Annotated in this window: 57 protein-coding genes and 2 riboswitches (2 of these 59 cut by a window edge); of the genes, 38 read left to right on the top strand and 19 right to left on the bottom strand. The window is 38.0% G+C overall.

Annotated features, from left to right (window positions below):
* Positions 1-44: the final stretch of an arylformamidase gene (gene kynB, locus ACWM35_RS16350; RefSeq protein WP_454819866.1), read on the top strand. Its footprint begins 583 nt before the window's first position; 44 of the gene's 627 nt are visible here — the last part of the coding sequence; the start codon falls outside the window, past its left edge; it ends in the stop codon at positions 42-44.
* Between the two features lie 33 nt (positions 45-77).
* Here kynB and ACWM35_RS16345 read toward each other — a convergent pair whose 3' ends face one another.
* Both ACWM35_RS16345 and ACWM35_RS16340 read right to left on the bottom strand, forming a co-directional pair.
* The gene (locus tag ACWM35_RS16345) at positions 78-1,169 is read right to left on the bottom strand and encodes a copper resistance D family protein (RefSeq protein ID WP_454819865.1); all 1,092 of its coding nucleotides are present in this window, start codon (positions 1,167-1,169) and stop codon (positions 78-80) included.
* Positions 1,169-1,756, bottom strand: coding sequence for a copper resistance CopC family protein (locus ACWM35_RS16340; protein ID WP_454819864.1), 588 nt, complete (start codon positions 1,754-1,756; stop codon positions 1,169-1,171). Before ACWM35_RS16340 ends, ACWM35_RS16345 begins: the two co-directional genes overlap by 1 nt.
* Positions 1,757-1,953: 197 nt before the next feature.
* Between ACWM35_RS16340 and ACWM35_RS16335 the strand changes: the two genes are divergently transcribed.
* Positions 1,954-2,199 (top strand): amino acid decarboxylase, encoded by a 246-nt coding sequence (locus ACWM35_RS16335; protein WP_454819863.1) that lies wholly within the window; start codon positions 1,954-1,956, stop codon positions 2,197-2,199.
* A gap of 6 nt (positions 2,200-2,205) precedes the next feature.
* Here the strand turns inward: ACWM35_RS16335 and ACWM35_RS16330 are convergent, their stop codons facing one another.
* Entirely contained in the window at positions 2,206-2,904 is a 699-nt protein-coding gene (locus ACWM35_RS16330; protein WP_454819862.1) for a Crp/Fnr family transcriptional regulator, read from the bottom strand.
* A 145-nt stretch (positions 2,905-3,049) separates the two neighbouring features.
* On the opposite strand from ACWM35_RS16330, the gene ACWM35_RS16325 reads away from it, so the two are divergent.
* The 6 genes from ACWM35_RS16325 (at position 3,050) to ACWM35_RS16300 (ending at position 7,606) form a co-directional block, all read left to right on the top strand.
* A complete protein-coding gene (locus ACWM35_RS16325) occupies positions 3,050-3,514 on the top strand; it encodes a flavodoxin (RefSeq protein ID WP_454819861.1) in 465 nt (154 codons plus the stop codon).
* A complete protein-coding gene (locus ACWM35_RS16320; RefSeq protein ID WP_454819860.1) occupies positions 3,511-3,720 on the top strand; it encodes a heavy-metal-associated domain-containing protein in 210 nt (69 codons plus the stop codon). The genes ACWM35_RS16325 and ACWM35_RS16320 overlap by 4 nt, the downstream gene beginning before the upstream one ends.
* A 48-nt stretch (positions 3,721-3,768) precedes the next feature.
* A complete protein-coding gene (locus tag ACWM35_RS16315; RefSeq protein ID WP_454819859.1) occupies positions 3,769-4,608 on the top strand; it encodes an MBL fold metallo-hydrolase in 840 nt (279 codons plus the stop codon).
* Between the two features lie 113 nt (positions 4,609-4,721).
* Positions 4,722-5,858: a DEAD/DEAH box helicase gene (locus ACWM35_RS16310; protein WP_454819858.1), complete on the top strand. Its 1,137-nt coding sequence runs from the start codon at positions 4,722-4,724 to the stop codon at positions 5,856-5,858.
* Between the two features lie 88 nt (positions 5,859-5,946).
* Entirely contained in the window at positions 5,947-7,416 is a 1,470-nt protein-coding gene (locus tag ACWM35_RS16305; RefSeq protein ID WP_454819857.1) for an amidase family protein, read from the top strand.
* Positions 7,417-7,471: 55 nt separating this feature from the next.
* Positions 7,472-7,606 carry a hypothetical protein gene (locus ACWM35_RS16300; RefSeq protein ID WP_454819856.1) on the top strand — a complete coding sequence of 45 codons (135 nt, stop codon included), beginning with the start codon at positions 7,472-7,474 and terminating at the stop codon, positions 7,604-7,606.
* 171 nt (positions 7,607-7,777) lie between these two features.
* On the opposite strand, the gene ACWM35_RS16295 is transcribed toward ACWM35_RS16300, so the two are convergent.
* The gene (locus ACWM35_RS16295) at positions 7,778-9,310 is read right to left on the bottom strand and encodes an FAD-dependent oxidoreductase (protein ID WP_454819855.1); all 1,533 of its coding nucleotides are present in this window, start codon (positions 9,308-9,310) and stop codon (positions 7,778-7,780) included.
* A gap of 172 nt (positions 9,311-9,482) precedes the next feature.
* On the opposite strand from ACWM35_RS16295, the gene ACWM35_RS16290 reads away from it, so the two are divergent.
* Positions 9,483-10,619, top strand: coding sequence for a trans-sulfuration enzyme family protein (locus ACWM35_RS16290; protein ID WP_454819854.1), 1,137 nt, complete (start codon positions 9,483-9,485; stop codon positions 10,617-10,619).
* Between the two features lie 43 nt (positions 10,620-10,662).
* Here ACWM35_RS16290 and ACWM35_RS16285 read toward each other — a convergent pair whose 3' ends face one another.
* Both ACWM35_RS16285 and ACWM35_RS16280 read right to left on the bottom strand, forming a co-directional pair.
* On the bottom strand, positions 10,663-10,803 hold the full coding sequence (locus tag ACWM35_RS16285; protein ID WP_454819853.1) for a hypothetical protein: 141 nt from the start codon (positions 10,801-10,803) through the stop codon (positions 10,663-10,665).
* A gap of 50 nt (positions 10,804-10,853) precedes the next feature.
* Entirely contained in the window at positions 10,854-11,228 is a 375-nt protein-coding gene (locus ACWM35_RS16280; protein WP_454819852.1) for a DUF1360 domain-containing protein, read from the bottom strand.
* 120 nt (positions 11,229-11,348) lie between these two features.
* Here ACWM35_RS16280 and safA point away from each other — a divergent pair, with 120 nt between their 5' ends.
* From safA to ACWM35_RS16240, 8 genes are all read left to right on the top strand, one after another.
* Complete coding sequence (safA, locus tag ACWM35_RS16275; protein ID WP_454819851.1) at positions 11,349-11,963, top strand: SafA/ExsA family spore coat assembly protein; 615 nt, start codon at positions 11,349-11,351, stop codon at positions 11,961-11,963.
* A 140-nt stretch (positions 11,964-12,103) separates the two neighbouring features.
* A complete protein-coding gene (locus tag ACWM35_RS16270) occupies positions 12,104-12,448 on the top strand; it encodes a lmo0954 family membrane protein (protein ID WP_454819850.1) in 345 nt (114 codons plus the stop codon).
* Between the two features lie 21 nt (positions 12,449-12,469).
* Entirely contained in the window at positions 12,470-13,117 is a 648-nt protein-coding gene (locus ACWM35_RS16265; RefSeq protein ID WP_454819849.1) for a PspA/IM30 family protein, read from the top strand.
* A gap of 76 nt (positions 13,118-13,193) precedes the next feature.
* Positions 13,194-13,931, top strand: a complete 738-nt coding sequence (liaF, locus tag ACWM35_RS16260) for a cell wall-active antibiotics response protein LiaF (RefSeq protein WP_454819848.1) — start codon at positions 13,194-13,196, stop codon at positions 13,929-13,931.
* Entirely contained in the window at positions 13,928-14,974 is a 1,047-nt protein-coding gene (locus ACWM35_RS16255) for a histidine kinase (protein ID WP_454819847.1), read from the top strand. The genes liaF and ACWM35_RS16255 overlap by 4 nt, the downstream gene beginning before the upstream one ends.
* Positions 14,971-15,603, top strand: coding sequence for a response regulator (locus ACWM35_RS16250; RefSeq protein WP_454819846.1), 633 nt, complete (start codon positions 14,971-14,973; stop codon positions 15,601-15,603). The genes ACWM35_RS16255 and ACWM35_RS16250 overlap by 4 nt, the downstream gene beginning before the upstream one ends.
* Before the next feature lie 116 nt (positions 15,604-15,719).
* Positions 15,720-17,048: an oligosaccharide flippase family protein gene (locus ACWM35_RS16245; RefSeq protein ID WP_454819845.1), complete on the top strand. Its 1,329-nt coding sequence runs from the start codon at positions 15,720-15,722 to the stop codon at positions 17,046-17,048.
* 85 nt (positions 17,049-17,133) lie between these two features.
* Positions 17,134-17,649 (top strand): RNA polymerase sigma factor, encoded by a 516-nt coding sequence (locus ACWM35_RS16240; RefSeq protein ID WP_454819844.1) that lies wholly within the window; start codon positions 17,134-17,136, stop codon positions 17,647-17,649.
* 31 nt (positions 17,650-17,680) lie between these two features.
* Here ACWM35_RS16240 and ACWM35_RS16235 read toward each other — a convergent pair whose 3' ends face one another.
* The gene (locus ACWM35_RS16235) at positions 17,681-18,289 is read right to left on the bottom strand and encodes a Bax inhibitor-1/YccA family protein (protein ID WP_454820085.1); all 609 of its coding nucleotides are present in this window, start codon (positions 18,287-18,289) and stop codon (positions 17,681-17,683) included.
* 79 nt (positions 18,290-18,368) lie between these two features.
* Positions 18,369-18,770, bottom strand: coding sequence for a large conductance mechanosensitive channel protein MscL (gene mscL / locus ACWM35_RS16230; protein WP_454819843.1), 402 nt, complete (start codon positions 18,768-18,770; stop codon positions 18,369-18,371).
* A gap of 137 nt (positions 18,771-18,907) precedes the next feature.
* Positions 18,908-18,954: riboswitch (PreQ1 riboswitch) on the top strand.
* Between the two features lie 88 nt (positions 18,955-19,042).
* On the opposite strand from mscL, the gene queF reads away from it, so the two are divergent.
* Complete coding sequence (gene queF / locus ACWM35_RS16225; RefSeq protein WP_454819842.1) at positions 19,043-19,540, top strand: preQ(1) synthase; 498 nt, start codon at positions 19,043-19,045, stop codon at positions 19,538-19,540.
* Positions 19,541-19,587: 47 nt separating this feature from the next.
* Here queF and ACWM35_RS16220 read toward each other — a convergent pair whose 3' ends face one another.
* Positions 19,588-20,820 carry an aminopeptidase gene (locus ACWM35_RS16220; protein WP_454819841.1) on the bottom strand — a complete coding sequence of 411 codons (1,233 nt, stop codon included), beginning with the start codon at positions 20,818-20,820 and terminating at the stop codon, positions 19,588-19,590.
* A 323-nt stretch (positions 20,821-21,143) separates the two neighbouring features.
* Positions 21,144-22,412: an MDR family MFS transporter gene (locus ACWM35_RS16215; protein ID WP_454819840.1), complete on the bottom strand. Its 1,269-nt coding sequence runs from the start codon at positions 22,410-22,412 to the stop codon at positions 21,144-21,146.
* Positions 22,413-22,580: 168 nt separating this feature from the next.
* Here ACWM35_RS16215 and ACWM35_RS16210 point away from each other — a divergent pair, with 168 nt between their 5' ends.
* Together ACWM35_RS16210 and hutH are read left to right on the top strand one after the other, a co-directional pair.
* The gene (locus tag ACWM35_RS16210; RefSeq protein WP_454819839.1) at positions 22,581-24,770 is read left to right on the top strand and encodes a DNA topoisomerase III; all 2,190 of its coding nucleotides are present in this window, start codon (positions 22,581-22,583) and stop codon (positions 24,768-24,770) included.
* A gap of 290 nt (positions 24,771-25,060) precedes the next feature.
* The gene (gene hutH, locus ACWM35_RS16205) at positions 25,061-26,578 is read left to right on the top strand and encodes a histidine ammonia-lyase (protein ID WP_454819838.1); all 1,518 of its coding nucleotides are present in this window, start codon (positions 25,061-25,063) and stop codon (positions 26,576-26,578) included.
* 28 nt (positions 26,579-26,606) lie between these two features.
* On the opposite strand, the gene ACWM35_RS16200 is transcribed toward hutH, so the two are convergent.
* Positions 26,607-26,762 (bottom strand): hypothetical protein, encoded by a 156-nt coding sequence (locus ACWM35_RS16200; protein WP_454820100.1) that lies wholly within the window; start codon positions 26,760-26,762, stop codon positions 26,607-26,609.
* A gap of 613 nt (positions 26,763-27,375) precedes the next feature.
* Positions 27,376-27,464, top strand: a riboswitch (cyclic di-GMP riboswitch).
* A gap of 32 nt (positions 27,465-27,496) precedes the next feature.
* On the opposite strand from ACWM35_RS16200, the gene sinI reads away from it, so the two are divergent.
* On the top strand, positions 27,497-27,646 hold the full coding sequence (gene sinI / locus ACWM35_RS16195) for a DNA-binding anti-repressor SinI (protein ID WP_454819837.1): 150 nt from the start codon (positions 27,497-27,499) through the stop codon (positions 27,644-27,646).
* Positions 27,647-27,715: 69 nt separating this feature from the next.
* On the opposite strand, the gene ACWM35_RS16190 is transcribed toward sinI, so the two are convergent.
* Entirely contained in the window at positions 27,716-28,045 is a 330-nt protein-coding gene (locus ACWM35_RS16190) for a helix-turn-helix domain-containing protein (RefSeq protein ID WP_454819836.1), read from the bottom strand.
* 449 nt (positions 28,046-28,494) lie between these two features.
* Here ACWM35_RS16190 and map point away from each other — a divergent pair, with 449 nt between their 5' ends.
* The gene (map, locus tag ACWM35_RS16185) at positions 28,495-29,244 is read left to right on the top strand and encodes a type I methionyl aminopeptidase (RefSeq protein ID WP_454819835.1); all 750 of its coding nucleotides are present in this window, start codon (positions 28,495-28,497) and stop codon (positions 29,242-29,244) included.
* A gap of 26 nt (positions 29,245-29,270) precedes the next feature.
* Here the strand turns inward: map and ACWM35_RS16180 are convergent, their stop codons facing one another.
* Positions 29,271-29,498 (bottom strand): DUF1128 domain-containing protein, encoded by a 228-nt coding sequence (locus ACWM35_RS16180; RefSeq protein WP_454819834.1) that lies wholly within the window; start codon positions 29,496-29,498, stop codon positions 29,271-29,273.
* Between the two features lie 220 nt (positions 29,499-29,718).
* On the opposite strand from ACWM35_RS16180, the gene ACWM35_RS16175 reads away from it, so the two are divergent.
* Together ACWM35_RS16175 and ACWM35_RS16170 are read left to right on the top strand one after the other, a co-directional pair.
* Positions 29,719-30,084: a YtxH domain-containing protein gene (locus tag ACWM35_RS16175; RefSeq protein WP_454819833.1), complete on the top strand. Its 366-nt coding sequence runs from the start codon at positions 29,719-29,721 to the stop codon at positions 30,082-30,084.
* Between the two features lie 20 nt (positions 30,085-30,104).
* A complete protein-coding gene (locus ACWM35_RS16170; protein WP_454819832.1) occupies positions 30,105-30,947 on the top strand; it encodes a YihY/virulence factor BrkB family protein in 843 nt (280 codons plus the stop codon).
* 269 nt (positions 30,948-31,216) lie between these two features.
* Here ACWM35_RS16170 and ACWM35_RS16165 read toward each other — a convergent pair whose 3' ends face one another.
* Both ACWM35_RS16165 and ACWM35_RS16160 read right to left on the bottom strand, forming a co-directional pair.
* Complete coding sequence (locus tag ACWM35_RS16165; RefSeq protein ID WP_454819831.1) at positions 31,217-33,133, bottom strand: heavy metal translocating P-type ATPase; 1,917 nt, start codon at positions 33,131-33,133, stop codon at positions 31,217-31,219.
* A 236-nt stretch (positions 33,134-33,369) separates the two neighbouring features.
* Positions 33,370-34,548, bottom strand: coding sequence for an MFS transporter (locus ACWM35_RS16160; RefSeq protein WP_454819830.1), 1,179 nt, complete (start codon positions 34,546-34,548; stop codon positions 33,370-33,372).
* A 200-nt stretch (positions 34,549-34,748) separates the two neighbouring features.
* Between ACWM35_RS16160 and cax the strand changes: the two genes are divergently transcribed.
* From cax to ACWM35_RS16100, 12 genes are all read left to right on the top strand, one after another.
* A complete protein-coding gene (gene cax, locus ACWM35_RS16155; RefSeq protein WP_454820084.1) occupies positions 34,749-35,804 on the top strand; it encodes a calcium/proton exchanger in 1,056 nt (351 codons plus the stop codon).
* A gap of 500 nt (positions 35,805-36,304) precedes the next feature.
* Complete coding sequence (locus ACWM35_RS16150) at positions 36,305-37,087, top strand: YfkD family protein (RefSeq protein WP_454820083.1); 783 nt, start codon at positions 36,305-36,307, stop codon at positions 37,085-37,087.
* Positions 37,088-37,200: 113 nt separating this feature from the next.
* A complete protein-coding gene (locus ACWM35_RS16145; RefSeq protein WP_454819829.1) occupies positions 37,201-37,398 on the top strand; it encodes an SE1561 family protein in 198 nt (65 codons plus the stop codon).
* Between the two features lie 129 nt (positions 37,399-37,527).
* Positions 37,528-39,072, top strand: coding sequence for a fumarate hydratase (locus tag ACWM35_RS16140; RefSeq protein WP_454819828.1), 1,545 nt, complete (start codon positions 37,528-37,530; stop codon positions 39,070-39,072).
* A gap of 638 nt (positions 39,073-39,710) precedes the next feature.
* Positions 39,711-40,466 (top strand): nuclease-related domain-containing protein, encoded by a 756-nt coding sequence (locus tag ACWM35_RS16135; protein WP_454819827.1) that lies wholly within the window; start codon positions 39,711-39,713, stop codon positions 40,464-40,466.
* Positions 40,467-40,721: 255 nt separating this feature from the next.
* The gene (gene pdaA / locus ACWM35_RS16130) at positions 40,722-41,486 is read left to right on the top strand and encodes a delta-lactam-biosynthetic de-N-acetylase (RefSeq protein ID WP_454819826.1); all 765 of its coding nucleotides are present in this window, start codon (positions 40,722-40,724) and stop codon (positions 41,484-41,486) included.
* Positions 41,487-41,597: 111 nt separating this feature from the next.
* The gene (gene rlmD, locus ACWM35_RS16125) at positions 41,598-42,977 is read left to right on the top strand and encodes a 23S rRNA (uracil(1939)-C(5))-methyltransferase RlmD (protein ID WP_454819825.1); all 1,380 of its coding nucleotides are present in this window, start codon (positions 41,598-41,600) and stop codon (positions 42,975-42,977) included.
* A 545-nt stretch (positions 42,978-43,522) separates the two neighbouring features.
* Positions 43,523-48,982 (top strand): 5'-nucleotidase C-terminal domain-containing protein, encoded by a 5,460-nt coding sequence (locus ACWM35_RS16120; protein WP_454819824.1) that lies wholly within the window; start codon positions 43,523-43,525, stop codon positions 48,980-48,982.
* Between the two features lie 184 nt (positions 48,983-49,166).
* Positions 49,167-49,655, top strand: coding sequence for a DUF1456 family protein (locus tag ACWM35_RS16115; RefSeq protein WP_454819823.1), 489 nt, complete (start codon positions 49,167-49,169; stop codon positions 49,653-49,655).
* Positions 49,656-49,658: 3 nt separating this feature from the next.
* Positions 49,659-50,366: a M48 family metallopeptidase gene (locus ACWM35_RS16110; RefSeq protein WP_454819822.1), complete on the top strand. Its 708-nt coding sequence runs from the start codon at positions 49,659-49,661 to the stop codon at positions 50,364-50,366.
* A 365-nt stretch (positions 50,367-50,731) separates the two neighbouring features.
* Positions 50,732-52,216: a diguanylate cyclase domain-containing protein gene (locus tag ACWM35_RS16105; RefSeq protein ID WP_454819821.1), complete on the top strand. Its 1,485-nt coding sequence runs from the start codon at positions 50,732-50,734 to the stop codon at positions 52,214-52,216.
* Between the two features lie 140 nt (positions 52,217-52,356).
* Positions 52,357-52,731 (top strand): hypothetical protein, encoded by a 375-nt coding sequence (locus ACWM35_RS16100; RefSeq protein WP_454819820.1) that lies wholly within the window; start codon positions 52,357-52,359, stop codon positions 52,729-52,731.
* 68 nt (positions 52,732-52,799) lie between these two features.
* On the opposite strand, the gene ACWM35_RS16095 is transcribed toward ACWM35_RS16100, so the two are convergent.
* The 4 genes from ACWM35_RS16095 to ACWM35_RS16080 form a co-directional block, all read right to left on the bottom strand.
* Complete coding sequence (locus ACWM35_RS16095; RefSeq protein WP_454819819.1) at positions 52,800-53,876, bottom strand: Ger(x)C family spore germination protein; 1,077 nt, start codon at positions 53,874-53,876, stop codon at positions 52,800-52,802.
* Positions 53,860-54,960: a GerAB/ArcD/ProY family transporter gene (locus ACWM35_RS16090; RefSeq protein WP_454819818.1), complete on the bottom strand. Its 1,101-nt coding sequence runs from the start codon at positions 54,958-54,960 to the stop codon at positions 53,860-53,862. Before ACWM35_RS16090 ends, ACWM35_RS16095 begins: the two co-directional genes overlap by 17 nt.
* A gap of 12 nt (positions 54,961-54,972) precedes the next feature.
* Entirely contained in the window at positions 54,973-56,454 is a 1,482-nt protein-coding gene (locus ACWM35_RS16085) for a spore germination protein (protein ID WP_454819817.1), read from the bottom strand.
* 134 nt (positions 56,455-56,588) lie between these two features.
* Positions 56,589-56,891, bottom strand: coding sequence for a hypothetical protein (locus ACWM35_RS16080; RefSeq protein ID WP_454819816.1), 303 nt, complete (start codon positions 56,889-56,891; stop codon positions 56,589-56,591).
* Positions 56,892-57,017: 126 nt separating this feature from the next.
* Between ACWM35_RS16080 and ACWM35_RS16075 the strand changes: the two genes are divergently transcribed.
* Positions 57,018-57,230: a hypothetical protein gene (locus ACWM35_RS16075; protein WP_454819815.1), complete on the top strand. Its 213-nt coding sequence runs from the start codon at positions 57,018-57,020 to the stop codon at positions 57,228-57,230.
* Positions 57,231-57,340: 110 nt separating this feature from the next.
* A protein-coding gene (locus tag ACWM35_RS16070; protein WP_454819814.1) for a DUF1002 domain-containing protein crosses the window boundary here: on the top strand, positions 57,341-57,671 show its start. The gene runs 581 nt beyond the window's last position; 331 of the gene's 912 nt are visible here — the first part of the coding sequence; it begins with the start codon at positions 57,341-57,343; the stop codon falls past the right edge of the window.

Raw genomic sequence — 57,671 nt, 5'->3', positions numbered from 1 at the left:
ACGGAAGCCCAGTAAGAGCAATACTGCGAACAATTCAGCTATGAATAAAAGCAGCGTGAACAATCACGCTGCTTTTTCTATGATATCCCAAACATAAAAGCGAGATAGCCAGCCAGAATAACGAGCAGGCTCATCATTAATGACAGGATTTTCGGTGCTTGCTTGATAAAAGTGAATATTAATAATCCTAAGAATAACAGTGCAAGGACTATTAAGGATATTGACCCTATTCCCGGGGAAAACTCCAATGGGAAGATAATTTCTCCAGGATGGAAATAGCTGAACAGCTTTGAGGCACCCTCTGCTTTCACCATTGAGTTTAATTCATGTGGTGGTGAAGCTTGTCCAAGAGCTCCTGTAATGGAAAAGACAAGCAAAACCACGATACTTTCTAGCTTTGCCCAAGGTATCGGATTGAAATTCATATCACTTTTTATACGTTTTCGAATGAATAAGCTATTGATAACCGCAAAGGCAAGTAATGGTAGTATTGCAAGATGCTTAATTAATAATGTTTGCCCATAGGAAATGGCTGTTACACTTACATACTCGGATAACTCCATATGAAAGGTCATTAAAGAAATCCCTGTTAACACAGTAATAAGTAAGCAAAAAAGGGCAACAGGTGAAAACCATTTTAAAAACTTTTGCCAATTTTTGTGATTTCGTGAAAACCAGCTGGCAATGATCAAAATTCCAACCCAAGTGGTAACGGCTAAAAAATGTAAACTATGAATGAGAAAGCCTGCCCACTTCGACAATGAGCTTGCATGGCTTGACCAGCCAAGGGCAGCGATTAAGATTAAGGTAAAAACCAGCCCATTTAAGGCAAACAATGGCTTACGTTCAATCTTGATTGGGATCAAATAGATGAACAAAATAAGTGAGAGGATCCCCGTTATCATCCATGACTTTCCGACTTCAAAATTGGTTAACACTGATTGAATCGTATAACTTAAGCCTAAGTCTTTATATAGATAGAGAACAATCTTTAAAACCGGTAAGAAGGAAAAGACTGCTATCCCAAGTGTTGCCAAAAGCAGCACAGCTTTAGGAATTTTAACTTCGGGACGTGCAGTTTCGGGAACCATGCTGATGATAAAGCTTCCAACTAAGAGTGAAAAACAAAGATAGAGGAAAGCTTCACTAAGTATTCCAGCAATCCACATTAGGCTTGCTTCCTTCTAAAAATGAACCAATAGCTTACAAAGCCAACCATGATAATGAGGCCAATTAACCCTGGGATAATATAATTCATCATTGCTGGTTCCTCAGACTCAGCTTCTTTTTCAACGGCAACCTGCTCCGTCGCAGTATCATTCCTTACATTTTCTGTTGTAGTTTGTGAATCGGCTGAAGTAGTTACCACAGTCTCACTTGCGGCAGAGTGTTCTACAATTTTAGGAAGCTGAACCGTGAATGGGATATCTCCTTCAAGCAGATGTCCATCTTCTCCGATTATCTTCCAGTGAATCGTATAAGCACCATTAGCAAGTTCGTTTTCCACATTAGTGAGTAATTGATTTCCATTAATCGTAACCTCTGGAAGAGAAACCTCTGTACCATTTGCGTCAGATAATGTGAAAGAGCTCGTCGGCTCTATAGCTGTTTCAAAGTTAAGGGTGATATTTTTAAGTGGTTCGGTAATTACTTCTCCATTTTTAGGAGTAGAATCTTCTATATGGGAATGAGCAAAAACATTTGCTCCAAATAGAAAGAACAGTAGTGATGAGATAAGAGTGATTTTTCTAAACATTGTTTTCAACTCCATTATAGTGTTATCTTGATGTTCTCCATTTTACCACCTTTTCTAGAAAGTAATCTCACTTAGTAAATAATGTTCACAATTCGTTCAAAAACAAAAATTCAATAACCTTGATGTATGTCAATTTATACTAGTGGAATTCGAAGTAAACTAGAGAAAATACATTAGATAATAAGGGAGATTGTACGATGCATAACTTTCAAATAGAGGAAAAAAGGGCGATTCTTGATATTCGCGAGCGAGTGTTAAAAGGAGCGCATCCGCGCCGGGAAATTTTAGATTTTGTGAAGAGCTCCCCTATAGGAACCATCTTTGAGATCCATTTACCCCATCGCGCGGAGCCACTTGTTGCTAGCTTCCAATCGTTAGGCATGAATGCGATTGTTAACGAAATTGAACCTGGTCATTTTCGGTTAATGGCCATTAAACTCTAAGACTTTTTAACAGTCACCAGATAACTGTTTCAGTTGGTCCAACTCTAGAATCTTTATTCTTCTCTGTCCATCCATATGGATAAGTTTTTTTGAAACAAACGACAAGAGCTTTCTACTGACTGATTCTGGGGTTGTTCCGATAAAGCTAGATAAATCCTTTTTTGTTATGGGCAATTCAAATGTCTCATTCTCAACGGCCATTTTATCGTGGAAAAGAAGAAGTGCTCGTGCTAATCGCTGTTCTACCTCCAAAAGACTCAAGTTCCCAACCGATTCATCTGCCTCATAAAGCCTATCATTTACTGCCAGTAAAAAACGATAGGATAATCCAGAATTATTTTCCATCGTTTTTAAAAAGTCATTTTTATCAATAGAACAAATCACCGTTTGCTGTGTTGCCTCTGCATTCATATAATGTTTTTCATCTCGCAATAAGGAAAATAATCCAAAGAAATCTCCTGGAAAGAGGAGCCGAACAATTTGTTCCTTACCTTCTGCTGAGGTTTTCGTCAACTTAATTAGCCCCTCATTGACAACGAATAAGGTCTCAGAGCGTTCACCTTCTCTAAAAATAAAAGCTCCTTTTTGAAAATTTCGACTGCGGGTTACTTTTCTCAGTTGTTGAAGATCTGACTCCTTCATTCCTTTAAATACTGGAACGGTGGTAATACAGGATGATTCATGTGAGCAATGTTCACAACACATAGATTTCTCTCCTCTAAACGGATTTTACCTATATTTTATCGTGTTATCACTGTCTTTGTAGTGATTTGTATCAATGACTTGATGTAAATCAAGGAAAATGAGAAAGATTCGCATTACAATGAAAGAAAACAAGAGGTGATCAAAAATGAGTGCTGATTGTTTAATTGTATATGCGAGTATGACTGGAAATACCGAGGAATTAGCAGAACTGATTGCAGATGGAATTCAACATGTTGGGGCTAATGTTGAAATAAAGGATATTTTAGAGGCTGATGTCTCTGGGCTTGAAGACTATGATGGAATTCTCCTTGGTGCATACACATGGGGAGATGGGGAATTACCTGATGAGGTCTTAGATTTTTATGAAGAAATGGATGGTCTTCATTTGGCAGGAAAATTTGCCGGTGCATTTGGTTCGTGTGATTCAACTTATGAGCATTTTGGCAGAGCGGTTGATCTATTATCTGAAAAATTACTGGAATTAGGTGCTGAAATCCTTGAATGCTTAAAAATTGAGCACGCACCGACAAATTTAGAAAAGGAACAATGTATCAAGTTCGGAAGGGAATTTGGAAAGAAACTATTAGCGAAAAAGGAGCAAATATCATGAGTATGATGGAACTGGCATTAAATGATATTGCATGTACGAGTTGTATTGGCAGAATTAGAAAACGTATGAAAACATACGATGGGGTAGAAAAAGTAAGAGTCGTTTCTGGAAGTGGAAAAATTGAAATTGATTATAATGAAGAGAGAATTCAACCTGAGGAAATTACCAAAAACATAAATAAATTAGCCATTCGAATATTTGACTAATATCCTTCTCCTCCCGGCAAAATAATTAGTATTAAGGGAGGAATTTTTTTGGAACATAACCAGGATAGCAAGTTTGAAGAGACATTTCTTCCAATGACTTCGATTGGGAGTGGGGTTGGAATGACAGTATTGCCTGACTTGTATTGTTATACCAATCAAATCGTTAACCTCGCCTTGGTTAGCACGAAAGGTGGTTTTGTACTGGTTGATGCGGGGATGCCAGGGGCTGCCGAAGAAATTAAAGAGTTGATTACGGAACGCTTTGGAGAACATGCTCGTCCTCAGGCGATTGTGTTAACACATGGACATTTTGATCATGTCGGATCTTTGGTCGAGCTTTTAGAGGAGTGGCGTGTCCCCATTTACGCCCATGAACTGGAGTTGCCTTATCTAACGGGGAAAAAAGATTACCCACCAGGAGATCCTGGTGTTGATGCTGGATTAGTGGCGAAAATGTCACCGATGTTCCCTAATCATGGGATTAACATTGGGGATCAGGTGCAAATGCTTCCTGAGGATGGATCGATTCCCGTTATGCCTGGCTGGAAATGGATCCATACACCGGGGCACACTCCCGGCCATGTGTCGCTGTTTCGTGAGCAGGACCGAGCGCTTATAGCAGGTGATGCCTTTGTTACGGTAAAACAGGAATCCCTGTTTAAAGTCTTAACACAAGAGCAAGAGATTAGCGGTCCGCCGAGGTATTACACGACCGATTGGGATGCAGCTTATGAATCAGTGAAAAAACTGGAGGCATTAAAACCTGAGATTGCCGTGACTGGGCATGGGGTGCCAATGACAGGTGAAGAGCTGAGGAGGGATCTCAAGTTTTTAGTAGAAAACTTTGAAGAAATTGCTAAGCCGAAAAATAGCCGGTATACAAATTAAAACCATTCCTAATTGGGAGTGGTTTTTTTATGGACACTGCTCCTATATTAGGTTAGTATCAGATGCGTATGTGGTTATAATAAGAGAAATGAGATTAATAAAGGAGTTCCATTATGATAAATACGTTAAAACCAATTTTGCAGGAAGCATGGGAGAAGTCAGGATTTCAAACGCCGACTTCCATTCAGGAAGCAGCCGTTCCGATGATTCTAGCTGGCAAGGACTTAATTGCAGAATCACCAACTGGTACAGGAAAAACTCTTGCCTATTTGCTGCCATTATTAAATAAAGTTGAACCTAACTCGCAATCACTCCAAGCTGTAGTATTAGCATCATCACAGGAATTAGTGATGCAGGTGTATCAAGAATTTCAAAAATGGTCAGAAGGAAGTGGAATTCGCGGAACTTCCATTATTGGCGGTGCAAATGTCAAACGCCAGTTGGAAAAATTAAAAAAGCGTCCACATGTTATTTTTGCAACACCTGGAAGACTTTTGGAGTTAATAAAGCAGAAAAAAGTAAAAATGCATGAAGTAAAAATGGTAGTTCTTGATGAGGGTGACCAGCTGTTAACAAAGGAACATTTAAACACAGTCCAAAGTATTGTCAAATCCACCATGGGTGACCGTCAAGTTGTATTATTCTCTGCAACCATGAAGCCAGAAACGGAAAAATTGGCGAAAGAAATGACAAAAGAGCCAGAAGTACTTCGGATTGAAAAAGATGAAATCGCCTCCTCAGGTAAGGTTGAGCATATTTATTTCATGGCTGAACAACGTGATAAAATCAAGCTTCTTGAAAAAATTGCCCGTTTAGAAAACGTAACATCATTAGCATTTATTAACGATATTGGTGAAATCCAAATATTTAAAGAAAAATTGCTTTTTAAAGAGTTGTCGATCGGAATTTTACATAGTGACATGAAGAAATTAGAGCGTCAGGCAGAGCTAAAAGCCTTCCGAGATGGAAAAATGAAAATGCTAATCGCTACCGATGTTGCTGCAAGAGGATTAGATATTCAAGGTATAACCCATGTCGTTCATATTGATTTTCCAAAGGATATTGCCCAATATGTGCACAGGGCTGGAAGAACAGGGAGAATGGGTGCAGACGGTACGGTCATTTCCTTAGTTACCGACCGGGAAGAAAGAGAATTAAAACGGTATTGTCGCGAGCTCGATGTTCCACTTAATAAAAGAATATTTTATAAAGGTCAAATTGCTGTAGAAGAGCAAAAGGCGCGTCGATAAACAGGCAGTGGTGTAAACCACTGTCTATTTTTAATAAAGGATTTACTCTTTCTATTCTAGAATATAATAGGACAGGAGGGGAAATAGCTTGGAAAATAAAAAATTAAAAGAGTTGCAAGATCACTGGCTTGAAGAGATAACAATTAGTCAGATTCAAGAAAAGCTCGAAAGCAGCGAGCTGACATCTAAAGAGCTTGTCATGATGTATTTACATAGAATATCGGTCATTGATAAGAACATCAATTCAATCCTTGAGGTGAATCCGGATGCGTTGCAGATAGCAGCAGCGCTCGATGCCGAAAGGATGGCAACTGGCCCGCGTAGTCCATTGCATGGAATTCCGGTATTAATCAAGGATAACATTGATACCGCTGATAAGATGCACACTAGTGCGGGATCCCTAGCGTTAAAGGATTCAATTGCTTTAAGAGATTCATTTGTCGCAGAACAATTACGTAAAGCTGGAGCCATAATTCTTGGAAAAACAAACATGACAGAATGGGCGAACTTTATGGCGGTTGGAATGAAGGGAGGATATAGCTCCCGTGGTGGTCAGGTGCTAAATCCTTATGGACCAGGAAAATTTGAAGTTGGGGGTTCGAGTTCTGGATCAGGAGCAGCGATAGCAGCCAATCTTGCTGCCGCTTCGGTCGGCACGGAAACGTCAGGGTCAATCTTATTTCCTGCCTGCAAGAACTCAATTGTAGGGATCAAGCCAACTGTTGGCTTAATCAGCCGCAGAGGAATTATTCCGATTTCGCATACGCAGGATACGGCAGGACCAATGGCACGGACAGTGGAGGATGCTGTTATCCTTTTGGGTGCATTAGCTGGAAGCGATGATGAAGACCCTATTACAAGGACAAATCCACTAGGTAATATTGATTTTACAAAGTATTTAATCCCGAATGGGCTCGAAGGAAAGAGAGTTGGAATTGCTTGGGAAGGATTTATTGATGTATTTAGTCAGGAGCAGTTAAAAGCAATTGGTGATGCCATTACGATTTTAAAATCCTCTGGGGCAGAAATCATCGATAATATCGAAATTCCTTCTGCTAAAGTAAAATGGCCATACTATGTGCTGACCTACGAGTTTAAGCCAGATTTAAATGGTTACTTAAATGGTCTTCATCCATCCGTTTCTATTCGGACTCTTAAAGATTTGATTGAATTTAATAAGCAAAATGAAGAAAAGATGCTTAAATATGGTCAGGCTATTTTGCTTGAATCTGAAGCGACTAGTGGAACATTAACGGAAGAAGAGTATGTAAAGGCATTAGAGTTTGATCATTATCATGCAACTGCGGAGGGAATCGATTATGCTCTTAACAAATATAATTTGGACTTGATTCTTTTCCCTGGTGAGGAAGGTTCAAACATCAGTGCAAAAGCAGGTTATCCCACAATAGCTGTACCAGCTGGCTATACTCCTGAAGGTGAGCCGGTGGGGATTACTTTTGCCGGAACTGCTTACAGTGAGCCTGTATTAATTGAAGCGGCATACGGTTTTGAACAACTGACGAAGTATCGAATAGCACCTGTTCTTGGGCAAGAATAAGTTCATTTATTTACACTCATACTATTGATGATTTCTTCGAAAAGGAGATGATGGTGTGGGAAGAACGAAGCTAGGTAATGCTAACGCCCAGCGCAATAACAATCGAAAAAAAGCGATGAAGACCGCGGAAGAACTTGTTGAGTTTTCAACAGGTGAGGATTTAAAACATAACCGTCCAAAAGGTAAATAACAAAACGCCTCCTACATTTGTGTGGGAGGCGTTTAAATATTAAATTTGTAAAAGAAACGCTCAAAATTGTAAAAGAAACACTCGAAATTGTAAAAGCTCCGTGGAAATTTGTAAAACCTCAACCAAAATTTGTAAAACGACAACTCGTGAAATACCATATGTGCCCTCTAATCACTCATCCGCAACATTTTTCAACGCCCTTAATGCAGGACCTTCGATGACATCCCCTGCATACGAGAAGCGAGAACCGTGACATGGGCAATCCCATGTCTTCTCAGCATGATTCCATTCGCATTCACATCCAAGATGGGTACAGGTTGTATCGACAATATATAACTTGCCATTCTCATCTTTATAGGCTCCAGCTCTTCTGCCATTATGCATAACAACAGAGCCTTCGCCAATTTCTAAATCTCCCGCATCCTTAGGGACAAACTCAAGCTTCCCTTTGATCAGATGCTTAGCAACGTCAAGGTTCGTTGATACAATCGATTTAAAATCAGGGTCCGCATGGAATCTGGAAGGCGAGTAGAATTCATGATAGGGGTTTTCCCGTTCAGTAATATAATCAGTCAAAAGATGACCAGCAAGAACACCAGAAGTCATTCCCCATTTCTTGTAGCCAGTCGCCACCAAAACACGTTGTTTATTCGATGTTATTGGCCCGATATAAGGAACTTTGTCCAAAGGTACCATATCCTGAGCCGACCAGCGATAGTGATATTCATTAAGATCAAAAACCTCTTTGGCGAAGTCTTCTAGGGCGGTAAAATGTCTTAGAGTGTCAACCCCTTGTCCGGTTTTATGATTTTCTCCGCCTAAGATTAGTAAATTCCCACCATCAATCGGTGTGTAACGGATAGAACGGGAAGGACTGTCAGCGCTAATATACATTCCGCCTGGGTATTCTTTATCCGTTTTAATTCCAATTGCATAGGAACGGTCTGCATACATTCGGGCAAAATATAATCCCGGTTTATCATAAAAAGGAAAATGGGAGGCAATGACCACATGCTTACAGGTAATTCGCTGCCCATCCTTCGTAATCACTTTTGGCTCTGACGTTTCCTCGTCTTCAAGATCAACAGCAACGGTATTTTCATAAACAGAACAACCTCCTTCAACAGCATCATCCAGCAATCCCCGCAAAAATTTTAACGGGTGATACTGCGCTTGATTTTTCATCATCAGCGCAGACTTGATCTGTATATTAAAAGGAATATTGCCCACCAAACCGCCATCAATTCCCAATCTTTGATAGGCTCCCCATTCCGTTTCAAGTTTTTGGGCATAATGGTCAGAAACAGCGTAAACATAAGCATCCTGTTTACTAAAATCACAATCAATTGCTTTTTCACTGGCTGTTTTCTCAACAAAGTGAATGGCACTTGATAAGGAATCATAATACATTTTTGCCTGTTCTTCACCAAAATGGCTAATGATTTCATCGTAAATTAAACCATGCTGTGCCGTGAGCTTGGCTGTGGTATGACCTGTAGTACCATTCAAGATCCCACCAGCCTCAATGATCGCCGTCTTTACCCCTTCCTTAGCAAGTAGATAGGCTGTCGTGATCCCAGTAATTCCCGCACCAATAATTGCAACATCAACCGAAATATCTTTCGTTAATTTTTCAAAAGCAGGCAATTCAATTTCGCGCCAATAGGTTCTAGGAAAATGATGTTTTTCTTCCGGTGAGCTCATGCGTATTCCTCCAATTGATATATTCTCATGATTAATTTTTCCAAATATGAAAAAAACATGTGGGCTTGGAAGACTATATAAATTGGCAAAAAATTTTGATTGACGAAAGAGTGGGGTATTGATATTTTTTAATATAATAACAATTTTGCGAATTTAAAAAAGGGTGGCAGATATGGGGAAGCGATTCGAGACAGAAATTTTGCATGGCAAAAAAAATAACAGAAAAATAGCTAGTAAGGTATCACCAATTTATCAGACATCTGCTTTTACTTTTAAAGATCTTGATGAATTGGAAGGTTTCTATCATGGAAATGGACAATATCTTTATTCTCGAGTTGGAAATCCAAATACGGATGAGTTAGGAGAAGCTGTTGCTCGGCTGGAGGGGGCGCCAGAAGGTGTTGCTGCCTCTTCAGGATTATCTGCGATTCTTGCAGGAGTACTGGCCGTAGCACAAAATGGAGACCATATTATCGCGACGGATGATTTATATGGCGGCAGCTTTCACATGCTGAAAGAAGAATTAAGTCAATTTGGCATTGAAACTACTTTTGTCTCCTTCCAAAATCTTGCTGAAGTGGAAAAGGAAATCAAAGAAAATACGAAACTAATCTATACAGAATCGATTACGAATCCTTTATTAAGAGTGGAGAATCTTGAAGGAGTTGTCAAACTAGCACGAAAGCATCACCTTGTTTCGCTTGTTGATAATACCTTTGCTACTCCATATCACTGTAAACCATATCCAATCGGGATTGACCTAGTTGTCCATAGTGCCACTAAATATATTGGCGGGCATAGTGATGTAACCGCTGGTGTGCTTACCGGAAGAGCGGATTTAATTGACCGTGCTCGTACAAAAATTGCTAACCTAGGTGCGAATCTTAGCCCATTTGAAGCGTGGCTGACATGCCGTGGTTTAAAAACGCTAGGTTTAAGAATGAAAGCCCAATCGAGTAATGCGAGAAAATTAGCCGATGCACTAAAGAATAATCGCTTTGTTAAAAATGTGTACTACCCATTCCAACAAGATGAAAACGGCTTTGGCGCAATGGTTACGATTGAGTTAGCAAAATCAGTAGATATAAACCAATTTTTCCGTTCATTAGCATGGATAAAAATTGCACCAACCCTGGCTGGTGTTGAAACAACGGTTTCTCACCCCGTTACAACCTCGCACCGTTCATTACCGGCAGAGGCACGAGAGACCTTAAAAATCACCGATGAAGTTGTTAGGATTTCTGTTGGAATTGAACATGCTGAGGATATTATTGCACAGTTCGAGCAGGCGATTGAAAAAGCTTTATAAGGGAACAAAAAGAACCTTGCGATAGTGGCAAGGTTCTTTTTGTTTACTCTTCATCATTATTCAGAGGATCAATTCGTTTAGCATCTTCTGAATTAAGACTTCCTCTTAAAAAATACACCAGCGTACCGCCAACGAAACCAAGACAAATGACAAAACCGATGGTTGTTACCCACCACTCTGCCATTTCAATCCCCCCTTTCTAAATATATATGCGAAAGGGGGAATGAATTTGTCTTATTCCTTTTTCTTTAATTCTGCATAATAATCTACTTTCTTTATGTTTACGCCTACAAAGGTTTCGATAATAGACTGGCCACCGGCAATAGAAAATATCAAAATAAAAACAAACGTTACCCTGGGGAATAAAAGGTACCCGCCGCCTAGTAAAATGGCACTCCATACACCAGCACACCAATAGCATTTTAATAAATAGCCAAACATGGATGTAGGCACTTCTTTTAATGTTGTGCCATTCGCTGTCTCCACTTTTACCTTTTTAACAAAGGGCCTTCTGATAAACTCTGTAATTTTATCGAAAACAATTAAATGGGTGAGGCGATAGCTTGCCAAAATCAGCATACAAAAGGTAATCCAAGAAATCTCTCTCACATAAAATCCTCCGAAATATCTCATTTATCTTATAGTTTGTCCAATGCCAAATTTTATTTGAGAATTTCCTGTATATTTTGAACGCTAAATCAAAAATATATATTCGGAGGAGGATTTAAAATGAAAAAATCTTTTTGGTTTAGCCTGATGTTTTTGCTCTCACTACTTTGTATTCCAGGCGTTTCCTTTGCTCAGTCAGTCTATACAGTTCAGCCAGGCGACTCACTTTGGAAAATTGCAGTCCGCTATCAGGTTGGAATTTCAGAAATCATCGCCGCGAACCCACAATTTAGAAACCCTAATCTGATTTATCCAGGGGATAAAGTAAATATCCCGAATTTGGATACTGAGAAAAGTATTGAAAATCAAGTGATTGCTTTAACCAACCAAGAACGTGCTAAGCACGGATTAAAGGCTTTAACTCAGGATTGGGAGCTTTCAAGAGTGGCTAGGTATAAGTCAATGGATATGCGCGATAAAAACTATTTCAGTCATACCAGTCCTACCTATGGAAGCCCATTTACAATGATGAAGAATTTTGGAATCTCGTATCGTTCTGCAGCTGAAAACATTGCTGCTGGTCAGACGACTCCACAAGAAGTGGTTCAAGCTTGGATGAATAGCCCAGGACATCGTGCCAATATTTTAAGTGCTAACTATACCTATATCGGTGTTGGCTACGCAAAAGGCGGATCACAACGTCATTATTGGACACAAATGTTTATCTCTAAATAATGTGAAAAGGTCAGTTCCAAAAAACAGGGACTGACCTTTTCTACGTCTTAAGACCGATATGAAAATAAAGCTAAGGCGCAATTATGGAAATATAAGAAAAAAGGTAAGATGAAATCAAGATAAAGAAAGGAGGAAACAAAATGAAAAAATTTGGTTTACTTTTAGCAGGTGGAATCGCGGCCATCATCTTACTCTCAACATTAGGTCCGATGATCGGTTTGGTGATTGGTCTGGCAGTTCTGTACTATATCTTCAAACAATTTCTTAAAACGGAGTCGACAGGAGCAAAAATTGGGCTTGGAATAATCGGATTTTTCGTCCTGATGGCTTCTATCCATAATGCTCCGGCGATTATTGGTGTTGTTGCTGCATATGTTCTTTATCTTGTATATAAAAACTGGAATCGCAGTAAACACACTACTATTAAAGAGGAATCTGATCCATTCGTAAATTTTGAGAAACAATGGAATGAATTAAATAAATAATATCTGAAGGAGAGAAAAATAATGACAAACTTATTTACAAGAATTAAGGATACAGTAATGGCTGACTTACACAATGCCCTTGATCAAAAGGAAAAGAAAAATCCAATTGCCTTACTTAATCAATACCTTCGCCAGTGTGAGCAGGAAACAGAAAAGGTAAGTAATCTGGTAGAACGCCAGTACACGTTGAAAGATGAATTTACAAGAGAACATACACAAGCGGTTCAGTTAGCTGAAAAAAGAAAGTACCAAGCAGAGGTTGCCTCTAAAGCTGGTGAAATTGAGCTTTATCAATTTGCATCAGCTGAATACGAGCAGTACCAAAGCCGTGCCGAACGCTTAGCTGCTTCACTTGAGCAAGTAAATGGGCAGCTTGGCGAATTAGAAAGAAAATATGAGGAAATGAAGCATAAGTTAAAAGACATGCATATCCGCCGTTTGGAATTAATGGGTCGTGAAAATGTAACCCGTGCAAATCTCAGAATGAATCAAGTGTTAGAATCTAATACAGGTGCTGATAAAGCTTCCTCACGTTTTCAAGAAATCGATAACTATCTTGATCGCTTAGAACAGCAAGTAAATAGTTCATTTTATCGCAGCACGATTGATGCAAAGATTGCTCAATTAGAAAAAGACATGAAATTAGAAGAAAGCAAGTCCACTTTATAATCTAAACGTGGTATTCTAAAAAGGCGTAGAGTTGCTGCGCCTTTTTACACATAAAATAAAAGGGAGGGTGGGCCGAATGAAAAAAAATACAAAAAATGATTATACGGGATGGCTGGTTATAATTGGAGTCGTCGTTCTACTGCTAGAAATATTATTTTTCAACAGTGGTCTTATTTTCTCCCTTTTATTTTCAGGTGGATTGATTTACTATGGCAGAAAAAAGGCCGGAAGAAAGAGCGGGAAATGGCTTTTTATTGCCGGAATGGTTTCATTGGTCATTAGCGTATTCAGCATGATGACATTCAGATTTTTATTACTAGCTATTTTACTTCATCTTATTATTCAATATTATCAGACAAAAAAGAATCCTAATAAACTTTCTCTAAATATTAAGGAAGCGGCGGATCAAATTCCACAGGAAGAGACGATTATTAAGAGCAAGCCGCTATTTGAAAATATCCTATTCGGACAGCAAAAAACTCCTGTCGGTGTCTATGAATGGAATGATATCAATATTCAGTCTGGAATTGGAGACACCATTATAGATCTTAGTTATACAGTTCTTCCAAAAGGAGAAACGGTTATCTTTATTCGTAACGTATTTGGCAATATTCACATTCAGGTACCATATGAAATTGAGGTCAGTGTTCAACATTCTTGTATCGTCGGTTCGACAACTGTGTTTGAAAATCATCAGTCTCAAGTATTTAATCAAGCCTTTCAGTTAAAAACGGGAGGTTACGATCAGGCAGAGCAGAAGGTGAAAATATTCACATCCATGATCGTCGGGAATTTAGAGGTGAGCCGGATATGAGTTCAGTCCAAAGACAAATTGTTTGGAGTATCGGCTTTTCCTTGATAATAACCTTAGTTGTCACAGCTTCCTTTATTAACGTTTACTCGGTTGCCAACTTTTCGAAATTATGGGAAGAAGAAATTATGGACATCCCATTCGTCGTTTTCATTCCCGTTTTTAGTATTGCATTAGGAATTATTCTAGGGATACTATCAGGACTTTTTTGGAGACGTCAGCTCCAATCTATCGAGAACTCCTTGCACCAGCTTGAAGAGGGTAGACAAGCGGAAACAAAAGAAAAACCTGCGATTTCGGAAATGCAGGCGATTGCAGAGCGGATTGAAAAAATTGGCAAGCAAATGTCAGAGCAGGCCAAGCTTTCACAGCGAATGGCAACAGAGAAAGTTGAAGATCAGGAAGCAAGGATTCAAGAGATCATCGAACAGGAGCGCAACCGGCTCGCTCGAGAATTACATGATTCCGTCAGCCAGCAATTATTTGCTGCTTCGATGATGATGTCGGCGATTAATGAAACGAAGCAGTCCGCTGAAGAATCTGTGGAAGCAAAGCAATTGAAAATGGTAGAAGAGATGATCCATCAATCACAGCTTGAAATGCGGGCATTACTGCTTCATTTACGTCCTGCTGCCTTGAAAAATAAATCCCTCAAAGAAGGAATCGAAGAACTGTTAATCGAATTATCACTAAAGGTAACAATGGGAATTAAGTGGAAATTAGAAGACTTCCCTCTAGATAAAGGGATCGAGGATCATCTATTTCGAATCCTGCAAGAATCTGTTTCGAATACGCTCAGGCATTCCAAGGCGAAATTGCTTGATGTATTAATGGTCAAGCGGGATAACCTAGTAATATTAAGGATTGTTGATGACGGTGTTGGTTTTGAAGTTGACAACATGAAGGCGGGATCGTACGGAATGCAAAATATGCATGAGCGGGCCGTTGAAGTAGGCGGTACATTAAAGGTAATCAGCGTGAAAAATAAAGGAACAAGGCTAGAGGTAAAGGTTCCAGTGATGGGTAATGGAGATGGTGCTATATGATAAGAGTAGTTTTTGTCGATGATCATGAAATGGTTCGAATCGGAGTTTCATCTTATTTGTCTGCACAGCCTGATATTGAAGTAGTGGGCGAGGCAGCAGATGGGAAGATAGGTGTGGAGCTAGCCCTAGAACTAAGACCTGATATCATATTGATGGACTTAGTGATGAAGGAAATGGACGGGATTGAGGCCACAAGACGTATTATTGAAAAATGGCCAGAAGCAAAAATCATCATTGTCACAAGCTTCCTAGATGATGAAAAAGTATATCCGGCTTTAGAAGCTGGAGCAACAAGCTATATGCTGAAAACATCCAAAGCAGGTGAAATCGCCAATGCAGTAAGGGCTACATATCATGGTCAGTCTGTTCTCGAGCCTGAAGTAACAGGAAAAATGATGATGAAGATGAGACAAAAGACTAATCATCTTCCACATGAGGATCTCACTAGCCGGGAAATGGAAATATTATTGCTGATGGCAGATGGAAAAACAAATCAAGACATTGCTGACGAGTTATTTATTGCTTTAAAAACAGTCAAAACCCATGTAAGCAATATTTTGAGTAAGTTGGACGTACAAGACCGAACGCAAGCGGTTATCTATGCCTTCAAACATTCTTTAATAAAATAATTCGTTGAAAAGGTCTTAAAATGGCCTTTTTTCTTTTTGCAAAAATCCTCTACTAATACTAGGACTTGTCTCATAGGTTAATAAAGAAAGCCTGGGATAGAGGGGATTTGAGAATAATGGCTATTTTCTATAAAGGAATTTTCTTTTTAGCGGCGTCTGCCTTTTTAGGCGAGGGTGTCGAGTTTTTAATGAATATGATTCTCGCAAAAGAGCTGGGAAAGCATGGTTTAGGGTTATTTATGTCGATTATGCCATCCATCTATTTAATTGTGCTGCTCGCTAGCTTCGAGCTCCCGGTTTCGATTTCTAAGTTTATTGCCGAAAAAGAAGAAAGGTTTCATCGCAACATTCTTTATCATGCCATTACGATTACCATCATATTTACGTGTTTTCTGCTGTTAGCAGGAACAATTATCATTCCGTTTATTCCGGTGTTCGACGGGTACCACCCATTGACAAAATGGCTTGTGATTGTGTTAATTCCCGTAATTTCCTTTACCTCTGTTGCTAGAGGATATTTTATGGGCAAGCACCAGATGGGGAAAATTGCCGTTGCCAACTTCTTACGGAAATCGATCCAGCTTGTCTTGCTGTTTGTCATGTTTCGACTCTTTGAATTTGATACGGAAGCCGCCGTGTTAATTGCAATTGCCACCTTTATCGGCAGTGAAATTGCCGTCTTTCTTTACTTAGTCTATATGTTTATCATTCAATTTCAGCATCTGAAGCGGATGCCATTTTCTAATTTGAATCGCAAGGTTGTCCGTAAAAATTTAATGTCGGTATCGGTACCAACAACAGCACTGCGCTTATTTTCGGCTTTGACAGGTGCGATTCAACCTTTTTTAATTAAGGCTGCATTGGTTCGATCGGGAATATCTGACACTATTGCAACAGAACAATTTGGGATGCTGATGGGGGTTGCGGTAACGATTGGATTTTTCCCGGCGTTTATCGCCCATTCCTTAATGATTGTTCTTATTCCTGCGGTTTCAAAAATTTATTCGGAGCGGGATTATTCTACACTGCAAAAAATGCTCTCTCAGGTGATGAAGCTGACCTTCCTTTATGGGATACCAGCGATGGTTGTGTTCTATCTATTTGCGGATGAACTCACTTCCATGTTTTTTGACTCCTCGACAGCAGCAGTGTATTTGCAAATGCTTTGGCCCTTTTTCTTATTTCACTTTTTCGTGATGCCGATGCAGGCATTTTTAATCGGCCTAGGGCTGATTAAAGATACGTTTATTCATTCGATTTGGGCAACGGCCGTTTCTTTTGCCATTATCATCCTGTTAGCTTCCAGGCCAGAATGGAGGATGGAGGGTGTCATCATCGCAATGAATACTAGCTCTGTGCTATTGGCGTTGATGCATTATTTAAGTATCTGTAAGAAAATTGGTGTTTCGATTTTTTTAAAGGGTATTGTCCAAAAAAATAGTTAAAAATTTCATGGATAGTGTAGGGGTTAGTGATTCTACTTCCGTCTATTTAAGTGAGGATCATTAATCCGGAGGAAGGATGTAAGAAATGAATAGTCATACAGATTTATTTGAGAGTATTGTTATGGAACATGGGAAATCCATTTTTAACTATATATATTCGCTAGTGAAACAAAAACAACTTGCTGAGGATTTGTATCAGGAGGCACTATTATCTGCCTATTTGGCGTATACGTCGGTGAAAGATACAACAAAAATAAAAAACTGGCTGTTTACGATCGCAGGAAATAAGTGCCGTGATTATTGGCGGAAGGAAAATAAAACGAAGCAATTTTGGAAGGAAGAGGTTTATACCTATTCTTCAGCAGTGGAGGCACCGCCTTTACCGGAAGATGAGGTATTACATAGGGATTCAGCGGAACAAATGGCAAAGAAGGTTAAGGATTTGCCAGAAATCTATCAATATCCAATTTATTTATATTACTACCAAGATTTCACCCTGATTGAAATCTCGAAGCAAAGTAATCTCCCAATCTCAACCGTCAAAACAAGAATTAAAAGAGCCAAGGATCGCCTGCGTCCGAAACTGCAATCATTGGCATAGAAAAAGCCGGGGAAAACCCGGCTTTTGTTTGTTAATCCTTACTAGATAGGATTCCAAAGATCCGTAAGATACTGACGAAAAGGTTAACAAAGTCTAAGTATAGATTCAATGCCATTAATGGTACTTCTTCTGCTGTTACCCCATAATGCTTCATCCGGCTGATGTCAAATAGGACATAACCACTAAAGACAAGAACTCCGATGAAGGAATATGCAAGCATCCCGGTGCTGCTTAATGGGATGAAAATATTAAAAATGGAAATCGCTACTAAAGCCAGTAAAGCTGCCAACAGGAATCCACCTAAAAATGAGAAATTCCTCTTCGATTTTGCCGCATAAACTCCTACTCCCGTAAATACAACCGTTGTCGTACCGAATGCCATCATCACGACATTTGCTCCAGCCGTCGCTGCATAATAGGCAACAATTGGGTAAAGCGTAATCCCAGAAATAAAAGTGAAAGCATACAAGAACGTATAAGAGATCGCCTTTTTTCTTCTAAAGAAGATGACTACCAGCAGCATGACAACTTCTAGGATAGCCAATGGTAAAAATAAACTAGGCGGTACGAACATACCTGCCATTGTTCCAAGAAACGCAAAGGCAAGAGAAAGGGCAAACGTTCTTAAAACGGATGGCATAAATTCAGTTGATGTTTGTGGATACAATTTTCTTCACCTCAAAAGTATTAATATATATATAGAATATACGATTTGAGGGTCAAGATGTTTCATTTTTTCTCGAAAAATCTTTTTCTTCTTTCAATAAATCCCTAATTTCCGCCAACAATACCTCTTTTTTATCAGCCTGTACTACTTCTTTAGCTGGTTCCTCTTTCTTTTTGAAGCGATTGAGGAATCTAATAAATAGGAAAATCGAGAAGGAAATAATTAAAAAATCTACAACGGTTTGGAGAAAGAGGCCATAACTTAATTTTGCTTTGCCAACGGTTATGGCAAGGCTTTTAAAATCAACGCCTCCCAAAAGTAATCCAACTAAAGGCATGATAACATCGTTTACAAGAGAGGATACTATCTTTCCGAACGCGCCGCCGATAATAACCCCGACAGCGAGATCAATAACATTTCCACGCATCGCAAATTTTTTAAACTCATTTAACATAATGATAAACCTCCGGTAAATAGTTTTGTCAATTGTACACTATAGGATGATCGTAGTTCAATCCAACAATTGGACGATTGACAGTTAGCAGTTTCTTTTTTATAGTAACTATGTTACTAAATATTTTACCTGTATGTACGGGAGAGGTTCATAGCGGACACCCTCTATAAAAAACTATGGAATGGAGAATTCAACCATATCCTTAGGATATGGTTTTTTGTTTTTTAGAAAGGACCGTCTCCTATGATACGGAAAATTAGGAGGATTATTAAATGGCAGGAAGAACGGATGCAGAATTAGAAGGTGTTACACTACTAGGAAATCAAGGGACAAAATATTTGTTTGAATATACTCCGGATGTTTTAGAGGCGTTTGATAATAAACACCCCAACCGTGATTATTTCGTAAAATTTAACTTTCCAGAGTTTACAAGTCTTTGTCCAAAAACAGGGCAGCCAGACTTTGCCACTATTTATATTAGCTATATTCCTGATGAAAAAATGGTTGAAAGTAAATCTCTTAAGCTTTACCTTTTCAGCTTCCGTAATCACGGAGATTTTCACGAGGACTGCATGAACATTATCATGAATGACTTAATTAAATTAATGAATCCACGGTACATTGAAGTATGGGGTAAATTCACCCCAAGAGGTGGAATTTCGATTGATCCGTACTGCAACTACGGCAGACCGGGAACAAAATATGAGCAAATGGCCGATCACCGCTTAATGAATCATGATTTGTACCCTGAAAAAATTGATAACCGATAAAAAGGAAAAGAGCAGCTCGATTATTTATAGGAGCTGCTCTTTTACTATTAAAAAGCCCAGTTGCCGCCTCTAAACACTGGTTCAACCTTGCCATCTGCTGTAATACCATCGATGTCCATCTCCGCCGAACCAATCATGAAATCAACGTGGGTAATACTTTCATTGAGTCCATTCTCCTTAAGCTCTTCAGGAGACATTTTTTTGCCGCCTTCAATACAGAATGCATAGGCACTGCCAATCGCAAAATGGTTTGAGGCATTTTCATCAAACAGGGTATTGTAGAAAAGGATGTTTGATTGGGAAATTGGTGAATGATAAGGAACGAGTGCAACTTCCCCAAGATAATGGGAGCCTTCGTCAGTATTGACCAGACGCTTAAGTATTTCTTCGCCTTCTTCGGCTTTCACACCAACAATTTTTCCATTCTCAAATGTAATCGAGAAACGGTCAATGATATTTCCTCCATAGCTAAGCGGCTTTGTGCTCGCAACGATTCCGTTTACACCCGTTCGATAAGGAACAGTGAATACTTCCTCAGTCGGCATATTGGCCATAAATTCAACACCATTTTCATTTACACTGCCGGCTCCCACCCAGATATGATTTTTCGGGAGTTCGACAGTTAAGTCGGTTCCTGGTGCTCTATAATGAAGTTTTGCGTAACGCTTTTCGTTTAAATAGTGTACTTTTTCATGAAGAGTTTCATCATGCTTTTTCCAAGCTTCTACTGGGTTATCAACGTCCACTCTAGTAGCTTTAAAGATGGCTTCCCAAAGTAATGAAACTTGATCTTCCTTTGGGGCATCAGGGAATACCTTGGCAGCCCAAGCAGGAGATGCAGCGGCAATAACCGTCCAGCTAACCTTATCTGATTGGATAGCTTGGCGGAATTTAGTTAATGCTTTTCCAGTTGCTTTTTGGAAATTGGCAATTCGGTCAGGATTCACACCCTTTAATAGGTCAGGGCTTGCAGAAACAATGGACATAAAGGCAGCACCCTGTTCAGCTAATTCCTCTTGTTCTTTGGCACGCCAGACAGGATATTCATTGAAGGCATCATCTGGGGCAAGGTCGTACTTTGTTCTTGATACGACGTCGTCATTCCAGTTTACAACCACATTCTTCGCACCAGCTTCGTAGGCACTCTTAACTACGAGACGGACAAAGCCAACTGCATCCAAAGTAGCCGTAACCACTAATGTTTGCCCTTTTTGAATATTTACTCCAACCTTTACGGCCAGTTCAGCGTATTTCTCAAGGTTCTTTTTGAATTCACTCATGATAAAATCTCCTTTGTCAGAATCTTCGTAGTTAATTGTAACTTTTTTATAGAAAAAAAGCCAAAAAAATAGTAGAGATTCCGCTCTCTACTGTAATTTGCTTCCGTATACTTTTATATTAAAATAAACACCTGCAGAAAATAATACTAGAAATGTAATAATACCTGATAATGAAGTAGGAGACATAAAATGTGATAGTTCCACCTATACCACCGTCCTTATAATAGAAAACCTCTACAACATAATTATAATATTAAAAGACATAAATGTGAACAATTTAGTACAATTTTTCAAAAAGTTTTTGAACGAAAAAAGGATCCCTTTTAGGATCCCATCGCTGATTTCTTTTCAAATAAGTGAAACATTAGCCAATAAATTGCGGCGCTTGCTAGTGCAAGTAGAGTAAGTACAAAAAATGTCCATCCATATCCGATCCCGACGGTTAAGGGAATAGATAAGGGGGCAATGGTTCTACTGATGGTGAATCGTAAAGACGCAGCTGCAAAATATTGCCCTCGCATATGTTCAGGTGCTAGTTTACTAACAAAGCTTTGTTGAATACCAGCGCCCATTAATTCAGCAAATGTGAAAACAGCCATCGCTAAAATGAATCCCCATATCCAATGAGTTTGGCTAAAGAGAACAATCGATATCGCATAAACCACAGACGAAAGAACAAAAACATTCCGCTCTTTGAACTGATCCATCCATTTCGTTACCATAACGGTTAGTAAGGCAACGAGGAATCCGTTCTCAGCAAGAACAATTCCAAAGGCTTGCTCTCCTTTGACCGTAAACGACCACTCACCGATGGAAAAGATGGTCTGCTGTTCAATGACATCTTTCATATAAACAGGAAATAATAAATCTAGCTGCATAAAAGTCTGACCTGCTAATACCCCGGCAATGATAAATAACAAAAAAGTTCGATCCTTAATAATTAAGGAATAATCCTTAATCTGATTGAGGAGGAAATAGTACCATTTGCGATCACCATCAATCGCCGTCACTTTTTGTACCGGTACCGTTTCTCTTGTCCATTTTGCAAGGATGAATCCAAGTAAGATACAAACAATGCCGGCAATGAGTAGAAGTTGGAACCGGTATTGGACATAAAAAATGGCTCCAATAATCGGACCAATGACAACCGCAATATTAATAGAAGTATAAAAAATGGCAAATACACTGCTGCGGTTTTTCTCATCGACAACATCGGCTACCATTGCCTGGCTTGCAGGCCAGTAGAAGGAACCAAATACACCGGCAACTGCAAAGGAAATAAACCCTATCCATGGTGAATTTAGTAAAGGTGAACTAGCAGCGGCAAAAGCTAAAAATGAAAGTCCCTGCCCGATAGCGGATAGAACCATCATCCTTTTTCGGCCGAATCGATCCGCGCAATATCCTCCCATCAGATTGGCGAGTACTGAAAAAAGCTGTGAAAATACTAATAAAAACCCTGCTTTACTTTTACCAAATTCGTCTGCAAAATAAATCGTCAAAAATGGAAAAAACATCCAAAAGGTGATATTCATCATCGCTTCACTAAACAAGCGAACCTTTAAATTAGGATCCCAGTCTCTAATTCTCATGTTGAAAGTCCCCATTTCTAATTTCATAACTTTTTCATCATACTATCCTTATGGAAGAAAATACAAGAAATATGAATGCGGTCTCATCTTTGAGTCATCAGAAAAACTGATTCGATTGTGTACGTATGCTATAGTTAACTTATGGAATTTTGAAAGGATGTTTAAAAGATGGCAAAAAGTGTTGTAATTGCAGAAAAACCCTCTGTCGCACGTGATATTGCACGTGTTCTTAAATGTACTAAAAAAGGCAATGGATTTTTAGAAGGTGATAAATATATCGTGACCTGGGCATTAGGTCACCTAGTCACACTTGCAGACCCAGAAAACTACGATATGAAATATAAAACATGGAATTTAGAAGATCTTCCGATGCTGCCTGAGCGATTGAAATTGACCGTCATTAAGCAGACAGGAAAACAGTTCAATGCTGTTAAAAGTCAACTGACTAGAAATGATGTCAATGAATTCATCGTTGCTACAGATGCAGGTAGAGAGGGGGAGCTGGTTGCACGATGGATTATTGATAAGGCTAAAGTCAATAAACCGATTAAGCGTCTTTGGATCTCATCTGTTACAGATAAAGCGATTAAAGACGGTTTTGCCAACTTGAAGCCTGGTAAAGCTTATGAAAATTTATATGCATCGGCTGTTGCACGTTCAGAAGCGGACTGGTATATCGGGCTGAACGCAACACGAGCCTTAACAACGAGATTCAATGCCCAGTTAAACTGTGGCCGAGTCCAAACACCGACCGTAGCGATGATTGCAGCACGTGAGGACGAAATCAAAAATTTCAGAGCTCAGGTCTATTATGGTATTGAAGCCCATACTACGGATAATTTAAAGCTTACTTGGCAGGATGTAAAAGGAAACGGCCGCAGTTTTGATAAAGATAAAATCGATTCGATTGTGAAAATATTAGGCAAACGGAATGCGGTTGTAACAGAAATTGAGAAAAAGCCTAAGAAATCTTTTTCACCTGGTCTCTATGACTTAACAGAACTTCAACGTGATGCAAACAAAATATTTGGATATTCCGCAAAGGAAACATTAAATATCATGCAGAAGCTGTATGAGCAGCATAAAGTGTTAACATATCCTCGTACGGATTCCCGTTATATCTCTTCAGATATTGTAGGGACGCTTCCGGAACGATTGAAAGCATGTGGTGGTGGAGAATATCGTTCACTTGTAAATAAGATCTTAAAAAAGCCGATCAAAAGTACAAAAGCATTTGTGGATGACAGTAAGGTATCAGACCATCATGCGATTATTCCTACTGAAAGCTATGTAAACTTTTCGGCGTTCTCGGATAAAGAACGCAAAATCTATGACTTAGTCGTCAAACGATTTTTAGCGGTTTTATTCCCAGCATTTGAGTACGAGCAATTAACGCTGCGTGCGAAAATTGGGGATGAGAATTTCGTTGCGAGAGGAAAAACGATTTTATCAAACGGTTGGAAAGAAGTATACGAAAATCGCTTTGAAGAGGAAGAATCAGCTGATGAGCTGAAAGAACAGATTTTACCTCGAATCGAAAAAGGCGATACATTAAACGTGAAATTAATCGCGCAAACGTCAGGTCAAACGAATCCGCCGGCACGATTTAATGAAGCGACATTGCTTTCGGCAATGGAAAATCCAACAAAGTATATGGATACAAAAAATAAACAATTAGCAGAGACGTTAAAATCGACGGGGGGACTTGGTACTGTTGCCACACGTGCAGACATTATTGAAAAGTTATTCAATTCCTTCCTAATTGAAAAGCGTGGCAAAGATATTCATATTACTTCAAAAGGTCGTCAATTATTAGATTTAGTTCCTGAAGAACTAAAATCTCCTACTTTAACGGCTGAATGGGAACAAAAGCTTGAGCAGATTGCTCAAGGGAAGTTGAAAAAAGATGTTTTTATTCGTGAAATGAAAAACTACACAAAAGAAATCGTTTCTGAAATTAAAGCGAGTAATAAAAAATACAAGCACGATAACATTTCCACAAAAAATTGCCCAGACTGTGGAAAACCAATGCTTGAAGTAAACGGTAAAAAAGGGAAAATGCTCGTTTGCCAAGATCGTGAATGTGGACATCGTAAAAATGTTGCACGAGTAACGAATGCCCGCTGTCCGCAGTGTCATAAAAAACTAGAGCTTCGTGGTGAAGGTGAGGGCCAAATCTTCGCCTGTAAATGTGGATATCGTGAAAAATTATCTGCTTTCCAAGCCCGACGCAAAAAGGAATCTACTGGTAAAGTAGACAAACGGACTGTGCAAAAGTATTTAAAAAACCAGAACAAAAATGAAGAGCCAGTGAATAATGCATTTGCAGACGCATTAAAAGGGTTGAAGTTTGAATAATACTATTTGAAAGGAGGGCTAGCGAAGCGTCCCTCCTTTCTCTATCTTTCATATGTTATTGTGCTAAAGTGTTATCGTGCTAAAATTCTGAATATTCTATTGACAAATAAGCTTTTCTTCTCGTACAATAATTATTACTATAATAAGAAATTTGAATGGACTGATCCCATATGAGGAAGCGAAAAATAAATCAATATCCATTTATAAAAGAGGCTGGACTCCTATTCTAATCTGAAAAGGAATCCAGCCTCTTTCTTTATTATACTAAAGTGGTAGAGGAGAGAGATGAAATGATCACACTAACGGGAAATAGTTTAACTTTAGAACAAATGAAGGATGTATTATACCGCAAGCAAAAGGTAAGCGCTTCAGATAAAAGCATGGAAGCTGTTGCCAAGAGCCGCTCAGCAGTGGATCGTATTGTAGCAGATTCTAAAGTGGTTTACGGGATTACGACAGGGTTTGGAAAATTTAGCGATGTGTTAATAGACAAGAGCGATGTTCAAGATCTACAGCTTAATTTAATTCGTTCTCATGCATGTGGTGTAGGCGAACCCTTTCCGGAGATTGTTGCGAAAGCCATGGTTCTTCTTCGAGCAAACGCACTGTTAAAAGGTTACTCAGGCATCAGACCACTTGTAATAGAAAAACTCTTGGAATTAGTGAATAAAGACATTATCCCTGTGATTCCGCAGCAAGGTTCTCTTGGTGCGAGTGGTGATTTAGCACCACTTTCTCATCTTGCTTTAGTTCTAATTGGTGAAGGAGAAGTATTTTATCAAGGAAAACGAATGGATTCTCTTTATGCTCTTCAACAGGAGGGAATTCTTCCCGTTACATTAGAAGCAAAAGAGGGGCTAGCACTTATTAATGGTACACAGGCAATGACGGCAATGGGCGTTGTTGGCTATTTGGAAGCGGAGCAGTTAGCGTATGAAAGTGAATTAATTGCCTCAATGACCATGGAAGGCTTGAATGGAATCATCGATGCTTTTGCTGAAGAAGTCCATATTGCGAGAGGTTATCAGCAGCAGATTGACACAGCAGCAAGAATTCGCCGCTACTTAAGTGATAGTTTATTAACGACAGAGCAGGGAGAGCTCAGGGTCCAAGACGCCTATTCCCTTCGATGCATTCCACAGGTTCATGGGGCTTCTTGGCAAGCATTGGACTATGTAAAGGAAAAATTAGAAATAGAGATGAATGCAGCGACAGATAATCCATTAATTTTTGACGATGGAGAAAAGGTCATTTCAGGTGGTAATTTTCATGGTCAGCCGATTGCTTTTGCCATGGATTTTATGAAAATTGCTGTTGCTGAGCTGGCAAATATTGGGGAACGGAGAATTGAAAGACTTGTGAATCCACAATTGAATGATTTACCTCCGTTTTTAAGCCCTGAGCCAGGTTTACAATCCGGAGCGATGATTATGCAATATGCAGCTGCCGCACTTGTTTCGGAAAATAAAACACTCGCACATCCTGCTAGTGTCGACTCCATTCCATCCTCTGCTAATCAAGAAGATCATGTGAGCATGGGAACAATCGCATCCAGACATGCGTATCAAATTATTCAAAACACAAGAAGGGTGCTTGCGATTGAACTTATTTGTGCCATGCAGGCTGTGGAATTCCGTGGAGTAGAGAAAATGGCGAGCCAGACAAAAAGATTATATGAAAAAGGAAGAGAAGCAGTCCCGACTATCAAGCAGGATCGGATTTTCTCTAAAGATATTGAGAAGGCAGCAGAGGTCTTGAAAGAAATGGATTTAACGAAACTAATACAGATTATTGATAAAGTAAAATAAACAACAGGGAGTGGTACGCCACTCCCTGTTATTCCTCTTCGACTCTATTTTTAAACGCTTCCCTCGTGACAATAAACTCTTCGTCTCCAGGTGCTTCTTCAGACCTTTTCTCCTTTATGATATCCTTTTGGAATTCTCCAGGATGGTTTTTCTTTTTATGGTTAAAATGTTCTCCACGTGCCAAAATCAACACTCCTTTCGTCTTCGAATGTATCATTCCCAAACAAGGAGTATTTATTACAGATAAAAAAAGAAAAACGGATGTATAGACAATTAATCTTCGTGACCTTTTTCTCTTGGCTTTTCAGGACCGCACATTTTATCAAGTAGAAAACCAAAAAACACAATAAAAGCAATGGGAATTGAGAAATTTAACACATGAATAAATGTCATATTATTCACCACCATCAGGCTAATATTTTTAATATTCCGTTTATTTTTAATAGTGCTTCTATTATATGATATTTGTCACAAATTAGACAAATATTTTTAGAATTAATCTTTGTTTTTATGAATTTGTTCAATGAGGTTTTGCAGAAATTTCGACTTAAGTTCATTGTATTTTGCATAATTCTTCCAAAAAAAATACATCCAAAGGGGTTCATCCAGGAAATGATAAAAGTATTTTGTTGATTTTTGGGAGAAATTGTATAATTAAAAAGTATGAAAATTTGAATTGTCTGACAAAAAACTACAACTTACAAAAAAGGGACTATATATAATTAACTTAGTAATTCGGATTGAGTAAATAGGCCTATTGAAATGACAAAATAATCCGTTGGCTATAAGTGGGTTCATTCAGAAAAAGGCAAACCTTTTGAAAAATAGGGACGCAAAGCCGAGGATCTAAGGCAAGAAAGCTTGCTAAGATGGCCGGGCTGCCTGGAATACGAAAATGTATTTTGGGAGTGAGTTTTGATGTTAATCAAAGAGATTATGGCTGATGGTGTGGATACGGAATGGCTGGCACTCATTTCAGAAGCAAAAGAGTTAGGACTAACGCAAGAGTTGGTTAGAGAATTTCTTCATCGGAACGAAGTAAAAGAGGTGTTAATTCACAATGGATAAGATACATAGGAAAAAAGAAAGCATACTACTAAAATGATGTAGTGTGCTTTCTTCTTTTAAATATTCATGTTATTCATTATTATTTTGATTTATCCGCCATTTATTAAATTCTAGGAAGTCACGAAATTGTTCTTTTGAAACACCCGAATTCATAGCCTCTTTAACAAGATTCATCCAATCACTATCTAATTCCTCTTTATCTATATGTTCATGGATTAAATGGTCAACAGGAACATGCAAAACGGAAGCTATTTTTTCTAAAAACTGAATCGAAGGATTTCTTTGCAGGTTTCTTTCAAGAGAGCTTAAATAAGACTTAGCAACTCCTGCTTGCTCTGCAAGTTCGGATAGAGACATTTTTTTTTCTAAACGAAGTTTTTTTACGCGGTCACCGATCATAAGTCTCACACACCTATTTTTTAAAAATATATAAATTAATCTAAACTTTGATTACAATCTAGCTCCAGCGCCTAGGGGCTCGGGTCATAAGCCAATCCGTCAAGAAGGTTAAAGAGCGCAACCTTCTCGCCGGCTCGTCTTATGCCTGTCGCCCCTGGACAAGGCGCTTCCGCTTTTTAGTTTATCTCCAATAATTTTATCAGAAACAAATGAAAAGTTCCATATTAAGAACATGTTTATTATTCTAAAAATGAAAAATCTATTTGGGAAAATATCTATTGATTGAAGTAAAAAGAGAGAGGATATCCCTTTGAAAAAATTCCTCTTTAACGATACTATATTAAAGAGTGTCTCCCATTTTGTATTTTGGTATTATCCATTATTATTAATATCTTAGATTATCAAGAATGCCAATCATTCATACAAATATAAAAAAGGCAGGGAATAAAATGATTGTACTTAAATCGAAGAGAGAAATTGATGCCATGAAAAAGGCTGGAGAAATTCTCGCTTCATGTCATAAAGAAATTGCAAAAATGATTAAACCGGGGATTACTACTTGGGAAATTGATGAGTTTGTTGATGATTTTCTTGAAAAACAACAGGCAACTCCAGAACAAAAAGGGTACAAAGGTTATAAATATGCCACCTGTGCAAGTATTAATGACGAGATCTGTCATGGCTTCCCAAGAAAGGAACCATTAAAGGAAGGCGATATTGTAACAGTTGATATGGTGGTTAATTATAATGGTAGTTTGGCTGATTCTGCTTGGTCCTATCCTGTTGGAAAGGTTTCGAATGAGACGGAGCATTTATTAAAGGTAACGAAAGAAGCGTTGTATAAAGGGATTGAACAGGCAGTTCCTGGTAATCGAATCGGAGATATCGGACATGCAATCCAAACGTATGTTGAAGGAGAAGGCCTATCAGTCGTACGTGATTTCATTGGTCACGGTATCGGAGCGGTTATTCATGAAAAGCCAGATGTGCCACATTACGGTTTACCTGGAAAAGGTCCAAGAATTAAAGAAGGTATGGTGTTTACAATTGAACCGATGGTAAATATCGGAATGTATCAAACGAAGATGGATGCAAACGGGTGGACGGCAAGGACAATTGATGGTAAGTACTCTGCCCAATATGAGCATACTATCGCGATTACAAAGGATGGTCCTATCATTTTAACAGCACAAGAATAAAAAAACAGATCATACTCGATCTGTTTTTACTTGTTTTTGCGCAGGTTTCCTAGTTCTTCCACTAGAGCTTGCATTTCATTGGGGCTAAAAGAAGGCTTCTTCATGACCATATCATAAATTTCTTTTAATTCCTCATACATTTCTTCGTCAAAATGTGAAGGTTTGATGGCACCGAGGTTTAGAACCTTTAGTTTTTCTTTTATTTGTTCAATCATATACTCGACATTTTCAGTGGTTTTTTGTGATAAATTCATACCGTCACCCTTTCCGAATTCCTAATTTCATCTTTTCATGTAAACTAGTATATGTCAATCCTAACTTGTTTTTCATCTTCCGTATGATTTTTGAAATAAAAAAGACGAGAACCCTTGCTTTTGGAGGCAGGCTTAACGCAAAATAAATGTTGAGAACTTTCTATTCATTTAATTGAAAAAATAGGAATTATAAAAATGTATTCGAAGGAGAGGTTAAAATATGAGTGAAAACAAATTTTGGAAAGGTATGCTATACGGAGCAATAGCTGGTGGTGCATTAAGTCTTTTTGATAAAAATACCCGTCAAATGATGAAGAAGAACGTGTCAAAAGTATATCAACAAGTTTCCTATGTAGTTAAACATCCTTCTGAGATCAGTGATCAGGTAAAAGAAACGGCTGTAAAACTAAAAACTACGTTTGAGCAGGTTAGTGATGACATATATTACATAACAGGTAAAGTGGACGAGCTTCGTGAGTTAACTCCAAAGGTAAAGGAGATTGTGAAGGATACACAAGAAACCTTTTCCAAAGAGGATGATTCCCTTTACGATGACTTATTGAAAGAGGTTGAGGTCAAAAATTAAGCAAGTAAAGGAGGAATGTAATGGGGAAGGCAGCTAATGGTAATGTACGTTCATCTTTATTAAGATTGCTTTGGCATCGAATTGAAGAGGATGACGTTCCAGGACTATCCGCCCAGTTGGCCTATTTTTTTCTTCTATCGTTATTTCCGCTCTTGATTTTCATTTTTACCTTAATGCCATATCTGCCTATCCCTCATCACGATATACTGGGAGGAATCAAAGAATTTGCACCGCCGCAGACAATGGAATTGATAGAGAAAAATGTTTATTACGTCATGAATCAGAAACATGGTGGGTTGCTATCCTTTGGGGTTATCGGAACGATTTGGTCTGCATCAAATGGTATTCATGCTTTAGTAAGAGCTTTTAACAAAGCTTACAATGTAAAAGAAAGCCGCTCCTTTATCGTCTCGAGAGCAATGGCGATCGTACTGACAATCGGGATGATAGTGGTATTTATTGTCGCGGTGATACTGCCGATTTTTGGAAAAGAAATTGCGTTATTTCTATTTTCACATTTAGGTTTTACAAAAGAGTTTCTATACATTTGGGATATGTTAAGACTAGTTGTCAGCGCCCTGATTTTATTTCTGATTTTTACGGGTTTATATTGGATTGCTCCCAATATTAAATTACGCTGCCGAAGTGCTTTTCCTGGTGCAGCCTTTGCAACCGTTGGCTGGATTGTTTCGTCCTATGCCTTATCATTTTACGTAAGGAAGTTCAGTGATTTTTCGCTGACATATGGAAGTATTGGCGCCATTATTGTTCTCCTCATTTGGTTATATATTTCAGGATTTATTATTATTCTTGGAGGAGAAATAAACGCCTTTTATAGTGAAAAGAATAAAGAAAACTGTTAGAAAATCCTCCTGATTTTCCCTTCATGAAAACTGCTCATTTGCAAACAATATAAGTGGGGAATAATGAGCAAGAGGGGGGATCACAATGACCAAACATACAAAAAAAGATGGCGGTACAAAGCAAAAAGGTAAAGGCAGTAAAGGTAATAAAACATCAGGTTCAGCAAATGGATCGAACGGATATCACTAATTAGAAAAGCTCCAGCGCCTCTAGAAGCTGGAGCTAGACAGGAAAAACCGGACTCTTATATTAGGAGTCCGGTTTTCATTTATTTTTTAAGAAGTCTTAAGCTATTTAGGATAACTAAAATGGTACTACCCTCATGCCCAATGACACCAAATGGTAAATCAAGTAATTGAAAGAAATTAGATGAGATTAACAACATAATGACAGTAATGGAGAAGATAACATTTTGCTTAATAATTTGATTCATTCTTTTAGATAGGTTTATCGCTTCCGCAATCCGTGGCAAATCATTTTTCATTAGCACCACATCTGCGGTTTCAAGGGCAACATCGCTACCTTCTCCCATCGCTATTCCCACATTCGCGATGGCTAAGGCTGGGGCATCATTTATCCCGTCACCAACCATGGCAATTGTTTTATAACTTGTTTTCAATTGTTTTAGCTCGGCTACTTTATCTTCGGGCAAGCATTCAGCGATAAACTGGTCAACTTGACATTCTGTTGCTATGACTTTGGCTGTTTTTTCACTATCACCAGTAAGCATGATGGTATAAATGCCCTGTTTTTTGAGGTGTTCAATGGCATGCTTTGTTTCTTCTCTGACAACATCCTTTAACGCAATGAAACCAGAGAGGACCTCATTGATTTGGATAAATACAAGTGTATTTCCTTGGTTAGCTAAATCCACTACTTTGCCTTCCGCAAAAGAAAGAGCTGCTTCCTTACCTACAAAATCCGCTTTTCCTATTTTCCAGCTTTCTCCGTTCATTTCAGCTTTCACGCCCCATCCTGAAACATCCTCAACGTTTTGGGGATGGAGGAGATCCTGGTTAATCTGGGACTTCACATGCTTAACAATCGCTTGAGCAAGAGGATGATTCGAATGATTTTCAATCGATGCTACTTTCCATAATATTTCATCTTTATTGAGTCCTTCTATCATTGTCACTTCGGTTACTTCGGGCTTTCCTTTCGTGAGTGTTCCTGTTTTGTCAAAGGCAATTGCCTTTAAATGACTAAGATTTTCTAAATGAACGCCGCCTTTTACTAAAATACCGCGTTTTGCCCCATTAGAAATAGCTGATAAGGTTGCTGGCATGATGGAGGCTACGAGTGCGCATGGTGAAGCCACAACCAGTAATATCATTGCCCGGTAAAACGACTCCTGCCATGTCCAGCCAAGTAAAAAATGGGGAAGGACCATCATCAGCAGGACAACAGCTAGAACGATTTTTACATAAGAACCTTCAAAGCGTTCAATAAAAAGCTGAGAAGGCGATTTTTCACTCTGTGCGGATTGAACCAGCTCAATAATTTTTTGAAAAAGCGTCTCACTACTTGCTTTTGTTGTTTGAACGGTAACGGCTCCAGTTAAATTAACCGTGCCTGCAAACACTTCTGCCTGGATTCCTTTTGAAACAGGGATAGACTCTCCTGTTATTGCAGCTTCGTCGATATTTGTTTGCCCATGAATGATGACCCCATCAGCTGGAACCCGTTCTCCTGGCTTAATAAGAATTTCATCACCAATCTTTAATTCGGAAACAGCAACCCGTCTTTCGATTCCACTATTAATTAGCAAAGCTTCCTCAGGCTGTAGTTTCATTAATGATGATATCTCTTTGTGACTTTTATTCATTGTATAGGTCTCTAATGCGCCACTTACCGCAAAAATGAAAATGAGGATTGCCCCTTCTGTCCAGTAGCCAATAATGGCTGACCCTATCGCAGCAAAAATCATCAACATTTCCACGTTTAATTCCTTATTTTCATAGGTTGCTTCAATACCTTCTTTGGCTTTTGCAAATCCCCCAATGATAAAAGCCAATAAATACGCAATAATCGAAGCAGGACGATCATCTAGCGAATCTAAAATCCAACCAGCGGCAATCAACACTCCGCTTAAACCAGCGGCAATCAATTCGAGATGCGGTTTCATTTTTTCAAACAAACTAACCTTTGGCAGTCCTTTTATCAGCCTCTTTGCTTCAGAACTCATTTCTCTTCTCCCCCTTTTTTTCTTTTTAGCATGGATTCAACTGTCTACACTTGTAAGCAAGTGCTAAACTTTTTCTGTCTAATTGAGAAAAATAATCAAAGTCATTACCCCTAAAAAACACGAAAGCTGTCATCGGATTGATGACAGCAAAATTTCTAACAAACAAGCTATTTAATTAATTTCATTTTATCATATAAACTATGCCTAAGATATGAAAATGCTCCATAAAATAAACATTATGAATTTTGTTGTTCAACCAATGAGTAGTTTCTTTTTCCAAAGATAAAAATAGTAATTGATAAGATCAGCAGCATGGTACTAATAATATAAAAGAAGCTAATACCTTGAAAATATTGAATGAATAGTCCGCCAATAATCGGTCCGCTCAAGCTTCCAAGACTAAAAAAGATTCCGCACAATAAATTTCCAGTCGGTAAAAGGTTCTTCGGGACTAAGTCTGTCATGTAACTAATCCCTAAAGAAAAAGTTGACCCAACAACCATCCCTGAAAAAAGAAAAGATATGAGAAGACCGACCTTGGATTGCTCGAAAATACTTGCAGAAGTAAAGCCGATAAATCCTAGCAGGAGGACAATCACCAAAATATTTCTCCGACCGTATTGGTCACTAAGAACGCCTAAGGGTAGCTGGGTGATGATCGTTCCAATAGCAAATGCCGTTAAAACGAGTGAAACACTGGATACATCGATATCCATCCTTAAAGCATAGACGGGAAAGCTCCCGTTTAAGGAAGACTCTAGGAATCCATAACAGAAGGGAGGCAGGAAGGCAACCCATCCATATTTCATAGCATGACCGAAACGTTTGATTGTGTTGATAAAAGAATTCATTCCTACTTCTTGTTCTGGAAAATCATTCTTAAGTGTGAATACAAATAACCAGCCTACGAGACAAAGAATAGAAGAAATGATAAAGGGCAGGGCTTCATAGACATTAACTAATGGCGTCATTAATGGCCCGGCAGCAAAGCCAATTCCGAAAAATAATCCATATAAAGAAATATTCCGTCCTCTTTTTTCTTTCGGAGAGGAGGAAGTAATCCAGGTTTGTGTCGCAAAATGGAGGGAATGATCGCCAATACCAATGAGAAGCCGCAGACAAAACCAAAACCAAAATGATTTCCATAATGGAAATAATGCAAGTGCAGCTACAACTAGTGCCCCGCCAAAAACAATGACCGGTTTATATCCATATTTTCTTAAAGGCATTTCCATAAATGGTGACACAAGCAGGATTCCAATATAAAGTGCGGTAGCATTTAAACCGTTTAAAAAGGAAGAAACCCCGCTATTTTCAAAAATGACGGCAATTAGCGGCAAGAGCATTCCTTGGGAAAAACCTGATATGGCAACAATCCCTACTAATATCCAAAATCGAAAATGGTCTTTATTCATATACGTATCCCCGTTTTTAATCAAATGAAGTTATTTTGAAAGTCTGTCTAGCTTCTAAATGATGGTACCCGAGATAACGATGAATTGGCAAGTAAAATCTTGATTACACTTTTACTAAGTGGAAAAATAGTGTAACCTCATTGTTGTGGTAAATTTATCTATATATGTAAATTTTACTTATTATTCTTTTAGGAGGGAAAATAGTGGGGAAAATATTTATGCTAATGACATTTATTGGCGTACCACTTTCAGTCATAGGAACTCTCATGCACTGGCCTAGCATGGTTCTGTTCGTGATTTACTGTCTTACCATTATAGCTTTAGCCAGTTACATGGGGAGAGCAACCGAAAGTCTTGCCGTCGTTGCAGGCCCGCGGATTGGCGGGTTGTTAAATGCAACCTTTGGAAACGCGGTTGAATTAATTATCTCAATCTTTGCTTTAAAGGCTGGATTAGTTGGAGTGGTCCTCGCCTCGTTAACCGGTTCAGTACTTGGTAACCTTTTGCTTGTTGCTGGTCTATCGTTTTTTGTCGGGGGATTAAAGTTCAAGCGTCAAACCTTTAATGTTCATGATGCCAGACATAATTCAGGCTTGCTGATGTTCGCTGTTATCGTTGCTTTTGTTGTCCCAGAAGTTTTCTCGATGGATATGAATGAGACGAAAACATTATCACTCAGTATAGGAATATCGGTTATTTTAATTTTACTTTATCTTGCGGCACTATTTTTTAAATTGGTAACCCACCGAGGGGTTTATCAAAGTGAGAATGAGGCACAACATCATGAAGAAGAACCAGAATGGGGAAAAGGGAAGGCAATTGGTGTCCTTTTGGTTGCAACATTAGCTGTAGCCTATGTTTCGGAAAACTTAGTCCATACATTTGAATATGTTGCGGAATCCTTTGGCTGGACAGAACTATTTATCGGGGTCATTATCGTCGCTATTGTCGGTAATGCTGCCGAACATGCTTCTGCTATTGTTATGGCGTTTAAAAATAAGATGGACATAGCAGTAGAGATTGCGATTGGATCGACATTGCAAATTGCGATGTTTGTTGCGCCTGTCCTAGTTCTCATTTCTCTTTTCTTTGAAAAAACAATGCCACTAGTGTTCACGATGCCAGAATTAATCTCGATGGTAACCTCCGTACTTCTGATGGTTGTAATCTCTAACGACGGGGAATCGAACTGGTTTGAAGGTCTAACCTTACTGGCTGCTTACTTTATTATGGGCATCGGATTTTTCCTACTGTAGAACAAGTAGCGGATGAGGCTAGATCTGGCCCTTGGCAAAACAAGTTCAATATAAAGACTCTGAGCTAAAATAGCTCAGAGTCTCATTTTTTTATTGATTCCATTTTCAATGTAAGGGTAAAACCTTTCTAAAATCATGTAGTATTCAAATTCGGGAAAAAATCAATCGCTTACATTTGGGTCCATCCATCACCAACCTTCATGTTTAATTATGATAGTAAAACACGAGTGTTGAATTTCATATTCGAGTGGAATCCCTACCTCCTTAATGGTATATGGTTCGATTGATTACTGCCCTCCTTTTATTAAGTTAATTACATTATACATCATAGTTAGAATTTTGTAAATGTTCAGATTATTATTTTTGATTGAAATTATTTGCGACAATGGATAAAACTTTTCAACTCCGAAAAAACTATGAGCAGACTAATATCTGCTATTTTTTGAAAGGAGTTTTACTTAGTGAAAAAACTTATCCTTGTTCTTCTACCACTGCTTTTCATGCTGATTTATTTGCCTACAGCATCTGCTGAAAAAGCGGTTGAAAAGGAAGTGGTCAAAACAGAGCCGGTTAAATACCAGGTACCGCCGTCTGTTCGTAATATTACAAAGGAAAATACGTATCCGAACTCAACTCAAGATTTACCGACCTTGCAGCCAAGTGATCTAACAAAGAAGTTAATTGATTCTTCCAAGGTGAAAATTGAAAATCCCGATCTGATTCGGATGCTCAATGAATCCAGTGTGAATAGTACCCCTTTTGCACTAGGGTATCGTGCCATTGTTTATTTAGGGCAATGGCCATTAAATTACGAATCAACGGAGACCTCTCCAAACTGGGAATATCAAAAAATCAATACGAATTATTATGATAATCGCGGTGGAAAAGTCCCTTATCAGATTAAGTATGTTCAGGAAGCCCAAAAAATTGTCCGCGGCGGGTTAACAGCAAAAATTCCGAATGCTGAGGATGTAAAAAAGATGATGCTGTTAAAAGCGATGGAAAAGACTCATCTTCCGCTCTCTTTTGATACTATTATTGGGGCTGGCACGAAAAATGACCATGTCTACAATATTCCAGTCAATCGTTTAGGATATTTATACGCTTACGCGCCAGCTGTAAATGAAAAAGGAAAAGTTACCTATGGCGAAGTCTATTTAATGCTAAAAGGGAATAAAAAGCTAATCGTGATTAAAAACGTTACTTCTCAAGGAATAGGTGCATGGATTCCGGTTCAAGATCATGTTTCCTTTGGATTTGCAGCATCTGAACGTCCAAGGTGATCTTAATTTGTAAGACTCCTCCAAAGCTGGCAGGAGTCTTTTTACTAAAAAAAGTTGCCATTGATCGCAGCATTCGATAGGATGAAAACGTAATATGAAAGGAGATGGTTATTTTGGGAAGTCCAACACATGATAAAAATTCACAAGTTACTTTTTTAAAGAGTCGATTAAATATGTTTCTAGATGTACTAGATGCAATTGATCCGGAGGATGCGGATCTTGACGATATTGACAACTTAATCCGAATGATTGATGATATCGAATCAAAATGTAAAGAATTCAACAATCGTGAAGTTCCCGAGTCTGTTTAGTAACAGGCTCTTTTTTTTGGAAAAGCTTACACTTTAAAAACTGTGATTATAGGAGTATAATAAAGTCGTCAAATAATTGTAATTTTTAAATAGATTAGGCATGGGACAAGGGGAAAGGGGAACTTAATTGTGAATATCGAGAAATTTCAAGAAAGCATGTACAAGCTGGTTGTTGAAACTTCTACAAAGCTTCCAAAGGACGTCCGTCGTGCGGTTAAAGCGGCTAAGGAAAAGGAGAGCGCCGGAACACGTGCGGCAATGAGCCTTGCTACAATCACCAATAATATTAAAATGGCAGATGAGCAAGTATCGCCTATCTGTCAGGATACAGGCTTACCAACCTTTAAAATCAAAACTCCTGTTGGTGTTAACCAATTAGAGATAAAAGAAGCTATCAAGAACGCAATCGTTATGGCAACAAAAGAAGGAAAGTTGCGTCCGAACTCAGTCGATTCTTTAACCGGTGATAATAGTGGCGACAATCTTGGGGTAGGATTGCCAGTCATTAAATTTGACCAATGGGAAAAGGATTATATTGATGTCCGCTTAATATTAAAGGGCGGCGGTTGTGAAAATAAAAACATACAATACAGTCTGCCATGTGAACTAGAAGGACTTGGCCGGGCTGGACGAGACCTAGATGGTATTCGAAAATGTATTATGCATTCGGTTTACCAAGCACAAGGACAAGGCTGCAGCGCTGGTTTTATCGGTGTTGGAATTGGTGGTGACCGTTCATCTGGATATGATTTAGCAAAAGAACAGTTATTCCGCTCTCTTGATGACGTAAATCCAAACGAAGACCTTCACAAGCTGGAAGAGTACGTATTGGAAAATGCTAACAAATTAGGAATCGGCACGATGGGCTTTGGTGGCGAAGCAACATTACTTGGTTGTAAAGTCGGTGTGATGAATCGTATTCCTGCAAGCTTTTATGTATCAGTTGCCTACAACTGTTGGGCTTTCCGTCGGATGGGTGTAGCAGTTGATCCAGTTAGCGGTGAAATCAATGAATGGATGTATCAGGAAGGTGACTTCATTGATTTTGCCCAAACAGAAGCAGAAAAAGAAACGGCAGCTGCGAGTGCAGAAGACGTGATAACCCTTCAAGCACCAATTACCGAAGAGCAAATTCGTGAATTAAAGGTCGGAGACGTGGTACGGATTAATGGAATGATGTACACCGGCCGTGACGCGATCCATAAATATTTATCGGATCATGATTCTCCAGTTGATTTAAATGGCCAGGTGATTTATCACTGTGGACCGGTCATGCTTAAGGATGAAGCAGGTGAGTGGCATGTAAAAGCGGCAGGACCTACTACGAGTATTCGTGAAGAGCCTTATCAAGGCGATATTATGAAGAAATTCGGAATCCGTGCGGTTATTGGGAAAGGCGGAATGGGACCAAGGACATTGGCAGCTTTAGCAGAACACGGTGGCGTTTATTTGAATGCCATCGGTGGTGCAGCCCAGTATTATGCAGACTGTATCAAATCTGTAGAGGGAGTAGACCTCATGCAATTTGGTATTCCAGAAGCAATGTGGCACCTCCGCGTCGAAGGCTTCACTGCCGTCGTCACAATGGACTCACACGGAAACAGCTTGCATGCTGATGTGGACAAATCATCATTAGAGAAATTAGCACAGTTTAAAGAACCGGTTTTTAAATAAAGATGGAATATTGAGGGTAGACACGGGTTTGTGTCTATCCTTTTTTTGTGTTTTTGGATATATTATCCTAAAAGTGTAATGAGGGAGCGTTCGTTTGTAGTAATTGGGGTTGAATTTGTAGTAAGTTAGGTTGGGTATCCATTATTATCCAAAAAATGTAGTGAAGGAATGTTAATTTGTTGTAAGTAGGACTGGATTTGTAGTAAGAGGATAGTATTTTGGAGTAAGTTAGATTAGGTATCCAGTATTATCCAAAAAATGTAGTGAGGGAATGTTAATTTGTTGTGAGTAGGAGTGGATTTGTAGTAAGAGGTTATTATTTTGTAGTAAGTTAGGTTAGGGAGCCAATATTATCCAAAAATTGTAGTGAGGGAGTGTTAATTTGTTGTAAGTAGGACTGGATTTGTAGTAAGAGGTTATTATTTTGTAGTAAGTTAGGTTAGGGAGCCAGTATTATCCAAAAAATTTAGTGAGGGAGTGTTAATTTGTTGTAAGAACCCTATACTCTGTAGTAAGTAGAAGTTGTTTTGGGGAAAAAGTTCTTAAATTTAATAATTTGGACAAAAAACTCACTGAATTTGGGTAGGAATCATAACAATTGTATTGAATATTATTTAAAATGAAAAGGGAGGTATTTTATGTTTCTAAAAGATCTAGTTATTCCCGAACAATTACTCAAGGCTGAAGCTTTAGAGAGACGAATTATTCCTCAGCATGAGTCAATGCCAAGTTTAAAATCAATGATCAAATCTTTAAGATCTGGATATAATGGTGAAAAGACAATCCAATACTACTTAAGTCAAATACCACCTCAAAAGTATCAAATCCTTCATGATATCAGGCTTCCACTTGCATATACATTCTTCCAAATTGATGCAATTCTTTTATCCCCCAAAAGCATACTTTTCCTTGATGGTAAAAATCACTCTGGCACCTTACATATTCAAAAAGATCAAATGATTCAAGAATATTTGGGATCTAGAGAAGTTTACGAAAATCCATTTTCTCAAGCCGAACGTCATAAAATTCAATTAAGATACTGGCTAGATCAATACCACTTTCCACAAATACGAATTGAATATTTAGTTGTGATTACAAAATCTCATACTGAAGTTAAAATAAGCACAGACTATCCCGAAGCAAGAGCAAAGATATGTAAGGTGCATGATCTGCTTAGAAAGATTGAGGAAATGGAAACAATTAAAATTGCCCCCCATAAGCAATCCATAGAGAAAATAGGCAGTCTCCTTTTAAAAGATCACACTCCATTGAAAAAGGACATCCTACAAATGTTTCATATAAAGCAATCCGATATTTTTTCAGGCGTCCATTGTCCAAATTGCTTGTTTCTCCCTATGATTTACCATCGGAAAATGGATATGCCCATCGTGTAAGTTTGTTTCCCAAGATGCTCATATTAAAGCAATCAATGATTATTTCTTATTAATGAAGCCCAATTTCTCCAACCCTGAACTGCGAAATTTCCTCCAAATCCCATCATCAAGGGCAACAACCTATTTATTATCCCAATTAAATTTCCCTCATACTGGAGAAAAGCGGGGTCGTATTTATTTTCAGCCATAATTTTTCCAGTTATGTTTTCCCTATGAAATCAAACAATAATAAAAACAAAAATAGGGGGAACATGGATGAAGAAAATATTGTGCATCCTTAGTTTGCTGCTGCTGATGGCCCCACAGTATGGTTATGCGGTATCCAATAAGCCCATTCATTGGGGGTTTAAAAAGGCAGTAAATGAAGTGCCACCAGAGGCAGGGGAAGAGTACGATGAGTTGTTGGAAAAATATGGGTCATTTTATAAAGGAAGCCCGGATTCAAAGACAATTTATCTTACCTTTGATAATGGCTACGAGCAGGGATATACAGGGAAAGTCCTTGATGTTCTAAAAAAAGAAAAAGTACCGGCCACTTTTTTCGTTACAGGACATTATTTATTATCACAACCTGAACTTGCAAAGAGAATGGTCGATGAAGGACATATCATTGGAAATCATTCTTGGCATCATCCCGATATGACGCAAATTAGTGATGCTAGAATTCGTGAGGAGCTGCGGAAAATAAAGGATAAAACGAAAGAGCTCACGGGTCAAAAGAAAATGAAGTATTTGCGTCCGCCAAGAGGAGTTTTCAGTGAGCGAACGATGGAGATTGCCAAGGAAGAGGGGTATACCCATGTATTTTGGTCGCTGGCTTTTGTGGATTGGAATGTGAATAATCAAAGAGGATGGCAGTATTCATATAACAACATCATGAAGCAAATCCATCCGGGTTGTATAATGCTTCTACATACGGTATCTAAGGATAATGCGGATGCTTTAGAAAAAGTCATTAAAGATTTGAAAAAAAGAGGATATAAATTCAAAAGTCTTGACGATTATCCCAAGCAAAACTAAGCCGAATTCTCTGTGGAATTCGGCTTTTCCCTATGAATCATGCTATAATACGGGGAAAATGACTTCCAATGCTGATATTGGAGAAGTATTGAATAATTTGGAGTGAACGAAATGAAAACGGAGCAAGCTGTTAAAATCAAATTAAACCAGACATTCCCGTTAACGATTAAAAGACTAGGGATTAACGGAGAAGGTGTCGGTTATTTTAAAAAGCAGGTCGTATTTGTCCCGGGCGCTCTTCCTGGTGAAGAGGTCGTGGTTGAAGCAACCAAAATTAACCCAAAATTTGCTGAAGCGAAAATTAAAAAGATCAGAATTAAATCACCACACCGTGTTCAGCCGCCTTGTCCCGTGTATGAGCAATGTGGCGGATGCCAGCTTCAGCATCTAAAATATGAGCAGCAATTAAAAGAAAAACGTGATATCGTTATCCAATCTCTAGAACGACATACAAAGTTAGATATCGAGAAATTAGATATTCGTGAAACAATTGGCATGGAAGACCCGTGGGGTTACCGCAATAAGAGCAGCTTTCAAGTAAAAGCGAAGGATGGTCAGGTCCTCGCGGGATTATATGAGTTAAACTCTCACCAGTTGATTAACATTGAACATTGTGCTGTTCAGCACTCGCAAACAACAGAAGCAGTTAATACGGTAAAAGGAATTCTCGAGAGTTTAAATATTCCCATTTATAATGAAAAAAGCCGCAAAGGCATTGTTCGTACGATTGTAACTCGTGTTGGCGTACAATCAGGAGAAATGCAAGTCGTGTTAATTACTGCTCAAAAAGACTTGCCGAAAAGCGATCAGATCATTAGCGAAATTCAAAAACGATTGCCTAATGTGAAATCGATTATGCAAAATATCAATGGCCAAAAAACGTCGCTGATTTTTGGAGAAGAAACAGTATCGCTTGCTGGGGAAGAATTTATTCAGGAAACATTAGGGGATTTGCAATTTGAATTGTCGGCCCGTACTTTTTTTCAGCTAAATCCGATTCAAACCGTTAAGCTGTATAATGAGGTCAAAAAAGCAGCAGCTCTAACTGGATCAGAGAAAATCGTCGATGCCTATTGTGGGGTTGGGACAATTGGACTTTGGCTGGCAGACCAGGCTGCTGAAGTTCGCGGGATGGATGTAATCCCAGAATCAATTGACGATGCCAAGAAAAATGCAAAGCGTCATGGATTCACCAATACGAAATATGTACCTGGTAAGGCAGAGGAGATCCTGCCAAAATGGGTAAAAAAAGGCTGGAAGCCAGATGTTATTGTAGTTGATCCACCAAGAACAGGGCTTGATCAGCAGCTTCTACAAACCATTTTGCAAGTAAAGCCAGAAAAACTGATTTACGTTTCCTGTAACCCATCAACATTAGCAAAAGACATACAAACCTTAAGTTCTAAATTCGAAGTCAAATACATTCAGCCAGTGGACATGTTTCCTCAGACAGCACATGTTGAAGCTGTCGCGATGATTGCATTAAAATAAATTGATGAAGCTCTATCCAATCGGATGGGGCTATTTTTATTATATTAGAATAACAATTGCGATTTTGCGTTTTTTTCTTTTCTCCGCTTTGAGAAACAAGAAATTGAAAGAAAAACCTTGTATTTTGTCGAAATGCTATTAATTATTATTATTCATTTACTAAAAAAATAGGCTTTTTGGTCTATTGACAAAATCGACAATTTTTTTAATGAAATAAATATTAGCTTGTTAGTAGAATAATACAGTTATATAATGTTGCTTGGGACGAGTTTGCTGGCTCTTTTATTGATACAACGCTACATATCACTACTTATTCCAAAAAGGAAGTGACTTAATCAAATATACCTAGACTTATAGATTTAGAGAAGTCTTTTAGAATAATGCAGTTTATTGTCGAATCATATGTACCGATCAGGGTGTATGAATTTTGTCATCTGTCATAAAACGTTCAAACAGCAAATTCCCCTAAAAGTTGTAATTTCCTGTGCTGAAATTACAGTAATACAACTAATGAGATTTTTATGAAGTCTAAAAGGAGGAGAAACATGAAAAGAAAGCATAAAAAGAGTTTTAGTATAGTCACCACTTCTGCTTTGCTCTTAAGTTTATTGTCACCTGTTGGTAATATTAATGCCCAGGCTGAAAGCGCTTTAGTGGCTAAAGATTTGATTATTTCTGAGTATATTGAAGGTAATAGCTTTAATAAAGCGATTGAGCTTTATAATGGTACTGGTCAAGAAATTGATCTTACTGGCTATAAACTTGAACTTTACAACAATTCTAGCACTGCAACAGAAGGCACAAAAACAGCTAGCTTCACTTTGAATTTAGATAGCAAACTTGCTAGTGGTGATGTATATGTACTTGCTCATCCTGATGCAAATGCTGAAATCAAAGCCCAAGCAGATAAGTTAGACAAAACAGTTATTAATTTTAATGGTAATGACCAAGTTGTTCTTAGAAAGAAAGATACAGACGTAGTTGTTGATTCAATTGGCCAAGTTGGTTCAATAGCAAACGTATTAGCTGATGTCAATTTAATTAGAAAAGGTACTATTACTACAGGTGATACCAATATCACTGACGCATTTGAGCGTCTTGTTGAATGGAAAGTAATAGCTACTCCTATTAATAACGCAACAGATCTTGGCAAACACACAATTGGTGAAGAAACTCCAGCACAGCCTACACCAGAAGTACCAGTAATAAATATTGGTGAGGCACGTGCAAAAGCGGTTGGTGAAGATGTAGCAATCGAAGGTATTGCCACAACTAATTCAGGTCTTTTTGGAGCAGACGAGTTATACCTGCAGGATAATACAGGCGGTATGTTTGTTTATAGAAGTACTGCAAGCGTAACCAAAGGTGATAAAGTAAAAATAACTGGTAAATTAGCAACCTACAAGTCACAACTTCAGCTTGTACCAACAGATGTTACAGTCGTTTCTAGAGGGAATGCTCTACCTGCACCACAGATAGTTACTGTAATTGGTAATGATACACAAGGTGAGTTGTTAAAGCTTGAAAGAGTAACAATTGATTCAATGACTAAGGATAGCTACGGAACTGCTACTATTGAAGGAACTTTAGCTACCGGTCAAAAAGTTAAAGTTATCCAAGATAATCGTGCTGGCGCGACTTATGATGATTTAATCAAATATTACAAAGTAGGCGAACTGGTTCATATAACTGGTATCGGTTCTGTTGATGATACTGGTTTTCATCTAAAAACAACTGGACTAGATAGTTTTGACCTAGTTAACAAACCCGCTGTATATTCAACTACTGAGCAAGGTGTTGTAGCTCCTGGTGCTAAGATCGAATTGAAATCTGGCACAGGTGGAGAAATCTATTACACAGTAGACGGTACTATACCAACAATTGAAAGCGCTAAATATGTTGAGCCAATTGTATTAACTAAAGAAGGCGAAACAACGATTAAAGCGGTTGCTGTTAACGATGGAAAAACAAGTGAAGTATTTAGCTTTACTTATAAAATTCTAAATACAACAGGCGTTAAAATCCATGACATCCAAGGTAAAAGCCATGTATCTGATTACAATGGTGCATCTGTTGCGGGTATTGAAGGTGTTGTAACTCATGTATTTGGTAGTAGCAGCTTTGTTATTCAAGATGTTGATACTTTTGATAATGATCCTGCAACTTCTGAAGCAGTTGAGGTTTCAAAATCCGGTCACGGTGTAACCGTAGGCGATAAGGTAACTGTTGATGGAAAAGTAACTGAAACCGGTAGTGGAGCAGACCTTTCTTTAACTAAAATTATTGCAACTACAGTTAAAAAGGTTGGAACAGAAAAAGTAACTTTACCAGCACCACTTGTTGTAGGTAAAGACATCATTCCTCCAACTAAAGTGATTGATAATGACAATATGACTAAGTATGAACCGGCAGAAGATGGAATAGACTTCTGGGAATCTGTTGAATATATGCGAGTTTCATTACCAAAACCAGTTGTTGTTGGACCTCCATATTCAAAAGATATTCCACTTGTTGTTCCAGGTACAACAAACAACACATTTAACAAAATGGGTGGTTTAAATATTGCGGCAGATGATTATAACCCAGAAAAAATTATGCTGGATAACGCTGGAGATACCTACGGAACTGGCGATAAGTTTGATGGCGATGTAATTGGTGTTGTCACATATGCAAGCACAGGCTACCAAATTGCAGCAGATAAGACAAAACTGCCTAATCTCATTAAGTCAACTATTACACCAGAAAAAACGTTTATTGAATTTGACAAAGAAAAATTAACAGTAGCATCATATAATATTGAAAACTTCTCAAATAATCCGACGAATACACCTAATGAAAAGGTAGAAAAAATCGCTAAATCATTTGTAAATGATATGAAAACTCCTGACATCATTACCCTTATAGAAGTTCAGGATAATGATGGTGAAACAGATTCTGGTAATGCGGATGCGACCGAAAGCTATAATCGCTTAATTAGCGCCATTAAAGCAGCAGGCGGTCCAACTTACAAATGGACTGATGTTACCCCAGAAAACAATAAAGGCGGCGGCGCACCTGGCGGTAATATTCGTGTTGGATATATCTACAATCCAGAACGTGTATCTCTAGTTGAAGGCACAAAAGGAGAAGCTAATAAAGCTAACTCTTGGACTGAGGCGGGTAACTTAACATTGAACCCAGGTGTCATTAATCCTGAGAAATTCTCTGGTACACGTAAGCCATTAGCTGCAGAGTTTGAGTTCCAAGGACAACGTCTAGTAGTTATTGGAACACACTTAAACTCTAAAGGTGGAGACCAATCTCTATGGGGAGCAAATCAACCTCCAGTATTGAGCTCAGAAAAACAACGTATAGAATTAGCAACAGAAATCAATAAATTCATTAAAGACGGTCTTACTAAGAACCCTAACCTTAACGTTATTGTTGCTGGAGATATGAATGATTTTGAGTTCACACCAGCTCTTACAGCACTAAAAGGCAAAGAGTTAACAAGCATGATTGAGCAGGTTCCAACAGAAGATCGTTTCTCTTACTTCTTCGGAGGAAACAATCAAGTATTAGACCATGCATTGGTTACAAACAATCTAGTAGGTAATACAAAAATTGACATGGTTCATATCAATGCGAACTTCACTGAAGCACAAGGACGAGCATCTGACCATGATCCATTATTATTACAAATCGATTTCCCTGATTTATCAATCATTCACACGAATGATACACATGCTGCATTAGAAAATATGCCTAGAACTGTAACAGCTCTTAAAGACTTAAGAGGGACAGTTCCTGGATCACTTCTGCTACACGCTGGAGATGCATTTAGTGGGACATTGTTCTTCAATGAATTCCAAGGTGAAGCAGACTTAAAATTAATGAATTTAATGAAGTTTGATGCCATGACATTTGGTAACCATGAATTTGACCTGGGATCTTCGGCACAAGGACATCAGAAGTTGGTTGACTTTGTTAAGGCAGCTAAATTCCCATTCTTGAGTGCAAACGTTGACTTCTCTCAAGATGCTAAGTTTGCAGGTTTACAAAATGATTCCATTGTAACAGAATATGAAAATGGTAAGATCTACAACGGAATCATTAAAGAAGTTAATGGTGAAAAAGTTGGTATCTTCGGTTTAACAACTGAAGAAACGAAAGATATTTCAAGTGTTGGTTCTGTCGCATTTAAAAAATATATCGAAAGTGCTAAAAAGGCAGTAGCTGCCCTAGAAGCTCAAGGCGTGAAACGCATCGTTGCATTGACTCATATTGGATATGACGATAGTGCTGCTTATGATAATGATTTATTACTAGCTGAGCACGTAGAAGGTATTGACGTAATCGTTGGTGGACATACCCATACAGCATTAACTAAACCAACAGTTGTTGCTAAGGACACAACACCTACTGTAATTGTTCAAACTGGTAACTCAAACAGCAACCTTGGTGTTGTAAATGTTGAGTTTGACGAAAAGGGTGTTGTTACCAGCCATAATGGTAAACTAATTGCAATTGATTCTAAAATTGCTGCAGACCCTGAAGCAGTTCAAGTATTAAAACCATACCAAGACAAAGTGAATGAGGTTTCTAATAAGGAAATTGGTGTATCAACAACAAATGCATTAGAAGCACCACGTACTAGTGGCGATAATACTAAACCAAGTGTACGTAAAAATGAAACAATTCTAGGAAACTTAATTACTGATGGAATGCTTAAGAAAGCAAGATCATTTACGAAGAAAAATGTCATTATGGCATTACAAAACGGTGGAGGAATTCGTGCTGCAATCCCAGCTGGACCAATTACAGTTGGTGAAGTTATCACAGTACTTCCGTTTAATAACACACTTGCAACCATGGAAGTAACAGGTGCTGAGCTAAAAGCAGCATTTGAAGTTTCTTTAGGTCAATATCCATTAGAAAATGGCGGATTCTTACACGTTGCCGGTGGTAAAGTGGTATATGACAAAACGAAACCAGCTAAACAACGTATTGTATCTGTATCTTATTTAAATGAAGCTGGTAAGTATGTAGAAGTTCAAGACACAGTGAAGTACACAATTGCTACAAACGCCTTTACTGCAAAAGGTGGAGACGGCTATGATATGTTTGCTAAAGCTTATGCTGAGGGCCGTGTAACTGACTTAGGACTTTCTGATTGGGAAAACTTCCGTGATCATTTAGTAAGCCTAGGAAGCAACGGAATTCCAACAAAAGTTGAAGGCCGTATTATTGACGTTACTGAAGTACCTCAAGTACCAGGTGAAAACCCAGGCCAAGGTGAAAACCCAGGCCAAGGTGAAAACCCAGGCCAAGGTAAAGATCCAGTTAAACCTGAAACACCAAAAGAAGTTAAACCAGTAGTAACTAAAAAAGGTAACAAATATTCAGTTAGTGAAAGTGCACTTAAGAATCTTGAGAAAAAAGCAAACGTAGTTGTAGCGGTTGATAATAAAACAAATGCAACTGTAGAACTTACAAAAGCACAAATTCAAGATTTGAAAGCTGCGGGTGCTTCAGTCGTAGTAAGAAATGGAAATGTTGATGTACAAATTCCTGCTTCTATCCTGCCACTTGAAGAAAATGTTGATATTATTGTGAAGAAAATGGCAGTAAAAGGTTCTCTAGGTGTTTATGACTTTACAATTGAAGCAGATGGTAAAGAGTATCATAAGTTCAATGAAAAAGTTAAACTTACTTTCAAAGTGGATCCAAAGCAAATTAAAAATCCTAAAAATGTAAAAGTTTATTATTGGAATGAAAAGGATAGTAAATGGGAAGTGATTGGTGGAGAATACAGTAATGGTGAAGTAACAGCCTATACTGATCACTTCAGTACCTATGGTGTATTTGAAGCTCAACCAGATTCTACTCAGGTCCCAGTTCAAGCAAATCCGGAGCTTCCGAACACAGCAACAAACAGCTTTAACTTGTTACTTGCAGGATTTGTATTTGTTTTAGTTGGTAGTATACTATTCTTCGTTAGAAGAAGAAATACTGTAGCAAATTAATATGTAAGAATTTTAAGAAGGAAGGCGTACCAATTTAAGGTGCGCCTTTTTCCTCGAAATCACGCCGATTAAAAAACGGAATCGTGTAGAAAAAGTTGCTAAGAATGAACAAATGTAGATAATAATAAGAGTGCCTGTTACTATAAGGTGACAGGCACTAGTTTTATAAAACGGAGGACTCAGTATGGAAAATAACGATATATTAATTCGATTAAGATATGCACTGGAATTGAAAAATAAAGAAGTGGCAGAGATTTTTAAGCTTGGCGGTGTGGACGTATCCGTGCCAGAGGTAGTTAAGATTCTCGCAAAAACGGATGAGGAAGTGGACGAGCAAATTAAATGTAATAACAGTATGTTCGATTCTTTTTTGAACGGCCTTATTATTTATAAAAGAGGGAAACAAGAGCCGAAACCCGGACAGCCTGAAACGCCTGAACAGACCTCAAAGATAAGCACAAACATCAATAATCTCCTGTTAAAAAAAGTGAAGATTGCACTGGCATTAACAACTGAGGAGATGCTCGATATTTTTGACAAAGCAGGAATCACCGTAACAAAAGGAGAGCTCGGTGCTTTATTAAGAAAAGAGGGTCATAAAAATTATAAAGAATGCGGCGATAAATTCGCGCGAAACTTCTTAAAGGGATTAGCGATTAAATACAGGGGATAAACCATGATACATACCTATTCAGGTAAAACCATTCGTTTTGAGATAAAGTACAAAAACCGTTCCTCCATTGGAATATCGATTGATAGCTATGGAAATATTGAAGTCCAGGCTCCGAAAGGAACACCTGATACGAGAGTGATTCAGTTAATGGAGGATAAATGGGACCTTATTCAAGAAAAATTACAAGAAATACAGAATCGATCGCGCGGTCCACAAAAAAAGATCTATGAACATGGTGAGAACTTTCTTTATTTAGGGAATGCCTACCCGATACAGATTATTCATGACAAAACTCTTGAACAGGATCATGTCGTGTTTGAAGAAGAAAGACTTTATATTTTTGTGAAACAAATGGATGATGAGAAAATCAAACAAGCCTTAAAACGATTTTATTATCAGCGGTGTAAGGCTTTAGTGGAGAAGAGCATCTCCTCCTATCAAAGGAATTTCAAAACAAAGCCACGTTCTATTAGGATCTCGGATAGCAAAACGACATGGGGAACCTGTGACTCAAAACAACAGCTAACGTTTAATTGGAGACTGGCAATGGCACCACGTGAGGTCATTGACTATGTAGTAGTTCACGAAATGTGCCATATGGTTCATTTGAATCACGATCGCTCCTTTTGGCGGCTTGTTGGAAAAATAATGCCTGATTATAAGGCAAAAGAAAACTGGTTAACATTATCAAGCTGGAAAATGACAGTTTAATTTCTATATAAAGAATCCCCACTTATATACTGTTAAGTGGGGGTGTTTCTTTTAATAATATTTTTACTGGAAACATTTATTAATTTTTGTATATTCATAAACTCTCTCAATTGAGGGTTTCTATCCCAATTAATCTGCCTTTCTTTATATCGATTTGCGGTTGATAAAGAATAGTAAATTCTCCTTGTTCTAAACCTTTTCTTAATCCTATTTCAAGCATTGTTTTTCTAGATATGCCTTCGTTTATTTCTGGATTGAAAAATTCAAAATATATATTCAGTAAAATTGGATAAAATAATCATTATGGGTTTGTATGCTCTCTATAGTAGAGAAGGATACTTTTGGATGAGGGGATAATATACATCATGTTTATTGAACTTTTGAATAATCTTACACTTACAACAGTATTTTTAGTTATTGGGGGAATATACTTTGATAATAAATCGCAAAAGCAGATATTAACTCTTAAAAGTAAATATTGGATTGGAGTAATATCAGGGCTTTTAGGTGTTTTATTATTAGCCAATGCCATTCGCGTAAGTAATGATGTGATAGTGGATTTACGGTATTTAGCCATTCTTCTTGCAGCACTTTATGGTGGGAGTGTATCTGCCCTTCTATCTGCTGTGATTATTGGTATTGGCCGCTTAACCATTTACGGTATTAGTACTACGTCCATGATAGGTGCTATCCTTTGCATAATCATTGGTCTCGTTTATACATACATTGCCAGTAAGAAAATATCAAATTTACAAAAACAAGTTTATATGAATGCTTTTGGTGTGGCTTTTCTATCCCTATTCATCTATCTTTTAGTAAACGATTCTAAGGATGCAATCATTGTATTTGTTTATTATTGGCCAATCTCGTTAATAGCTGGATTTTTTACTTATTTTGTGGTTGATTTCATAAAAAGATTAAATGAAAATAGCCGATATCTTGCCCGATTTCGGGAAATCGCTGAAAACTCTACAGACTTAATTTCCATCCATTCTTTTTGGGGAAAGTACCTTTACCTATCACCTTCTTGCAAAAGCATACTACAATACGAAGCAGAGGAGTTAGTGGGGAAATTTCCAAATCTACTTATCCATCCAGATGATTTTCCATCGGTTCAAAATGCATTTTTTGATGTGATTCGTTCATCAAATGAATTAACTGTAAGGTATAGGATGAAACAAAAAAGTGGAAATTACATTTGGCTTGAAACGGCTATTAAAAAAATGAGGGAAACAAAAGAAAAACGTGATGAAATCATTTGTATTTCAAGAGATATCACGGAACGAAAAAAGTTTCAAGAGGAATTGAAAGAAAAGAATCGTTTATTAGAAAATCTCTCGAACTACGATAGCCTTACACAAATTCCTAATCGTCGTTATTTTGACCAAACAGTAGAAAAAGAATGGACTCAGGCAGTAGAAAATTCCACACCCATTTCCTTGATCTTATTTGATATTGATTATTTTAAAAAATACAACGATACATATGGGCACCAACAAGGAGACGAATGTTTAAAGATGGTAGCTAAGACAGGACAGTCCATTTTAATGCAACAATCTGGGATCATCGCCCGTTATGGTGGGGAAGAATTTGTCGTGCTCTTACCTGAAACCTCTCAGTATGGTGCATTTAAAGTGGCGGATTCCTTAAGAAAGTCTATTCAAGCAATAGCTATTCCTCATGAAAACTCTAAGGTTATGCCGGTAGTAACAATCAGCGTTGGCATCTCGACAATCCTTCCAAAACAAGGTGATTATGTGCAAGAGTTACTTAAGCAATCTGATTTAGCTTTATACAAAGCAAAAGCCGATGGTAAAAATAGAGTGGTTGTTTATCAAAGTCTCTCCTAAAGAGAGATTCCTCCCTATTTGTTTGAATAATCTATCGTTTTGATCAGTTAATAATTTTCGTGGAAATTATTTAAATATGTAGTATGATATTTGATAGTGATGTAGTTCTAAAGTAGGGTGACTTTTGGAGGATAATGACCTTGGGGAAAATGTATGTCATTCGGATAGATAAAGAAAATAACATTTTGTATGTAAAAGTTAGTGGTACTTTTAATGAGGAAGATGCACTGGGATACATGAGTGAGTTTCAAACAGCTGTTAATACAATTGATCCACCTCGGTATACATTAATTGTTGATGGGAATGGGCAAGAAGCAGTGGATCATCATCTTCTAGGTGATTTGAAATTTGTTTTACGGCTTTATTCTGCGGCAAATTTTAAAAAAATTGTGATAATCAATCCAACCTCTTTTGAATCAAAAGTTCAGGTGGATGCATGTGTAAAAGAAATTAATTTCAAAGGGACCTTTGTAAATACCCTGGAGGAAGCTTATAGCTTTATTCATGCAATTTAATAATAAACAAAGAAGGCAATCTCACTATTTTAGTAGTGATGTTGCCTTCTTTGTGCTGGAATGAGATCCTATTGAATGACACCTGATTCAGTAATTTTTATTTCTGGTTTTATTTTTACGACAAGTTTTTGATATTGATTTTCTTTCCAATTTTGATAATCAAAATTTCTAGTTTGTGTTTTAATAAAGTGCCCGAGCCCAACTGGGTCGATACTCTTATCTCTAAATCTTTGTATTAATTTTAAGCCTTCCTTACTCGTATCTTCTTCAAATTGTTTTGCTAATTGACGAACCACCTTCGGGGTAATGTCCTGGCCAGTAAATTCTTCAATAATTCCATTTATTTTTAAATGGATTGTGATTTCATACGGATCTCTTTTTGTTAGTTCGAAATTGTGGCTGGATCGAATACTCCTAATCGATGCTTTCCCACTGTCAATTTTTACTTCGTGCATCCCTTGACTGTATTTGTCGACGAGTAGTTTGAAAAAAAACATTTTCTCTGCGGGAATGAAATCAACCATTTTCCCTTGATTAAAAAGAGATAATCCGTTTATTTCCAATTTGTTAGAAGCAATTTTTTTAAGTTGTGGAATATAAGGTGATTCTCCTTTTTGATAAAAATCCGAAAGAAATAACTGAAGATTTGATTTCGGGAGATCATCTGCCTTCATATTATGCTCCAGTAATTTTGAAATATAGGTTGCATTCCCTCGAATCCCGTACTGACCTTTAAGTAGATCATGTGCTTCGCCATCGACGACGGCTATATTGAGGCCTGAGCCAACACCGGGATCCCTTTGAAAGGCATCGATTAATGCGAGAATACCATCCTTCTCTGCTAAACTCTTACTAAATAGCACAATCTCAAGACTCCCTGTAACAATCGGGTCGGCTGCTTGCCTTTGAATATCTTGGAGAATATCCTTTTTTATCTTGGCTTTTGCGGAGAAGGTATTGTTTTTAGGTGCCTGATCCGGCAGATAGACAGGAACTAAGACTGTACCCATAATATAACCTTTTTCAGCGCTGTCAAAGCCGATTCCTTCAATTAGATTAATATCATCAAGTACCTCTTTCCTAACACATCCGATTGAGATGCCGATTAGAAAAATACAGCAAATTATTTTAAGAATCCTGTTCACGCGTTCTCACCTTCTTTGCTATGAGCGTCCCTACAAATAATAAAGGAATGTAAATTAAGTTAAAATAGAGCCCTATCTTTGCTGTTATATCTGTTAGAAAGTTAATCTGATCCCTGGTTGAAATAAAACTAGTTATAACTAAACACAGAAATCCAATCCCCCAAACTGATGACCTTTGTCGTATCGAAAAAATCACCTTGCCAAGACGGCTGGCACACCATAAACACATACATAAATTTGGTAAAATAATTAAACACCAGTTTGCAATTCCGATGTATTCAAAACGTTCAACAAAGGGTAATTTAATTATTTTCCACATGGTTAAGGTGGGCCATACGTTTTTTTGCAATTGACCCTCTGAAAAATAGGCGAAGGTGACGATGGCTAAGTATAAGCAGATTAATGTGGTATATAAAACTCCCAAATGTGCCCATTTTTTTGCCTTTTCTGGTCTTTGAATAAATGGATAAAAGAATAATATCGTTTCAAATCCTAAGATCGTCAATGTCATATCACGGCTGCCAAGTAGCAGTTCTTTTGGTGAGTGATCAAGAATCGGAAGTAAATTGGTAAAGTCTGAAAATGGAAAAATGATAAAGAACAATACAAATATATAGAATGGTAAAATCACTGAAAAATAAGCAATCCCGGTTATCGATCGAAAGCCGCCACTTACAATATAGATAGATAGGATTAGGAGTACTACCGCAAACCAAAAGGTGTTTAATTCTTGAAACATCCATACTTGAACAATCTCAATATAATTTCGCAGGACCGTTATGGTTAATAACATGAAGTATAAGATAAAAATGGAACAAATCATCTTTCCAACTTTTTTTCCAAGGATAAATGTATGAATGGATACCATATCACCATTTGCAATATGAAGCATTTTAAACATCATCCACATTAGAATATGAATGACTAAAGCTGTGATCAGAATGGATATCCATGCATCATAACCGGCAGACTTTGCAATAATTCTTTGAAAACCAAGGAGACCCACACCGGCCTGCATGTCGTGGATAAGAAAAAATAGGAGAAAAGGTGATATTTTTTTGTTCTCTGGGACCATGGAGTTCATAATCTGTTACCTCTATTCTTCTATATCTTTCTTATCCTTTTTTGTTTTAGCTGGGAAGCGGTAGGGCTGCTCTGTTTGTAATAGAAATGGCCGTTTTCTTTGTTTATCAAATGACAACCGAATAAAAGCATCCTTTAAATCTTGTCTCCTTGGAGGGTACAATGGTTCAAGGTAGGGTCTTCCAAGAGAAGTAAGACGAAGAAGATGGCCTAGTAAGAAACAAAAGGAGATCACGATCCCTAATAACCCCCACAATTCTGCAAAAAATAAAAAGGGAAACCTGAGCAACCGAATGGTATTACCTATTCTGTAAACAGGTGTTGTAAAGGAAGCAAGGGCTGCTAAAGCAACGAAAATTAATAAAATATTACTTGTTAGACCTGCCTCAACGCTCGCGGTTCCGATAACAATTCCTCCTACGATACCGATTGTTTGGCCAACCTTAGTTGGCAGCCTGGCGCCGGCTTCTCTTAAAAGTTCAATGGTCAGTTCAAGGAATAGTGCCTCCAAGATAGGAGGAAAGGGAATCGCTCTTCTTGAGGCGACCAATGTACCTAATAAGTCTTGAGGAATTAACTCATAATGATAGCTTAGAGTGGCTACATAAACAGGTGTAACTAAGACAGAAAACATGACAGCAAACAGTCGTACTAAACGAAAAAAAGAAGCTGTAATCCAGTTGATATAATAATCTTCAAATGAACTAAAAAATTCTACGAGTGTCGTTGGTGTTATTAAAGCATGTGGTGAACCATCGACTAGGATTGCGACTTTTCCTTCAGTCAGGATAGCGGCTATTCGGTCTGGTCTTTCCGTATCAAGAAGTTGTGGAAATGGTGAATTATGATTATCTGAAATTATTTGGACGATATAGGAGCTGTCGGTAATTTCATCAAATTCAATATCCTTAAGTCTCTGCCTAACGGTATTTACATTCTCTTGATTCGTAATGCCGTCTATATACAAAATGGCTACTTTTGATCTTGAGAGAGATCCGACGATTAGTTCCTCGATAACAAGTTCCTTAACTGGAATTCTTTTTCTTATTAAATTTAAATTTTGATCAAGTGATTCAACAAATGCTTCCTTAGGTCCAATGACACTGAATTCTACTTCGGGGAGACTAACATTTCGCCCTATTTCCTTCTTTGCTCCGAAAAAGCAAAACTGATTTTCTTTACCACTTATCTTTAATAAGATATATCCATTGAAGAGCTTTTTCTCGATTTCGGCCATATCCTCTGAAATACTTACATCTGCAAGCGGGACAATTTCCTTAATATCTTCTAAATGTCTAAATTCCTCTTCCAATAAATAGGGGAGAATGCTTTCTTGGAGAGTATTTTCATTCACAAGTGTGGATACAAAAGTTAATGAAAAACGGACCTTTGTTTTGTTGTTAAAAAACTCCAGGCATTTATAGTCATAAGATTTATTTAATATCTTATCTAAACTTTCCTTATCATTATTTTTACTCTTAAATAAATTAAACATAGTTTTTCTCCTTCAGTGGATGCACATAGTATTGCCAATAATGGAAGGTTTATGTTAAATAGATTAGATGAATACGTAAAAAACACCCTAGTAATTGCGAAAGTGGCTGAACTAGGGTGTTGTTCTAATGCGGTTTAGCGATTATGAAAGTAAACAGTTAACGCATCCATGATTTTATTGGCATTATCGCTCGTTTGAATATTATAGTGATCACCATCTAATGAAGTTGAAAAAGTATTAATTCCTTGGTTTCGTAAAAAGGAATCAATGTCAGTAATGTTTTCTCCCTGGGTTTTTAGAGTTTTATGACCAACAAAATTCTCATTAACATAAACCTCGTATTGATCCTCATTTAATTTTACATTCGATTCGTTTTGAGGATTACCTGTGTTTAAAGGCGTGAAAATGATACTATTACTGGTATTTTGATTAATCAACTGACAACCTCCATTCATGATTTATAACATTACTTTTTCCATGAGAAATAAATATATCCCTTGGTTACTGAATGGATATCATGAAAATAAAAAGAGAATGATAAAAGTGGAAAGGGGGATTTGAAAATGTTTAACAGCAAAAATGAGGAAAAGGAAAAACTTGAGGAAGTCCTTAAACACTCCATTGAAATAGAAGAGGATTTAATGCGCACCTATCTCATTACTGCAGAACGTGTACATGATGATGATGAACTAAAAGAGCGTCTCGAAAACTTTGCCGAGGGAAATGCAAAAAGGACAAAACAATTAATAGATGAGCTAAAAGATCATGAAAGCTGAGGGATTCCCGCGGCTTTTTTATATAGAAAAAATTTTTGAAACTCCATTATTGTAAAAAACGTCTATAATAAGAGTGGAATCATTATTTTTCTAAACAAGGAGAGTCACTTATGAGTTTTAAACGTTTTTTTAAGACAGGTTTATTAGCATTGATTTTATTACTAAGTAGTTCTAGCATGGTTTTTGCCTCCAACGGAAATGATGAAGAAAGTATAAATGAAAAATTTGGCCTGCCAATTGTCGTTTATGGGGAAGCATTATCTCCAGCGCAAAATGAAGAAGTAAGAAAGCTCTTAGAAGTAACAGACACGAGCAAGGTAAAGGAAATAACGGTTACGGGAGAAGACTTAGTCACCTATATTAAAGGTGACAGGCACTCGAATATGTACTCCTCAGCTAAAATCACCAGAAAAGACTCGGGTGAGGGGCTTAAGATTAATC

This window comes from Neobacillus sp. K501 (assembly GCF_053749995.1).
This window is presented reverse-complemented; position numbering and strand designations above follow the sequence as displayed.

Bases quoted from the DNA above. Each gene is read 5' to 3' on its own strand.
- ACWM35_RS16345 (WP_454819865.1), bottom strand. From the start codon at position 1,169: ATGTGGATTGCTGGAATACTTAGTGAAGCTTTCCTCTATCTTTGTTTT.
- ACWM35_RS16340 (WP_454819864.1), bottom strand. From the start codon at position 1,756: ATGTTTAGAAAAATCACTCTTATCTCATCACTACTGTTCTTTCTATTT.
- ACWM35_RS16335 (WP_454819863.1), top strand. From the start codon at position 1,954: ATGCATAACTTTCAAATAGAGGAAAAAAGGGCGATTCTTGATATTCGC.
- ACWM35_RS16330 (WP_454819862.1), bottom strand. From the start codon at position 2,904: ATGTGTTGTGAACATTGCTCACATGAATCATCCTGTATTACCACCGTT.
- ACWM35_RS16325 (WP_454819861.1), top strand. From the start codon at position 3,050: ATGAGTGCTGATTGTTTAATTGTATATGCGAGTATGACTGGAAATACC.
- ACWM35_RS16320 (WP_454819860.1), top strand. From the start codon at position 3,511: ATGAGTATGATGGAACTGGCATTAAATGATATTGCATGTACGAGTTGT.
- ACWM35_RS16310 (WP_454819858.1), top strand. From the start codon at position 4,722: ATGATAAATACGTTAAAACCAATTTTGCAGGAAGCATGGGAGAAGTCA.
- ACWM35_RS16295 (WP_454819855.1), bottom strand. From the start codon at position 9,310: ATGAGCTCACCGGAAGAAAAACATCATTTTCCTAGAACCTATTGGCGC.
- ACWM35_RS16290 (WP_454819854.1), top strand. From the start codon at position 9,483: ATGGGGAAGCGATTCGAGACAGAAATTTTGCATGGCAAAAAAAATAAC.
- ACWM35_RS16285 (WP_454819853.1), bottom strand. From the start codon at position 10,803: ATGGCAGAGTGGTGGGTAACAACCATCGGTTTTGTCATTTGTCTTGGT.
- safA (WP_454819851.1), top strand. From the start codon at position 11,349: ATGAAAAAATCTTTTTGGTTTAGCCTGATGTTTTTGCTCTCACTACTT.
- ACWM35_RS16270 (WP_454819850.1), top strand. From the start codon at position 12,104: ATGAAAAAATTTGGTTTACTTTTAGCAGGTGGAATCGCGGCCATCATC.
- ACWM35_RS16265 (WP_454819849.1), top strand. From the start codon at position 12,470: ATGACAAACTTATTTACAAGAATTAAGGATACAGTAATGGCTGACTTA.
- liaF (WP_454819848.1), top strand. From the start codon at position 13,194: ATGAAAAAAAATACAAAAAATGATTATACGGGATGGCTGGTTATAATT.
- ACWM35_RS16255 (WP_454819847.1), top strand. From the start codon at position 13,928: ATGAGTTCAGTCCAAAGACAAATTGTTTGGAGTATCGGCTTTTCCTTG.
- ACWM35_RS16250 (WP_454819846.1), top strand. From the start codon at position 14,971: ATGATAAGAGTAGTTTTTGTCGATGATCATGAAATGGTTCGAATCGGA.
- ACWM35_RS16245 (WP_454819845.1), top strand. From the start codon at position 15,720: ATGGCTATTTTCTATAAAGGAATTTTCTTTTTAGCGGCGTCTGCCTTT.
- ACWM35_RS16240 (WP_454819844.1), top strand. From the start codon at position 17,134: ATGAATAGTCATACAGATTTATTTGAGAGTATTGTTATGGAACATGGG.
- ACWM35_RS16235 (WP_454820085.1), bottom strand. From the start codon at position 18,289: ATGCCATCCGTTTTAAGAACGTTTGCCCTTTCTCTTGCCTTTGCGTTT.
- mscL (WP_454819843.1), bottom strand. From the start codon at position 18,770: ATGTTAAATGAGTTTAAAAAATTTGCGATGCGTGGAAATGTTATTGAT.
- queF (WP_454819842.1), top strand. From the start codon at position 19,043: ATGGCAGGAAGAACGGATGCAGAATTAGAAGGTGTTACACTACTAGGA.
- ACWM35_RS16220 (WP_454819841.1), bottom strand. From the start codon at position 20,820: ATGAGTGAATTCAAAAAGAACCTTGAGAAATACGCTGAACTGGCCGTA.
- ACWM35_RS16215 (WP_454819840.1), bottom strand. From the start codon at position 22,412: ATGAGAATTAGAGACTGGGATCCTAATTTAAAGGTTCGCTTGTTTAGT.
- ACWM35_RS16210 (WP_454819839.1), top strand. From the start codon at position 22,581: ATGGCAAAAAGTGTTGTAATTGCAGAAAAACCCTCTGTCGCACGTGAT.
- hutH (WP_454819838.1), top strand. From the start codon at position 25,061: ATGATCACACTAACGGGAAATAGTTTAACTTTAGAACAAATGAAGGAT.
- sinI (WP_454819837.1), top strand. From the start codon at position 27,497: ATGTTAATCAAAGAGATTATGGCTGATGGTGTGGATACGGAATGGCTG.
- ACWM35_RS16190 (WP_454819836.1), bottom strand. From the start codon at position 28,045: ATGATCGGTGACCGCGTAAAAAAACTTCGTTTAGAAAAAAAAATGTCT.
- map (WP_454819835.1), top strand. From the start codon at position 28,495: ATGATTGTACTTAAATCGAAGAGAGAAATTGATGCCATGAAAAAGGCT.
- ACWM35_RS16180 (WP_454819834.1), bottom strand. From the start codon at position 29,498: ATGAATTTATCACAAAAAACCACTGAAAATGTCGAGTATATGATTGAA.
- ACWM35_RS16175 (WP_454819833.1), top strand. From the start codon at position 29,719: ATGAGTGAAAACAAATTTTGGAAAGGTATGCTATACGGAGCAATAGCT.
- ACWM35_RS16170 (WP_454819832.1), top strand. From the start codon at position 30,105: ATGGGGAAGGCAGCTAATGGTAATGTACGTTCATCTTTATTAAGATTG.
- ACWM35_RS16165 (WP_454819831.1), bottom strand. From the start codon at position 33,133: ATGAGTTCTGAAGCAAAGAGGCTGATAAAAGGACTGCCAAAGGTTAGT.
- ACWM35_RS16160 (WP_454819830.1), bottom strand. From the start codon at position 34,548: ATGAATAAAGACCATTTTCGATTTTGGATATTAGTAGGGATTGTTGCC.
- ACWM35_RS16150 (WP_454820083.1), top strand. From the start codon at position 36,305: ATGCTGATTTATTTGCCTACAGCATCTGCTGAAAAAGCGGTTGAAAAG.
- ACWM35_RS16135 (WP_454819827.1), top strand. From the start codon at position 39,711: ATGTTTCTAAAAGATCTAGTTATTCCCGAACAATTACTCAAGGCTGAA.
- pdaA (WP_454819826.1), top strand. From the start codon at position 40,722: ATGAAGAAAATATTGTGCATCCTTAGTTTGCTGCTGCTGATGGCCCCA.
- rlmD (WP_454819825.1), top strand. From the start codon at position 41,598: ATGAAAACGGAGCAAGCTGTTAAAATCAAATTAAACCAGACATTCCCG.
- ACWM35_RS16120 (WP_454819824.1), top strand. From the start codon at position 43,523: ATGAAAAGAAAGCATAAAAAGAGTTTTAGTATAGTCACCACTTCTGCT.
- ACWM35_RS16115 (WP_454819823.1), top strand. From the start codon at position 49,167: ATGGAAAATAACGATATATTAATTCGATTAAGATATGCACTGGAATTG.
- ACWM35_RS16110 (WP_454819822.1), top strand. From the start codon at position 49,659: ATGATACATACCTATTCAGGTAAAACCATTCGTTTTGAGATAAAGTAC.
- ACWM35_RS16105 (WP_454819821.1), top strand. From the start codon at position 50,732: ATGTTTATTGAACTTTTGAATAATCTTACACTTACAACAGTATTTTTA.
- ACWM35_RS16090 (WP_454819818.1), bottom strand. From the start codon at position 54,960: ATGAACTCCATGGTCCCAGAGAACAAAAAAATATCACCTTTTCTCCTA.
- ACWM35_RS16085 (WP_454819817.1), bottom strand. From the start codon at position 56,454: ATGTTTAATTTATTTAAGAGTAAAAATAATGATAAGGAAAGTTTAGAT.
- ACWM35_RS16075 (WP_454819815.1), top strand. From the start codon at position 57,018: ATGTTTAACAGCAAAAATGAGGAAAAGGAAAAACTTGAGGAAGTCCTT.